The sequence below is a fragment of the Collinsella sp. An268 genome (assembly GCF_002159765.1).
GTDB lineage: Bacteria > Actinomycetota > Coriobacteriia > Coriobacteriales > Coriobacteriaceae > Coprousia.
Genome location: NZ_NFJH01000005.1, coordinates 1 through 55,265 on the forward strand (window position 1 = coordinate 1; position 55,265 = coordinate 55,265).

At 65.6% G+C, this 55,265-nt stretch carries 60 protein-coding genes and 1 tRNA gene (1 of these 61 running past the window's edge); 24 read left to right on the forward strand and 37 right to left on the reverse strand.

Annotated elements, in window-relative coordinates; all coding sequences use genetic code 11:
• Both B5F70_RS05145 and B5F70_RS05150 read left to right on the forward strand, forming a co-directional pair.
• A partial coding sequence (locus B5F70_RS05145; RefSeq protein WP_343283723.1) for a class I SAM-dependent methyltransferase occupies positions 1–934 on the forward strand: 934 nt, incomplete at its 5' end.
• A complete protein-coding gene (locus tag B5F70_RS05150) occupies positions 931–1,743 on the forward strand; it encodes a hypothetical protein (RefSeq protein WP_087204503.1) in 813 nt (270 codons plus the stop codon). The genes B5F70_RS05145 and B5F70_RS05150, both read left to right, overlap by 4 nt.
• 8 nt (positions 1,744–1,751) lie before the next feature.
• Here the strand turns inward: B5F70_RS05150 and B5F70_RS05155 are convergent, their stop codons facing one another.
• Positions 1,752–4,871, reverse strand: coding sequence for a vitamin B12-dependent ribonucleotide reductase (locus B5F70_RS05155; protein ID WP_087204504.1), 3,120 nt, complete (start codon positions 4,869–4,871; stop codon positions 1,752–1,754).
• 375 nt (positions 4,872–5,246) lie between these two features.
• Positions 5,247–6,401, reverse strand: a complete 1,155-nt coding sequence (locus B5F70_RS05160) for a hypothetical protein (RefSeq protein WP_087204505.1) — start codon at positions 6,399–6,401, stop codon at positions 5,247–5,249.
• Positions 6,402–6,667: 266 nt separating this feature from the next.
• Between B5F70_RS05160 and yhbY the strand changes: the two genes are divergently transcribed.
• From yhbY to B5F70_RS05175, 3 genes are all read left to right on the forward strand, one after another.
• Positions 6,668–6,967, forward strand: coding sequence for a ribosome assembly RNA-binding protein YhbY (gene yhbY / locus B5F70_RS05165; protein ID WP_087204506.1), 300 nt, complete (start codon positions 6,668–6,670; stop codon positions 6,965–6,967).
• Positions 6,968–7,104: 137 nt separating this feature from the next.
• Positions 7,105–7,950 carry a histidinol-phosphatase HisJ family protein gene (locus B5F70_RS05170; RefSeq protein WP_087204507.1) on the forward strand — a complete coding sequence of 282 codons (846 nt, stop codon included), beginning with the start codon at positions 7,105–7,107 and terminating at the stop codon, positions 7,948–7,950.
• Between the two features lie 7 nt (positions 7,951–7,957).
• A complete protein-coding gene (locus tag B5F70_RS05175) occupies positions 7,958–8,701 on the forward strand; it encodes a hypothetical protein (RefSeq protein WP_087204508.1) in 744 nt (247 codons plus the stop codon).
• 30 nt (positions 8,702–8,731) lie between these two features.
• Here B5F70_RS05175 and B5F70_RS05180 read toward each other — a convergent pair whose 3' ends face one another.
• Entirely contained in the window at positions 8,732–10,327 is a 1,596-nt protein-coding gene (locus tag B5F70_RS05180; protein WP_087204509.1) for an alpha-amylase family glycosyl hydrolase, read from the reverse strand.
• 168 nt (positions 10,328–10,495) lie between these two features.
• Between B5F70_RS05180 and B5F70_RS05185 the strand changes: the two genes are divergently transcribed.
• A complete protein-coding gene (locus B5F70_RS05185; protein WP_087204510.1) occupies positions 10,496–10,786 on the forward strand; it encodes a hypothetical protein in 291 nt (96 codons plus the stop codon).
• 70 nt (positions 10,787–10,856) lie between these two features.
• On the opposite strand, the gene B5F70_RS05190 is transcribed toward B5F70_RS05185, so the two are convergent.
• From B5F70_RS05190 to B5F70_RS05255, 14 genes are all read right to left on the reverse strand, one after another.
• Positions 10,857–11,840 (reverse strand): DNA/RNA non-specific endonuclease, encoded by a 984-nt coding sequence (locus B5F70_RS05190; RefSeq protein ID WP_241145907.1) that lies wholly within the window; start codon positions 11,838–11,840, stop codon positions 10,857–10,859.
• A gap of 19 nt (positions 11,841–11,859) precedes the next feature.
• Positions 11,860–12,528, reverse strand: coding sequence for a class I SAM-dependent methyltransferase (locus B5F70_RS05195; RefSeq protein ID WP_087204512.1), 669 nt, complete (start codon positions 12,526–12,528; stop codon positions 11,860–11,862).
• Complete coding sequence (locus B5F70_RS05200) at positions 12,497–13,063, reverse strand: phosphatase PAP2 family protein (RefSeq protein WP_087204513.1); 567 nt, start codon at positions 13,061–13,063, stop codon at positions 12,497–12,499. Before B5F70_RS05200 ends, B5F70_RS05195 begins: the two co-directional genes overlap by 32 nt.
• A 177-nt stretch (positions 13,064–13,240) precedes the next feature.
• The gene (locus B5F70_RS05205) at positions 13,241–14,602 is read right to left on the reverse strand and encodes an ABC transporter permease (RefSeq protein ID WP_158094938.1); all 1,362 of its coding nucleotides are present in this window, start codon (positions 14,600–14,602) and stop codon (positions 13,241–13,243) included.
• Positions 14,603–14,711: 109 nt separating this feature from the next.
• On the reverse strand, positions 14,712–15,641 hold the full coding sequence (locus tag B5F70_RS05210) for a HAMP domain-containing sensor histidine kinase (protein ID WP_087204515.1): 930 nt from the start codon (positions 15,639–15,641) through the stop codon (positions 14,712–14,714).
• A 31-nt stretch (positions 15,642–15,672) separates the two neighbouring features.
• On the reverse strand, positions 15,673–16,551 hold the full coding sequence (locus tag B5F70_RS05215; RefSeq protein WP_087204516.1) for a hypothetical protein: 879 nt from the start codon (positions 16,549–16,551) through the stop codon (positions 15,673–15,675).
• Positions 16,552–16,634: 83 nt separating this feature from the next.
• Positions 16,635–17,672 carry an ATP-binding cassette domain-containing protein gene (locus tag B5F70_RS05220; RefSeq protein ID WP_087204517.1) on the reverse strand — a complete coding sequence of 346 codons (1,038 nt, stop codon included), beginning with the start codon at positions 17,670–17,672 and terminating at the stop codon, positions 16,635–16,637.
• 162 nt (positions 17,673–17,834) lie between these two features.
• On the reverse strand, positions 17,835–18,593 hold the full coding sequence (locus tag B5F70_RS05225) for a response regulator transcription factor (protein WP_087204518.1): 759 nt from the start codon (positions 18,591–18,593) through the stop codon (positions 17,835–17,837).
• Positions 18,594–18,671: 78 nt separating this feature from the next.
• Complete coding sequence (locus B5F70_RS05230; protein WP_087204519.1) at positions 18,672–19,706, reverse strand: helix-turn-helix transcriptional regulator; 1,035 nt, start codon at positions 19,704–19,706, stop codon at positions 18,672–18,674.
• Between the two features lie 713 nt (positions 19,707–20,419).
• Positions 20,420–20,495, reverse strand: a tRNA-Gly gene (locus B5F70_RS05235).
• Positions 20,496–20,696: 201 nt separating this feature from the next.
• Positions 20,697–21,155, reverse strand: a complete 459-nt coding sequence (locus B5F70_RS05240) for a zinc ribbon domain-containing protein (RefSeq protein WP_087204520.1) — start codon at positions 21,153–21,155, stop codon at positions 20,697–20,699.
• A 111-nt stretch (positions 21,156–21,266) separates the two neighbouring features.
• The gene (locus B5F70_RS05245; protein ID WP_087204521.1) at positions 21,267–21,821 is read right to left on the reverse strand and encodes a GrpB family protein; all 555 of its coding nucleotides are present in this window, start codon (positions 21,819–21,821) and stop codon (positions 21,267–21,269) included.
• 119 nt (positions 21,822–21,940) lie between these two features.
• The gene (locus tag B5F70_RS05250) at positions 21,941–23,701 is read right to left on the reverse strand and encodes a PH domain-containing protein (RefSeq protein ID WP_087204522.1); all 1,761 of its coding nucleotides are present in this window, start codon (positions 23,699–23,701) and stop codon (positions 21,941–21,943) included.
• 3 nt (positions 23,702–23,704) lie between these two features.
• On the reverse strand, positions 23,705–24,181 hold the full coding sequence (locus B5F70_RS05255) for a PH domain-containing protein (RefSeq protein WP_087204523.1): 477 nt from the start codon (positions 24,179–24,181) through the stop codon (positions 23,705–23,707).
• Between the two features lie 281 nt (positions 24,182–24,462).
• Between B5F70_RS05255 and B5F70_RS05260 the strand changes: the two genes are divergently transcribed.
• Together B5F70_RS05260 and B5F70_RS05265 are read left to right on the forward strand one after the other, a co-directional pair.
• The gene (locus B5F70_RS05260; RefSeq protein WP_087204524.1) at positions 24,463–24,672 is read left to right on the forward strand and encodes a helix-turn-helix transcriptional regulator; all 210 of its coding nucleotides are present in this window, start codon (positions 24,463–24,465) and stop codon (positions 24,670–24,672) included.
• 82 nt (positions 24,673–24,754) lie between these two features.
• Positions 24,755–25,258 carry a hypothetical protein gene (locus B5F70_RS05265; protein WP_087204525.1) on the forward strand — a complete coding sequence of 168 codons (504 nt, stop codon included), beginning with the start codon at positions 24,755–24,757 and terminating at the stop codon, positions 25,256–25,258.
• Positions 25,259–25,346: 88 nt separating this feature from the next.
• Here the strand turns inward: B5F70_RS05265 and B5F70_RS05270 are convergent, their stop codons facing one another.
• A complete protein-coding gene (locus B5F70_RS05270) occupies positions 25,347–26,138 on the reverse strand; it encodes a MerR family transcriptional regulator (RefSeq protein ID WP_087204526.1) in 792 nt (263 codons plus the stop codon).
• Positions 26,139–26,252: 114 nt separating this feature from the next.
• Positions 26,253–26,537, reverse strand: a complete 285-nt coding sequence (locus tag B5F70_RS05275; RefSeq protein WP_087204527.1) for a hypothetical protein — start codon at positions 26,535–26,537, stop codon at positions 26,253–26,255.
• 329 nt (positions 26,538–26,866) lie between these two features.
• Here B5F70_RS05275 and B5F70_RS05280 point away from each other — a divergent pair, with 329 nt between their 5' ends.
• The 3 genes from B5F70_RS05280 to B5F70_RS05290 all read left to right on the forward strand — a co-directional run bounded on the left by B5F70_RS05280 (position 26,867) and on the right by B5F70_RS05290 (position 28,794).
• Positions 26,867–27,082, forward strand: a complete 216-nt coding sequence (locus B5F70_RS05280) for a type II toxin-antitoxin system Y4mF family antitoxin (RefSeq protein ID WP_087204528.1) — start codon at positions 26,867–26,869, stop codon at positions 27,080–27,082.
• Positions 27,083–27,292: 210 nt separating this feature from the next.
• Positions 27,293–27,520 carry a helix-turn-helix transcriptional regulator gene (locus tag B5F70_RS05285; RefSeq protein WP_241145918.1) on the forward strand — a complete coding sequence of 76 codons (228 nt, stop codon included), beginning with the start codon at positions 27,293–27,295 and terminating at the stop codon, positions 27,518–27,520.
• Positions 27,517–28,794, forward strand: coding sequence for a HipA domain-containing protein (locus tag B5F70_RS05290; protein ID WP_087204530.1), 1,278 nt, complete (start codon positions 27,517–27,519; stop codon positions 28,792–28,794). The genes B5F70_RS05285 and B5F70_RS05290 overlap by 4 nt, the downstream gene beginning before the upstream one ends.
• A gap of 72 nt (positions 28,795–28,866) precedes the next feature.
• On the opposite strand, the gene B5F70_RS05295 is transcribed toward B5F70_RS05290, so the two are convergent.
• The 3 genes from B5F70_RS05295 to B5F70_RS05305 form a co-directional block, all read right to left on the reverse strand.
• A complete protein-coding gene (locus tag B5F70_RS05295) occupies positions 28,867–29,088 on the reverse strand; it encodes a DUF6440 family protein (protein WP_087204531.1) in 222 nt (73 codons plus the stop codon).
• Between the two features lie 125 nt (positions 29,089–29,213).
• Positions 29,214–29,813, reverse strand: a complete 600-nt coding sequence (locus B5F70_RS05300; protein WP_158094939.1) for a helix-turn-helix transcriptional regulator — start codon at positions 29,811–29,813, stop codon at positions 29,214–29,216.
• 187 nt (positions 29,814–30,000) lie between these two features.
• Positions 30,001–30,564 (reverse strand): DUF5714 domain-containing protein, encoded by a 564-nt coding sequence (locus tag B5F70_RS05305; protein WP_087204533.1) that lies wholly within the window; start codon positions 30,562–30,564, stop codon positions 30,001–30,003.
• Between the two features lie 105 nt (positions 30,565–30,669).
• Between B5F70_RS05305 and B5F70_RS10610 the strand changes: the two genes are divergently transcribed.
• On the forward strand, positions 30,670–31,374 hold the full coding sequence (locus B5F70_RS10610) for a metalloregulator ArsR/SmtB family transcription factor (protein WP_158094940.1): 705 nt from the start codon (positions 30,670–30,672) through the stop codon (positions 31,372–31,374).
• A 105-nt stretch (positions 31,375–31,479) separates the two neighbouring features.
• Here the strand turns inward: B5F70_RS10610 and B5F70_RS05315 are convergent, their stop codons facing one another.
• From B5F70_RS05315 to B5F70_RS05335, 5 genes are all read right to left on the reverse strand, one after another.
• Positions 31,480–31,914, reverse strand: coding sequence for a hypothetical protein (locus B5F70_RS05315; protein WP_087204636.1), 435 nt, complete (start codon positions 31,912–31,914; stop codon positions 31,480–31,482).
• Positions 31,915–31,995: 81 nt separating this feature from the next.
• Positions 31,996–32,553 carry a TetR/AcrR family transcriptional regulator gene (locus B5F70_RS05320; RefSeq protein ID WP_087204534.1) on the reverse strand — a complete coding sequence of 186 codons (558 nt, stop codon included), beginning with the start codon at positions 32,551–32,553 and terminating at the stop codon, positions 31,996–31,998.
• A gap of 205 nt (positions 32,554–32,758) precedes the next feature.
• On the reverse strand, positions 32,759–33,274 hold the full coding sequence (locus tag B5F70_RS05325) for a DUF188 domain-containing protein (protein WP_241145908.1): 516 nt from the start codon (positions 33,272–33,274) through the stop codon (positions 32,759–32,761).
• An 8-nt stretch (positions 33,275–33,282) separates the two neighbouring features.
• A complete protein-coding gene (locus B5F70_RS05330) occupies positions 33,283–33,663 on the reverse strand; it encodes an MmcQ/YjbR family DNA-binding protein (protein WP_087204535.1) in 381 nt (126 codons plus the stop codon).
• A 21-nt stretch (positions 33,664–33,684) separates the two neighbouring features.
• On the reverse strand, positions 33,685–34,431 hold the full coding sequence (locus B5F70_RS05335) for a GyrI-like domain-containing protein (RefSeq protein ID WP_087204536.1): 747 nt from the start codon (positions 34,429–34,431) through the stop codon (positions 33,685–33,687).
• 418 nt (positions 34,432–34,849) lie between these two features.
• On the opposite strand from B5F70_RS05335, the gene B5F70_RS05340 reads away from it, so the two are divergent.
• Positions 34,850–36,133 (forward strand): ATP-binding protein, encoded by a 1,284-nt coding sequence (locus B5F70_RS05340; protein WP_087204537.1) that lies wholly within the window; start codon positions 34,850–34,852, stop codon positions 36,131–36,133.
• Between the two features lie 134 nt (positions 36,134–36,267).
• On the opposite strand, the gene B5F70_RS05345 is transcribed toward B5F70_RS05340, so the two are convergent.
• From B5F70_RS05345 to B5F70_RS10750, 4 genes are read right to left on the reverse strand one after another with little or no spacing between them, the layout of a single operon-like run.
• Positions 36,268–37,533 (reverse strand): ABC transporter permease, encoded by a 1,266-nt coding sequence (locus B5F70_RS05345; protein ID WP_087204538.1) that lies wholly within the window; start codon positions 37,531–37,533, stop codon positions 36,268–36,270.
• Positions 37,526–38,452: an ABC transporter ATP-binding protein gene (locus B5F70_RS05350; RefSeq protein WP_087204539.1), complete on the reverse strand. Its 927-nt coding sequence runs from the start codon at positions 38,450–38,452 to the stop codon at positions 37,526–37,528. Before B5F70_RS05350 ends, B5F70_RS05345 begins: the two co-directional genes overlap by 8 nt.
• A 31-nt stretch (positions 38,453–38,483) precedes the next feature.
• Positions 38,484–39,248 (reverse strand): hypothetical protein, encoded by a 765-nt coding sequence (locus B5F70_RS05355; RefSeq protein ID WP_087204540.1) that lies wholly within the window; start codon positions 39,246–39,248, stop codon positions 38,484–38,486.
• Positions 39,245–39,484, reverse strand: a complete 240-nt coding sequence (locus B5F70_RS10750) for a sigma factor-like helix-turn-helix DNA-binding protein (RefSeq protein ID WP_206383507.1) — start codon at positions 39,482–39,484, stop codon at positions 39,245–39,247. Before B5F70_RS10750 ends, B5F70_RS05355 begins: the two co-directional genes overlap by 4 nt.
• Before the next feature lie 452 nt (positions 39,485–39,936).
• Here B5F70_RS10750 and B5F70_RS05365 point away from each other — a divergent pair, with 452 nt between their 5' ends.
• The 6 genes from B5F70_RS05365 to B5F70_RS05390 are packed head-to-tail and all read left to right on the forward strand — an operon-like array spanning position 39,937 to position 44,858.
• Entirely contained in the window at positions 39,937–40,665 is a 729-nt protein-coding gene (locus tag B5F70_RS05365) for a lantibiotic protection ABC transporter ATP-binding protein (protein WP_087204541.1), read from the forward strand.
• Positions 40,662–41,474, forward strand: coding sequence for a hypothetical protein (locus B5F70_RS05370; protein WP_241145909.1), 813 nt, complete (start codon positions 40,662–40,664; stop codon positions 41,472–41,474). Before B5F70_RS05365 ends, B5F70_RS05370 begins: the two co-directional genes overlap by 4 nt.
• A gap of 56 nt (positions 41,475–41,530) precedes the next feature.
• On the forward strand, positions 41,531–42,310 hold the full coding sequence (locus B5F70_RS05375; RefSeq protein ID WP_241145910.1) for a lantibiotic ABC transporter permease: 780 nt from the start codon (positions 41,531–41,533) through the stop codon (positions 42,308–42,310).
• A complete protein-coding gene (locus B5F70_RS05380; RefSeq protein ID WP_087204543.1) occupies positions 42,303–42,728 on the forward strand; it encodes a hypothetical protein in 426 nt (141 codons plus the stop codon). Before B5F70_RS05375 ends, B5F70_RS05380 begins: the two co-directional genes overlap by 8 nt.
• Positions 42,729–42,753: 25 nt before the next feature.
• Positions 42,754–43,416: a response regulator transcription factor gene (locus B5F70_RS05385; protein WP_087204544.1), complete on the forward strand. Its 663-nt coding sequence runs from the start codon at positions 42,754–42,756 to the stop codon at positions 43,414–43,416.
• On the forward strand, positions 43,404–44,858 hold the full coding sequence (locus tag B5F70_RS05390; RefSeq protein WP_087204545.1) for a HAMP domain-containing sensor histidine kinase: 1,455 nt from the start codon (positions 43,404–43,406) through the stop codon (positions 44,856–44,858). Before B5F70_RS05385 ends, B5F70_RS05390 begins: the two co-directional genes overlap by 13 nt.
• Positions 44,859–45,265: 407 nt before the next feature.
• Here B5F70_RS05390 and B5F70_RS05400 read toward each other — a convergent pair whose 3' ends face one another.
• Positions 45,266–45,472, reverse strand: coding sequence for a helix-turn-helix transcriptional regulator (locus tag B5F70_RS05400; RefSeq protein ID WP_087204547.1), 207 nt, complete (start codon positions 45,470–45,472; stop codon positions 45,266–45,268).
• Between the two features lie 6 nt (positions 45,473–45,478).
• Positions 45,479–45,793 carry a DUF6442 family protein gene (locus tag B5F70_RS05405; RefSeq protein ID WP_087204548.1) on the reverse strand — a complete coding sequence of 105 codons (315 nt, stop codon included), beginning with the start codon at positions 45,791–45,793 and terminating at the stop codon, positions 45,479–45,481.
• A 61-nt stretch (positions 45,794–45,854) separates the two neighbouring features.
• Here B5F70_RS05405 and B5F70_RS05410 point away from each other — a divergent pair, with 61 nt between their 5' ends.
• From B5F70_RS05410 to B5F70_RS05430, 5 genes are all read left to right on the forward strand, one after another.
• On the forward strand, positions 45,855–46,358 hold the full coding sequence (locus tag B5F70_RS05410) for a hypothetical protein (protein ID WP_087204549.1): 504 nt from the start codon (positions 45,855–45,857) through the stop codon (positions 46,356–46,358).
• A gap of 672 nt (positions 46,359–47,030) precedes the next feature.
• On the forward strand, positions 47,031–47,399 hold the full coding sequence (locus B5F70_RS05415; protein WP_087204550.1) for a GntR family transcriptional regulator: 369 nt from the start codon (positions 47,031–47,033) through the stop codon (positions 47,397–47,399).
• Between the two features lie 53 nt (positions 47,400–47,452).
• Positions 47,453–48,373, forward strand: coding sequence for an ABC transporter ATP-binding protein (locus B5F70_RS05420; protein WP_087204551.1), 921 nt, complete (start codon positions 47,453–47,455; stop codon positions 48,371–48,373).
• Positions 48,374–49,099, forward strand: a complete 726-nt coding sequence (locus B5F70_RS05425; protein ID WP_087204552.1) for an ABC-2 transporter permease — start codon at positions 48,374–48,376, stop codon at positions 49,097–49,099. It abuts the gene before it with no gap.
• 1,386 nt (positions 49,100–50,485) lie between these two features.
• Entirely contained in the window at positions 50,486–51,832 is a 1,347-nt protein-coding gene (locus B5F70_RS05430; RefSeq protein WP_241145911.1) for a hypothetical protein, read from the forward strand.
• Positions 51,833–52,114: 282 nt separating this feature from the next.
• Here the strand turns inward: B5F70_RS05430 and B5F70_RS05435 are convergent, their stop codons facing one another.
• From B5F70_RS05435 to B5F70_RS05450, 4 genes are all read right to left on the reverse strand, one after another.
• Entirely contained in the window at positions 52,115–52,768 is a 654-nt protein-coding gene (locus tag B5F70_RS05435; protein WP_206383508.1) for a class I SAM-dependent methyltransferase, read from the reverse strand.
• Positions 52,769–52,843: 75 nt separating this feature from the next.
• Entirely contained in the window at positions 52,844–53,431 is a 588-nt protein-coding gene (locus tag B5F70_RS05440) for a TetR/AcrR family transcriptional regulator (RefSeq protein ID WP_087204640.1), read from the reverse strand.
• A gap of 530 nt (positions 53,432–53,961) precedes the next feature.
• Positions 53,962–54,405: a zinc ribbon domain-containing protein gene (locus B5F70_RS05445; RefSeq protein ID WP_087204553.1), complete on the reverse strand. Its 444-nt coding sequence runs from the start codon at positions 54,403–54,405 to the stop codon at positions 53,962–53,964.
• 182 nt (positions 54,406–54,587) lie between these two features.
• Positions 54,588–55,265 carry the 3' portion of a transglutaminase domain-containing protein gene (locus tag B5F70_RS05450; RefSeq protein WP_087204554.1) on the reverse strand. The gene runs 1,824 nt beyond the window's last position, so only the last 678 of its 2,502 coding nucleotides appear in the window; its start codon lies beyond the right edge, outside the window — the gene reads right to left on this strand; its stop codon occupies positions 54,588–54,590.

The following is a 55,265-nucleotide window of genomic DNA, read 5'->3' on the forward strand; positions in this document are numbered from 1 at the left end:
CCCCCGGCAGACAGCCCCCTCGGATAACCGGCAAGAGCCCAGCGGGGCCGCTCCCAGCGTCCCCGCCACCCCTACGCTCATCACCACCGACTGGAACGAGGAATGGAAGGCGCTGCAGAAAGCGCGCCGCAACCCCGACGACCCCCGCTTCTGGGACCAGCGCGCCAAGCACTTTCGACCGCGCGAGACGCACCCGTATGCGCGCGCCTTTATCGAGCTCGCCGCCCTCGAACCCGGTGAGCGGGTGCTGGATATGGGCTGCGGGGGCGGCACCCTCGCCATCCCCCTCGCCCGCAGTGGGCACCCTGTGGTCGCCTGCGACTTCTCGAGCGCCATGCTCGACGCGCTCGCCGAGGGCTGCTCCTACTATCAGGTCGAGCATCTGGTGGAGCCCCACCTGCTCGCATGGGACGAGGACTGGGAGCGGGCGGGCATCGCGCCGCGCTCGGTCGATGTCGCCTTTGCGAGCCGCTCCATCGCCACCGCCGACCTCGAGGCGGCGCTCGTCAAGCTCGATCGCACGGCGCGGCGACGCTGCTGCATCACCCTCGCGACCGGCGCGAGCCCCCGTGTCGACACCACCGTCATGGCGGCCATCGGCGCCTCGGTAACGGAGAGCCGCGACTATATCTACGCCTTCAACATTCTGGTGGGGCTCGGGCGCTACCCCGAGGTGCGCTACATCGCCTCGCCCAGACGCGACACCTTTGACAGCCTCGAGGACGGCATCGCCGACTTTGCCCGCATGCTCGAGGGTGGAAACGAGGGGCGCATCGACGAGCTCGCCGCCTACCTTTCCGCCCATATGGTGGAAAACCCCCACGCCGGGGAGCCCGGCGAGAAGGGCCGTCCGCAGGGACGCTACACCCTTGACCATAAACGCATCGTCCGCTGGGCATTCATCGCCTGGGAGACCGAAGGGAACCGCTCATGACCGCACGCATGCCCCAAAACGAGGCGCCCCGGCACGCCCGAACTGCCCCCGGCCGCCGCGGTGCGCGCTCGCACGCCGCCCCGTCGACGACATCCGCCGCCGAGGCCGGGCACACCGTCCGTCCCGCCGCCTCGAACGGGATCAGGCGACCGCTCAACGCGACGACCGCCGCGCACCGCGCCGCGCGCGCTGCGGCCGATAGCGAGCGCACCCGCTACCGGCAGGCGGCCGCCGGCGTCAGCCGCGAGCGCGCCGCCCAGCTGGGGGCGCGCACACGGCGCAGCCACGCCCCCGCCATCATCGGCGCCGTCATCGGCATCGCGCTCGCCTGCCTGCTCGTTTGGTGGATCGGCAGCGCGGCCCTCGCCGTCTTTATGGACGACGGCACCGGCGAGACGGTAACCGCCACCGATGCCGGCACCGGCACGGAGGCGCCTGCCGAGGACACCGCACGGGCCGTCGACGCAACGGGCACCCTCGATGTGGGAGGCTTCACGTACTCCCTTGTCGATGCGGGGGACGGCACCTACACGCTGTCACGCCAGAACATCGGCTCGGACGCCGCGCCCAATCCCCGCTTCACCGTGACCGGGACGCCCGTCGGCATGGCCGTCTACAACCACTACCTCTACGTCGTCTCCAACCGCGACGGGCGCTTCTATATCCAGAGCTACCTGCCGGGCGACGGGTCGACCCCCTATGGCCTGCGAGAGGGCGAGGGGACGGTCACGGCCGTATCGCTCTCGGGCTCGGTGCTCGAGTTCACCGAGGAGGGCGGCCGTACCTACACCCTGGATCTCGCCAGCTAGACCTCCCCTCAGCTGCAGCCCGTGGTGGTACCGCAGTCCATGCACACCTTGCACGTGCCGTTTTGCACCATGCGCGAGCTCCCGCAGGTAGGGCAGACACTGCCGTCGTACAGCCGCTCGCCATGGATGGCCGTGTCGTGCACCGCCTCGCTCACAAACGCTGCCGTAAAGAAATCCCCCGTATCGACGGCACCCGTCTCCTCCTCGAGCTCCTGCTCCTTGGCCGCCGTGAGGCGGACGAGCTCCTCCTCGGTTGCCACCGGCTCCTCGTCAAAGGCGGGCTCGACCGGCGCGGGCACCGGAGATGCCGAGGCGGGGGCGCCCCATCCCTCGGGCTTCACCTGCACGCGCGAGTAGTCGCCCAGCTCGATATCGATGACCTTGGAGATGAGGTCGGAGATGGACGTGACATATTTGATGTTGGGATGGCTCTGCACGAAGCCGTAGGGCTCGTACATCTGGCCGCGCAGCATCTTGGAGATGCGCTCGGCGGGGATCCCGTACTGCAGCATGACCGAGATGGTCTTTGAGAGCGAGTTGAGCAGGCCCATGATCGTGGTGCCCTCGCGGTCGGTCGTCACAAAGAGCTCGGCGATCTCGCCCTCCTCGTTGCGGTTGACCGTGGTGTAGATCTTCACCCCGTCGATCTGCGCCAGATGCGTGTGGCCGTTGCGGATGCCGATGATCCGCCTGCGCTCCGCGGTGCGACCCGGCTGGGCGAGCCTCACCTGCGCATCGCGCGCATATTCCAGAAGCTCGGCGTACGAGAGGTCGCCCAAATCGCCCTCATCCGCGCCGTCGGCAAGCGAGGTGTTGAGCGGCTGCGCGTTTTTGGAGCCGTCGCGGTAGAGGGTGATGCCCTTGCAACCCGTCTGCCAAGCGAGCATGACGACATCCTTGAAGTCATCCACCGTCGCCGCGTTGGGCAGGTTGACCGTCTTCGAAATGGCGCCGGATACAAGCGGGGTCAGCGCCGCGACCATGAGCACGTGGCCTCTGGGGTCGATGTAGCGCTCACCTGTACCGCACGTGTTGGCCGTATCGAAGATGGCCAGGTGCTCGTCTTTCAGGTGCGGCGCGCCCTCGATCTTGCCGTCGACGATCATGCCCGCATCATCGGTCGCCTGCACGTAGGCGAGGATGTCTTCCACCTCGTCCTCGGTATAGCCCAGATGCCGCAGCGCATCGCCGATGACGGGGTTGGCGAGCGTCATGAACCCTCCGCCCGAGAGCTTCTTGTAGATCATATGGCTGAAGAACGGCTCGATGGAGGTGGCGCCGCAATCCATGGCGAACGAGATGGTGCCGGTAGGAGCCATGACGCTCACCTGGGCGTTGCGGTAGCCGTAGCGCTCGCCGAGCTCCTCGGCAAACGTCCAGCTCTCAATGAGCGCTTGGGCGAGCGCACCCTCACCGGCCGCCACCAAAAGATCGAAGTCGACGATGGGCGGCTCGATGGTAAGGTCCTCAAACGGGTCGTTGCGCGCACCGGCGACCCGCGCATGGTTGCGGATAACGCGCATCATATGGCGCTTGTTGATACCGAAGCAATCGAAGGGACCGACCTTGCGCGCCATGATGGCGGAAGCGGCGTAGCTGCGGCCGGTGAGCGTGCCCACGAGCGCCGAGGCGAGGGCGCGCGCCTCGGGCGAGTCGTACGGCATGCCCTTCGCCATCAGCAGGCTCGCGAGGTTGGAGATGCCAAGGCCCGTGGCGCGGAAGCGGTAGGTCTTGCGCGCGATATCCTTGGTGGGGAACTGGCCCCATGCGATGGATGCCTCCAGCGCGAGCTGAATCAAATCGATGGCATGCTCGTACCCCTCGACGTCGAAGCGATCCGTCGCCGGGTCGTAGAACCGATAGACGTTGATGGAGGCGAGGTTGCAGCTTGAGTCGTCGAGGAAGGCGTACTCGCCGCAGGGATTCGTTGAGTTCAGACGGTTATAGCTCGCGCCCACGACGCCGTCCTCGCCACCCGGACAGGTATGCCACTCGTTGAAGGTGTCGGAAAACTGCGGGGCGGGGTCGGCGCAGCGCCACGCGCTCTCGTTGAAGACATCCCAGATATGGGAGACCGAGACCTCGCGGTCGAGCGCGCGGTCCACACGGCCGCGCAGCGTGTAGGTCGCCTCGGGCTCCTCGTCGAGATGGGCGACCTTGGTCATGAACTCGTTATCGATGCGCAGGCTGTTGTTGGAGTTCTGGCCCGATACCGTCGCGTACGCCTCGCCGTTGATGTCGCCGTCGTACCCCATCTTCATGAGGGCGAGCGCCTTATCCTCCTCGCGCGCCTTCCACGTGATGAACTGCTCGATATCGGGATGGTTGATGTCGAGGCAGACCATCTTAGCGGCGCGGCGCGTGGTGCCGCCGCTCTTGATGGCGTCGGCATTGCGGTCGAGCCCGCGCAGGAAGCTCATGACACCGCTCGAGACCCCGCCCCCGGAGAGCTTCTCGCCCTCGGCGCGCAGGGCGCTGAAGTTAGAACCCGTGCCCGATCCGCCTTTGAAGAGCTTGGTCTCGGTCACAAACTCATCGGAGATGGAATGCTCGCCCAGAAGCTTGTCCTCCACCGACACGATGAAGCAGGCACTCGCCTGCGTGCGCGTGTACTGGTCGATCGACTCTACCACCTCGCCGGTGGTGGGCTCGACGTAGTACATCCCCTGCGGCTCGCCGGCGATGCCGTACGCCCGCTTGAGCCCGGTGTTGAACCACTGGGGAGAATTGGGGGCGAAGCGCTGGTCGAGGATCATATAGACGAGCTCGTCATAGAGAACCTGCGCTTGGCGACCCTCCTCGACGAGCCCCTCGTCCACGAGCGCCGCGACCCAGAAGTCGACCATGCGGTGCGCAACCTGCCTGAGCGACACCTCGCTTCCCGTTTCCGGCACGCCCGCGCGCCGGAAATACTTCGAGGCGATGATGTCGACCGCATTCTGGGAGTAACCCGCGGGGAACTCGAGGCCCTCCATATCACAGAGCGTCTTGCCCGTCTTGTAATCCGTGAGGTGCACGGCGCGCTCCGACCATTCAAACAGGTCGTACACGGTCTTTCCCGCATACGCGGGTTCGTCGAGCGCGGCGGTGAAGCGCCTGGTGATCAGCTCGTCAACGGTAGTGGCCATAGTCCCTCGCTCTCTTCGCGGTGTCGCGGGACACCTCGGTCGGTGCAATCAGTATGGCGGCTCGTGCGGACAGAAAAGGTGCGCCCGCAGACGGCAGAGCGGCCAGCCGACTTTGAGTGTAACAAGCGGGCTTGGAATCCCGTCACCAACATCTAGTGTTTTAGGTGAATGGACTCACCATATATAGCTTTTCTTAGGTAACTTTCCTTGACCTGCCCACATACGGGCGAACCGCTGCCGGCGCGCCGCCGTTCGCCGAATTCGGCACGAGCGACCACCGCGCGGGCGCGCGAAAGCCGCATGCCGCGCCACAACATCTTGTGCGGCGCGGCATGCATCCCAAACCGCAGGGCCCCTCGCCCTGCGATGCAGCGCTTACTCTACGTCAAACAGGTAATCGAGCTCAGACGTCCAGGCGTTCTCGTCGACGACCCAGCCGTCACCCTCGGCGCGCAGCACGATATCCATCGCGTAGCCGTCGTTGAGAGGGGCGCGGCGCGCAGCCTCCATCAGCATGATGCCCACGCGCTCGGCATCCTCCTCCATGGTCGCAAGCTGGAACTCGTCGGAGGAGGTATAGGCATCCATCATGGCGTTGAACTCGTCGATGACCGCGTAGATATCGCGACAGGTGACCGTAGCGCGCACCAGGGCGGAATCCCCCGCCTGCCCAACGTAGACGCTATCGATGGTATAGGTCAGGCCCTCGACCATAACGCGCGCGTACTCCGTCGCGTCCACCCCGCAGTCGGCAAGGGTGAAGACCTCCATCTGATGGGCGAAGCCCTCGGAGACCAGAGATCCGATGAGGTCCATCTCGACGGAGTCGGCCCCCGCGAGCGCGGCGAGGCGGGCGTCAGCGGTGTCAAAGACCGCCCGCTCCGCACCGTCAAGGGTGGCCGGGTCAACCGACCCACCGGTGAGAAGGTCCTCGATGTCCTCTTCGGAAAGACCCTCGGGAAGGTCGGGGTCGGGCACATCGTGATCGAGGGGGTCGATGTTCTCCACCAGCACCTCGTCTGCGGGGTCGTCTTCGGCGGGGGCCAGAAGACGCGGTCCCACGAGGGCAAAGACCACCGCGAGCGCCACGACGGCCACCGCGACGACCGCCACCACCGCGCCGTTCACGCCGCGCCGAGGCGCCGCGGCGGCGGGAGACGTCTCGCCGTACGAAGGGCTGACCGGGCCGTTCCACGGATTCACCTCGGGCTCGGAATGCACCGGCGAGGCAGCGGGCTCCCCTGTAGCACGCGCCGGCTGCCCGGCAGGCGCCGCATCGCCCCCAGGGGCCGCCGAGCGATCTGCCCCCGCCGCATCGGCGAGGGAGGGCGCATCGGCGGCGGAGTCCACCTCAGCCGCCTGGCCCGGCGCCGCATCGGGGGCCGCTTCCGCCCCAAACGCGACCTTCGCCCCCTGCACCCCACCGGAGGGGAGGGGTGCATCCGGCGCGGCGGGCACCGTGGGCGATGCGCCCGGGAAGCACTCCAGGTCGTTCAAGGTGCCTTCGTCTCGCTCGTCGCGCTCATCCATGGTATCCCCGTTCCCGTCGCAGCGGCCCTCTCCGCCCCAAACGGTATCGGGCCCTCGACACGGTCGACTTCTTGCTTGCTATCGTACCTGAGTGCCGTGCCCGCTTGCAGCACATATCGGTATATGGCGCCCACGGCGTCCTTTTTTGCAACACGTGCTCTTTTCACGGGGTTGCGCGATGCGCGCGCCGCAAGGGACCGCATTGCGGTATCGTGTGAGCGCTTTGAACCCCCAGCGGCCGCATGCGCCGCAGAAAGTGAGAACCCATGGCACTCACCGGTCGCCAGGTCCGCCAGCTCAGGAGCCTTGTCCACCACCTCGACCCCGTCGTTATGATCGGCAAGGCCGACATCAACGACGGCATCGTCGCCCAAGCGAACGACAGCCTCGAGGCCCACGAGCTCATCAAGTGCGCGGTGCTCGACAGCTCCAATCTGACGGCACGCGAGGCGGCCGATGAGCTCGCGGAGCGCTGCGGCGCCGAGGTCGTCCAGGTCATCGGCCGGCGCTTCGCCCTCTATCGCGCCAGCTCGCGCAAGGACGTCGAGCACATCGCCCTCGCCTAACGGTCGCGCCGCCGTCCTCGCGCCGCCAGCTCCGAGATACCATCCTCCTGATACATTCGTTCCAACCTGAGCGGCTTCGCCCGCGTCGGCGCGGCGGCCCACTACCATGGGGCCACCATCACGTTCGAGGAGGTCCCATGCTTGCCGACTACCATGTCCACTCGGAATTCAGCGACGACTCCTGGTACGCCGTCGATGACGTCTGCCGCGACGCGATCCGGCTCAACCTGAACGAAATCTGCTTCACCGACCACGTCGACTACGGCGTGAAACCCGACGCCGACCACGCATCGCTCGCACGCGTCGTGGACGGCAAGGCCATCGTGAACGTCGATTACCCGCGTTACTTCCCCACCCTCGCCGCGGCGCGCGAGCGCTACGCCGCCGACCTCGCCGTGAAGCGCGGGCTCGAGCTGGGGGTGCAGAGCCACACCATCGCCGAGAACCGCGCGGTTATCGATCGCTGGGGGACGGAGATGGATTTCGCCATCCTCTCCATCCACCAAGTGGGCGACGCCGAGTTCTGGACCGGGGACTTTCAACGCAGGCGCACCCAGCAGGAGTACAACGACGCCTACTACGCAGAGATGCTCAAGGTGGTCGAAGGGTTTTCGGGCTACAGCGTGCTGGGGCATCTCGACCTCATCAAGCGCTATGACCCCGAGGGCATCTACCCCTTTGAGCGGAGCCGCGATGTCATCGCCGAGATCCTGACGCGCGTTATCGCCGACGGCAAGGGCATCGAGGTCAACACGTCGAGCTTCCGCTACCAGCTCCCCGACCTGCAGCCCTCGACCGAGATCCTCAAGCTCTACCGCGACCTGGGAGGTCGCATCATCACCATCGGCAGCGACTCGCACGAGCCCGGCCACCTCGGTTCCTACATCACCCTCGCCAAACGGCACCTCGCTGCGCTCGGCTACACCGCATACTGCACGTTTGACGCCTGGGAGCCCGTCTTCCACCCCATCGACGAGCAGTAGGGCGCCCATGGGACTGCCGCGCCATATCATCTGCGTCGATGCGGGGGCGTACGTGTGCACCCGCGGAGTCGACACCGCGGGCGCACACGACCTCGCGGACGCCGTCGCCTTCCTGTTGGAGGATTTCGCCGAGGCGCTTAACGTCTACGCCCGCCTCTCCGCCGCTGGCAAAGGCGGAGCCGATACCTCCATCCCTGAGGTGCGGCAGCATGTGGTCGCGCCTGCCGAATCGCATGCGGACATGGCCGGCTTCGACACCGTCGTCATCGGATATGCGGCGCGCACCCGCCGAGGGTCCGATGCGCGCGCCGCGGTGCCGGCGGCGGACGCAGGGGTGCTTCCCGCCCTTCTGGCACAGTTGGGCGATATGCCGGCGCCGGGCGCGCGGGTCTACGCCCTCTGCGCCGCCTCCGGCGCGGCCGGTTCGGGCGCCGGAGGCGGCACCGCGAATCCGCCGGGCGCCGGCGATACCCCAAGCAGCCTCAGCGCGGCCTGCCGCGCACGGGGGCTCGTCTGGTGCGGCTCACTTACCGTCGAACATGCCGACCTGCTCCCCCGCCTCGCCCTGAGCCCGCGCATGGGCATCTTCCGTCGTCCCGTCTCCGAGGCGACCGACCGACTCATCCTCGCCGTGCGGACGGGCGCCGCCTTTGACCCAGAGACGGTAAGGCCCGGCGGGCGGCTCCTCATTCGTGCGGGGGAGTTCTTCCGGACCCCTCGCGCCGGGAGCCGCCACGCATACGGCGCATAGGGGCGCCGCCCCCTCAAGACCGGTTGCCGCCTAGCGCACCGTCATGAAGACCGCGCTTGCCCCGGGCATCGTCAGCACCCCGTCGCATACGGCAGCCTCTTTGCCGAGGGTGTAGAGGACCTCGTCCGCCTCGTACGGGCACGGGCACGTCACCTGCCGGTCTGCCGGGTTGAGCGCCACGAGCACGCGCTGGCCGCCCGCCTTGGGCGCACCGTCGCTCCCCCGCTCGCTGCGCAGGTACACGAGCGGATACGCGTCCTTCTCGCAATACACGAACTCGATGGCCCCCTCCGTGGCAAGAGCCGGGTTCGCCTGGCGCATCGCGATGAGGCGCTGGACCTCACGCCACAGCGAGTGCTCGTCTGCCATCTCGGCGGCCACCGTCGGCGCATCGGGAGCCGGATCCTGCGCGATGTAGAGCTTGTCAGCCGCAGCGCCGGAGAACCCGTGGTTCACGCCGTCATCCCACTGCATGGGCGTGCGCGCACCGGTGCGCATGTATCCGCCCTCGACCGACTTGACGTCGAGGTGGCGCATACCGATCTCGTCGCCGTAGTAGATGAAGGGGCAGCCCGGCATCGACAGGATAAACGCGAAGGCCATCTTCATCTCCTCGGGATCGAGGTAGCGGCGCAGACGCTCCATGTCGTGGTTGCCCGAGGGGATGCACATGAGCCCCTTGCCGTCCGTGAGGTCGAGGTTGCGCTTGTAGGTGGCCACAAACTCACTCGCGTCGCCCTTGCCCTTGCGGCTGAAGAACGGACGCGGCTCGGCGGTGCTGCGCTCCGGACGCCGGAACAGGTCCATGTAATGCGACGTACCGAACTGCAGCAGGAAGTCCATGTGGAAGCCGGCGCGGATGGTCTTGTCGGGCTCACCCCACTCAGAGATGAGAACCGCCTCGGGATAGTGCTCGTCAAGATAGGCACGCATATCCTGCCACAGGGCGATCGTCGCCTCCTGACCGGGGTCGTTCTTGACGAGCGAGCCGGCCATATCGACACGGAAACCGTCGCAGCCGCGCTCGAGCCAGAACGCCATGACGTCCTTCATGGCCTGGCGCGTGGCGAGTGCCTCGGGGCTGTCGACCGCGCTCTGCCACGGCTGGTCGATCTCGGCAAAACCGTAGTTGAGCGCCGGCTGGAAGGCGAAGAAGTTGACACCCACCGCACCGTTGCGCTCGGAAATGCCGCGCAGCACGCCGTTGATACCCTTGACATCCATCGGCGCCCAGACGTTGTCGTTCCACACGTAGCGGCCCGTGCACTCGTTCTCGTCGGCGCGGCAGGACTCCTTGAACCAGGGATGTTCGATGGAGGTGTGGCCGGGCACGAGGTCGAGCAGCACGTGCATACCACGCTTGTGGCACTCGTCAAAAAGGCGGACGAGGTCGTCGTTGGTGCCGTAGCGCGGCGCGACCTGGCAGTAATCGGCCACGTCGTAACCGGCGTCACCGAACGGCGAGACAAAGCAGGGGTTCAGCCACAGCGCGTTGCAGCCGAGTTCCTTGATGTAGTCGAGCTTCTCGATGATACCGGGGATGTCGCCGATGCCGTCGTCGTTGGTGTCGTTGAAGCTCTGCGGATAGATCTCGTAGAAGACGGCACGGTCAAGCCACGTGTTCATGTTGTGCTCCTTGTCTCGCCGCCCCTGATGAGGGGCCCGTACTCTGGCATGGTACTGAGCGGCGGCCGTCGCCGGGACGCGCCGTCGCCATCACCATTATGTACCGTTTGTCTAAGTTGTACGAATAAGTTTTGCAAACGGTCGGTAACGCAGGGCGGGAGGTAGCGCATGGCAAGCCGGAAACCGTCGGCTCGGGCGAAGCGCCGCGAGGAGTTTCGCGCGGAGCTGGGCGGCTTCGACGACGTCTTTGCCCGTGAGGAGGAGCGGCGCGAGGAGCTCGCCGCAGAGCGCGAGCACGCCCGGTACGAGAAGGCCTGCGCCTCCAAGATGCGCTACGCCACCAGAGGCGATGCGCGCGACGCCATCGCGGCCTGTGCCGAGCACGGCCGCCGCGGTCTCACGTGCTACAAATGCTCGTACTGCGGCGGTTGGCATCTCACGTCGCACCCGTGGAGCTAATCGCGCCCGTCTGCGCCCGCCGCGGTGCCGTGCCGGACGGTACCGCCCCGCCGCTTTTTTTGCGGGGCAATCAGCCGAGGCAGCTCATACAGGGCGTGTAACCGAGCGCCTCCGCCTCGGCGATGGTGCCCGCAAACTCCTCGCGGTTGTGCGGAGACATCTCCTGCACCCCCTCGCATGCGGGCAGATGGATCTTATGGGAGCGCGTATTGAGCACATAGGTCCCCTCGGCGTTTGGGTCTGTCGACGAGACCGCGCCCGCATCCCCCGTCGCGTGGGGACGCACAGCCGTGCCGTCCTCGCCGGACGCGGTGCCGGCATCCTCGGCGACCGTTGCCGCAGCGTCCTCATCGACCCATGCCTGACCCGTCGCATAGTCGATGGAAACCCCGGGCTGAACATTGGGGCACCACGCGGAGAAGTTGATCTCGCGCCCGCCGTCCTCAAGCGAGTACGCCTCCATCCGGACCCCGCGGCACACCAGCTCGCCCCCCTCGAACACCGGCGTCGCACGGTAGAGCACATGATGGTCCGTCTCATAGATGTAATCGGCCACATCCTCCTCAAAGGGGCGCATCGCGTCGGCGTTCATCCATCGCGTTCCCGTTACGAGGTTGCGCTCGTTGGCGTTTTCCGCCGAGAGCGCCCAGCCGATGAGATGGCTGCGGTTGTAGAGCGACTCGCCCTCCACAAAGTCGTAGCGTATGGCATGCCATCCCGTGGGACGCACATCGCTGATGCTCTCGCGCTCCTCGCCGCGCGCGGGCAACGTCTCGGGTCCGAGGCACGCCATCGCCTCGCCGCAGCGTCCCAGCTCATCGAGGTCGCTGTAGTACTCGTAGCCCGGGTGTTCCTCCGCATAGGCGATCTCGTCGCGCGAGAACGACGCCTCATCGACCGTGACCTCAGGCGCAGAAGAGACGCCCGCCACGTACGCGCCCGTAGCGCGGGAAGGTGCGCTCCCGAGGGCAGAACAGCCCGCGAGCCCGAGAGCCGATGCGATCAGCAGCGCTATCCAGAGGGAACTCACACGCGTAACGAGGGGTTTTCTCACGATTCTCCTTCGGTAGGTATCACGGGTGCGCCGGCACGATCACGTCGTAGCGCACCGCCTTGCCGACAACTTGATAGCTCGGCTTGACCTCGGCCAGAAAGGGCCCCTTCACCGGGCGCTTCACCACGATCTTTCGGGGCCTCGCGGCGCAGGCGGCCTCCATAAGAGTGGCGGCGTCCTCGCAAGGGCGCTCCAGATGGTGCAGGAGCTGGAACTTCTTTTTGACCGCGGCGCTTTTGCGCCGCTCGGGAAACATGGGGTCCAGGTAGACCACATCGGGGCGCCGCGGCAGGCGAGCGAGGCCCTCAACGCTATCGGAGCCGGCGAGGCGCATCCGGCACGCGACGGGCGCTATGGCGGGCGCATCGCGCGCGCGGCCGAGCGCATCGGAGAGCAGCGCGGCGATGACCGGGTCGCGCTCGAACAGCAGCACCTCAAAACCGGCAGCCGCCAATAGGAAGGCGTCCTCGCCCAACCCCGCCGTCGCGTCCACCGCAAGGAACGGGGCGTCTTGGGCGCCCTTGCATCGGGCGGCGCGCACCAGCAACTCGCGCTGCAGCGCACCGGGGCGGACGCGCGGCAGCATATCCTCAAAATCGGGCACGAGCTCCATGCCGCCGCCGACAAGGGCCAGGCCGCGCGGCGTCTGCCTGAGCTCAAGCCCCTCCGGTAGCGCTCTTTCCGCCATGCCGACCTCCCCCTTCCATGACGAATGCCACCGCACGCGCCGCCAGCCATCCCAGCATAAGGCCGAGGGCCGCGCCGGCAAGCACGTCCGTCGGCCAATGGACAAACAGATACAGGCGGGAAAACGCCACCAGGAAGGCCGAGGCGACGACAGCCAGCCGTGCGCTCCCCCTGCGCGCGCCCCGCGATGCGGCAAGCGCACCCGCGCAGGCAAACGCCGTAGTGGCATGGCCGGACGGAAAAGACCAGCCGCCGGGCGCCGGCGCAATCAGTGCGACGGACCGGTCGACCATGTACGGGCGCGGCCGCATTACCCAACCCTTGATGAGCGGGACGGCGAGCTCCGCCGCCGCGACCGCCGCCAGCACAGCGACGCCCGCCATGCGCGTCGACCGGCGGGCAAGCAGGCATACGGAGATTGCCAGCCAGATCAGCGCATGCGAGCCGAGCATCGATGCGGCGACCATCACCGCGTCGAGCACGGGGCAGTGCAAGCCCTGCAGGGCATACAGAAGGTGCAGCTCCCAAGCGCCCATGCACGACCGCCTCCTCCCCTTCGCGCGCGCCGAACCGCAAAACCCTATTGTCGCAAAAGTCCGGTGGCGGGGCACCCGCTTCCAACAACCTTCACCACCGCGGTGCGGCCCCGCTCATGCGGCTCCCCCGCACAGCCGGGCCGCGCGACCCCGATGCCTCGTATGATGACGCGCGGCTCACGCGCGGGGCGCCGCCGCCTGGCGCACGCAGGCGGCCGTCGTCAGCGCGTAATATCCCGCCAGAAGCATCACGGTGACGGCGACCACGCCCAAGGCGAAGAGGGGAAACCCCTCTGCCCCCATCATGATCGAGATCATGCCGATGAGCGCAAAGCCAAACAGGCAGTGGAGGAGCGCGAACGCGAGAGGCGTCGCAAAATGCACGGCAACCTGGGTGCGCAGCGACGCACGCACCGCGGTCTCGGGCGCGCCCAGCACATGCAGGGTGGAGCACGAGCGGACCTGCCCGGGCATCTGTGCGAGCTGCTGCAGGGCGAGCACCGCTATCGCGGCCACGAGAAACGCCGCCCCGTAGAACACGCACGCAAACGCGACCGGGGCAAGCGCCGCGGCGCCCGCAGGCGCCTGCGGGCCGCGCAGCCCCGCGCTGAACGCAAAGCCCACCACCATGAGGCACATCGACGCCGCCAGAAGCACGCTCTCGGCCGCCATCGCAAGCGCGGCGCTTTCGGCACGGGCCTCGAGCTGACGGACCGTGAAGGGGGCAAGGCCGCACCAATAGCGGTCCGGGCGGGCGCGCAGCCGCTCGGGCGCACGCACCGCCAAGACCCGCATGAGAAAATACGTGCCGATGAGCGCGCATACGCCCATGGGAATCACGAAGATGATGAAATACCCCGGGTTGAACAGGCATGTTCCCCAAACGATGGCGAGCAGCACCGCGGCCGCGACCCGCTGCACCCTGAGGGGCGCGGCGCCGGCGAGCCGCCTGCGCTCAGGCACGCGCTCGGCACCCATGAGCTCGACGAGGGGCCGGCGGCAGATGCTTGCCACCGAGAACCCCGCAGCGATGACGCAGATGATGAGGAAGGTGAGGGCGGTCTGCAGCGCGGCGGCAGGGGCGAGCACGACCTCGGGGTGCCACGGCGCCCCGAACACATAGGCCGCGATCAGCCCAAACACAGGTGAGGTCGCCACGCCTGCCACGAGGCCGCATGCAAGGGCGGCCACGCTCGCCAGGGCGCATTCGGCGAGCAGCACACCCGCCACCTGCCGAGGCCGCAGGCCGAGCAGGAGGTAGAGGCCGAACTCGCGCTTGCGGCGACGCAGCAGGAAGGCGTTCGCATAACCCAGCAGGAAGCAGAAGATGACATCGATGAGCACGGCAAAGGCGACGAGCACCTCCCCCGCTTTGGCAAACGATGCCCGCTGCGCATCGGTGAGGGAGAGTGCGAGCAGGTAGTCGCTCGACGCGAGAAACGAGTAGAGCAGGCAGACTGCGAAGACGAGCGTGAGGAAATAGACCGAGAAATCGCGGGCGGCGCGGCAGGCGTTGCCCCAGGCGAGCTTGACGAGCATGTGCCTCCTCTGACACGAAAGCGGTCGTGTGGCCGCGGCCCCAAGACGGGCGCCGACGGCTCTCGTGCCCATATTCGGCTATCTGCGCCTACCCTGCCATCGATTTGCCTTACCGCGGTCTTACCGTTTTGTAAGGAACGCCCCGCGGAAAGGCGAGCACGATGGCGAGCACGTTGCCGTCGACGCGCGCCGAGATTGCCGCGCCCATCGCCCGCGCCAGGTTTGCGGCAACCGCGAGGCCGAGGCCGCTGCCCGCCGCGCGGCGCGTAGCGTCAACCTGATAGAACCGCTCGAAGAGGCGCTCCGCGTCGATCGCCTGGGCGCACTCCACGGGATTGGACACCACCAGCTCGATCGCGTCTTCGCTCGCCCGCTCGGCAACCGTCGGCGCCCCGGCCCCATGGCGAAGCGCGTTGACCACCAGGTTCTGCAAGATGCGCACGAGCGCCTCGCGATCCGCCATGACGCGCACGTCCTCGTCTTCGAAATCAAGCGACGGCTCCCACCCCCGCTCGGCAAAGGCGGGATACTGGTCCAGCAGGGACTCCTCCACCAAGGTTTTGAGCGCGACGGGCTGAAGCTCAAGCGACAGGTCGGGGTCGGTGGACTTGGTGTAGGCGAAGAGCTGGTCCAACAACTCGGTCGTCGCATCGATGCGGGCGGCCGCCATATCCAGCTCGTGGACGCGCCTCTCGGGGTCCGTCTCGTCCGCAGCGAGCTGCAGATAGCCCTTGGCCCCCATGAGCGGCGTGCGGATATCGTGGGAGAGCGCCGAGAGATCGCGCTGGAACTCCTGCTGGTGCCGCATATCGCGCACATGGGCATCGGCGCCGCGGTCGAGCTCGCCGTTGATGGCGGCGGCGAGCTCGGTCATGCCCGGCATGGTGCCGGCAGCGATCCGCTCGTTGCTCTCTGGGTCGCGCTCGCGCAGCAGGCGCGCAAGATGGCGCACCTCCATGAGGTAGCCGGCGCCTGCGAGAAGCACGCCCAGGCCAATACCGAGCGCGAGCAGGACGAGCAAGATAAGCGGGGAATCCATCAGCGGCTCCGAATACGCGAAACGTTGTCGATCAGATGTCGCGGCGGCGCGCGATGGCGAGGACGACCACGGCCGCAGCCGCCATCCAGATGATACCCGTAAGCAGCACTTGGGCGCCCGGCGCGATTACGAGCGCCTGCGAGGAGGAGCCCCAGACCTCGGCCGCGCTCTGGGAGAAGAGCGCCCCGCCCCTCCCCAACAGCGAGAGCGCCGAAGAGGGCATCCATGCGGCGAGCGTTTCGAACAAGGGGCGGAGCGGCTGGAGCACGCTTAACATACCACCAGACAGCTGTGCCATGGCCTTGAGCCCCGCCGGCACCACGCCCGCATAAATCACGAACGCCCCGAAGTAGCTCAGCGGGCTCACGCGCGTCGCATAGACGATAACGAGCGAGATGGCCGCCATCGCCCACGTATTGAACCAGAACGCCGCCAGCCACCCCGCGACAACCAGAGGGGAGTCCGCCTGCGCGTAGCTGAAGCCAGCGATCATGCCGCCCAAGGTGATGAAGGCGACGGAGCCGAGCGTTACGACCGCGGATGTCACCCCTGCAAAGAGAAGCTTCTCGAGGAAATACGAGAGCCGACCCCTGCGCGCGCTGAGCACGCTCTTTACGAACCCGTTTTTGAACTCCTGCAGCGCGTGCTCCACCACCAGAAAGCTCACGCACAGCTGAACGAAGCCAACCTGCATGCTGCCGAGATAGGCGGTGTACGAGCCGAAGTCCGAAGGGATCTCGACGGCGTCTGTGCCGGAGAGGGTGGCATACGCCTGCGTTTTAGCGAACATCATGACACCGATGATGAGCGCATACACCGCGATGAGCGCGATGCCGTACTGCCAGAGACTCCCGCGAAGCCCCCGCGGCCGCGTGATGCGGTACCAATCGGCACGAAGAAGATTCAACATAGGGCTACCTGCCTTTTCTACCAGAAGAGAGGAGATACACGAGCGCGCCGATGATGGCGATGTTGAGCACCAGGTCCATCATGTCACCTGCCGCCGTACCCTGGGCGCGCGCCCGCGTCCATAAGCTCGACGAAGTAGTCCTCGATGTCTCGCTCGAGCACGCTGAGCTCCAGCACGACCTGATCGGCATCGTGCAGCACGCGCGAGACGTCCTCCACCGTAGGGGCGCCCGAATGAGAGGCATCGACCGCGGACCCGCCGAACGACGCCGCGGCGGCGCGCGCGCCGCCGCCGATGACGATGGCCTGGTCGGGCTCGACGCGGTAGGTTGCCCGCGGAAGGCGCTCCTCCAACAGGGCGAGCGTGCGGGCGGGGTCTGTCGTCCTCACGCGGATAGAGCTGCCGCACGCGGCATGCAGCTCCTCATCGGTAAACTCGCGCACCATCCGCCCGCCGGCGATAACGCCAAAACGGGTGCACACGCGCATGAGCTGATCGAGCACGTGGCTCGAGATGAGAATGGTCACGCCGCGCTCGCGGTTGAGCGAGACGAGCGCGCGGCGCAGATCGCGCGTGGTCTCGGGGTCCATGCCGTTAAACGGCTCATCAAGCAAAAGCACGTCCGGGGAGCCCACCAGTGCCAACGCCAAGCCGAGGCGCTGCTTCATGCCCTGCGAGAACTTCTTGACCTTGCGCGGGCCCGCCTCGCCCAGCCCCACCAGCTCCAGAAGCTCGGCTACTTGGTCTTTGGGGTGGATGACGCCCAAGGCGAGCGCCTTCATCATAAGGTTCTCGGCAGCCGAGAAGTTCATGAGCACGCCCGGCTCTTCGATGAGCGCACCGAGGCGCGAGGGCGCATCCGAGAAGCTGCCCGCGCTTAACGCGGCATCGACGGCGCCGCGTCCGGCTGCATCCGCATACGGACCTGCGCCAAACAGCGTAAGGGTGCCCGCGCTCGGCGTGGCAAGGCCGGCGATCATCTTCATGGTGGTCGACTTGCCGGCGCCGTTTTTACCCACAAACCCGTAGATATCGCCGGCGCGCACCCGCATGTCGAGCGCGTCGACCGCAACAAAGCGACCATAGCGCTTGGTAAGCGCGCGGCATTCAATCACGTTCACCGTATCTCCTATCGTCTTGCGGCGACACGCCGCACCCTACCCGTCACGTACGAGTATGGGGAGCGGGTTTTCAGAAAGGCTGAATCAAAGATAAAGAAAGCCTCAAGATATGCGCCGGCCGAGCATCATGAAGCGCTCGATGACCGGCGGACGGGGTGGCCCTCACGCCTCCGCAAGCTTGAAGCCCATGCCCCACACGGTCTTGAGGTAGCCGTCGGTTCCCGTGGGCTTGAGCTTGGCGCGAATATTGGAGACGTGCACGTTGATCGTGTTGTAATCCGCAGCGTACGGCTCGCCCCACGCGGCCTCGAAGAGCTCCGCCTTGCCAAACACGTGCTTGGGGTGCGTCATGAGCGCCTCGAGTATGTTGAATTCGATGCGGGTGAGCTCGACGGCCGTGCCCGCCACCCAAAACGCGCGGGCATCTGGATCGAGCTCCCAGTCGCGAAAGCGCAGGATGCGTGCGGGGGCGCCGACTTCGCCGTCATCGGCTCCATCTCGCGCGTCATCTGCATCCGCCGCGCCGAAATCGACCGCGGTGGCCCGGGCGCGGTGCCTGAGCTGCACCTCGATACGCACCGCAAGCTCATCCAGATCAAATGGCTTGGTGAGGTAGTCGTCCGCCCCGAGCTTCAGAAGGTCGATGCGGTCCGCCGCCGCCGTGCGGGCCGAGATCACGATAATCGGAACCGTCGCGTCGCGCTTGCGAATAAGGGCGATCAGGTCCTCACCCGCAAGCCCAGGCAACATAAGGTCGGAGACAACGACGTCGAAGGCAAAGGGATCCGCACCAATCAGCAGACGAGCCTCGCTCCCCGAGAACGCCTGCGCGCAGCTCATACCGCAACGCGCCAGATGCGTCGCGACGATCTCGTTGATGTCCGCATCGTCCTCCACGATGAGCACGCGCGCATCGGCCATGCCAACCCCCTCAAACGCCCCGGTCCCCGTCGGCGGAAGCATACCAGAAGAGACGGACCGATGGATTGCCCGGTGCAGCTAGCGCTCGCTGTGCCCGAAGGCCTCCCACAGCAATGCGACGATGCCGCAGAGCATGCCGCCGATGGGCCAGGCGACCCAGAACCACATGGCAGAGGTGCCCTCGGGTGTCCAGCTATCCATATCGGGCGCCGTGAGGACCGGAGCGAACAGCAGCGCCAGGGCGATGATGGTCGCAGCGATCATGATGGCCCCGCAGACGGCCTCGAGCTTCCTGCTGCGGCGCTTCCGGTCGAGCAGCGCCGAGCGCATGCTCTCGTCGACCTCCGCCGCCACGATGTCCTCCACCTCGAGGTCGTCGGCAACGGACTTGTTGTAGGCGGCGACGTTGGTGCGTCCGAGCAGCATGCCCGAGCGCGCAATCCACCACACGCCGAGAGCGATGAAGAACAGCAGGAAGAACAGGGCAGCATTCTCCGCCATCGGCTCCAACATGATGAGGCAGCCGATACCCGCGAAGATGAACGCGATGCCGGCAATGAGGCCCGTTGAGAAATCCCGGCGTGCCTTGGCGCGGTCGTCCTCGGTATAGAAGTCCTCCACGTACGGATGCGCCCTCTGAAACGCCGCATGCTCCATGCCGGCGGGCACGAGAAACGCCAGGCCCACCAGCACGCCCGCGAGGACGATGATCACAAAGAGCCCGTCGCGCGCGCCGACCGGGGCGAGGTCGTGCGCCCCCTCAAAGAAGAGGCCTATGGCGATACCCACGAGAATGGCCGCGATACCCGCAGGAACTTTCAGCGCCATCATGCGCTGATGCTCGTCGTAGCCGCAGACATCGGTAGGCGGGCCCGCCGGGATGGTGGCGGCGGCATCCGGCGCGGCGCGCCCGGTGAGGTCTCCCGTTACCAGCTCGTCGAGCGAGCATTCGAAGATCTGGCAGATCTTGAGGAGCTTGTCCATCTCTGGCTGGCTCTTTTCCGCCTCCCATTTTGTGACGCTCTGGCGGGACACCCCGAGGAGCATCGCTAACTGTTCCTGGGTCATATGGCGCTCGGCGCGCAGGTGCTGTAAGTTATCGCGGAAACTCATGGCGGAGCCTTTCGGTCGGAGCCGGGCGCGGATCCTCACAGGAGGGGCCCGGCCGGTCGTATCGTCTGCCGGCACCATGTAGTTTAGGGTGTCACAACGCCGCGCACCACCAACTGGCGGTGCGCATTTTTGCCCATCTTTTGGCAACCACGAGGCGCCCGCGGGTTGCCTTTCGCAGGTAGACGGTGCTGTCTGCATAGGGAGCCAGAGATTGGCACCACTCGGTCAGCACCTTGGCGAGCGGGATGCGGGCGCCTCTCCCCTTGCCTTTGCCCTAGCGCGTGCAGCGCTGCGGTGGACCGCCTCTCCCGCCGAACGCGCTGTTTTGGCCGCCTCGCGCCTTACCGCCGCCGCAACACGCGCTGCGACGGCATCGAGCCTCTGCTCGATCTTGGTCGCCGGGCGCCCGCTGTAGGTGCGCTGTCCTCTACTCGCCAGCGCGACGCCTCCGGCGATAGCCGCCACGCCCGGTCCGGGCAGTACGCAAAGCGGAATACCCGCCACGGCGTGCGCCGCCCCCGCCGCCATCTGCACGGCACCCTTTGCCTTGACGAGGGGAGAAACAATCCGCGTTGTTTTCCCGTCTTGCGCTTTGGACACGCCGCATCACCTCTGAGCGACCTCGTATGCGTACCATGGACTGCCTATACCCAGCACATACCGAACGCAAAACGCAAAAAGGGCCGGCGTTGCCGCCGGCCCTGACTTGATGATGGAGCGGACAACGGGGCTCGAACCCGCGACCCCAACCTTGGCAAGGTTGTGCTCTACCAACTGAGCCATGTCCGCACGCGAGGGATTACTATACGCGTTTTTTTGCGGAGCGCTCCCCTCTCCCGAGGTCTCCACAATTGGCACCCTGCCGCCGGCGCCGGCCCGACGCCCTGCTGCCCCACCCCGTAGAGGAAGTCGCGTTTAGGCCCCCTCGGGGACTGAGAAGCGGGCTTAAACGCGATTTCCTCAAGAAGCGGGGAGCCTACGGCCGTACCGCTACGACGCCTCACTCTCGCGCCAACGCTTGAGCGTGGGCAGCACCGCACCGAGCAGCGACGCGCTCTCGTCGACCGTCCAGCCCATGGCCTCCGCCATGCGGGGCGCGCAGTCCTCGATCATGTCTTCCATCGTGGTCTCGTAGGTATAGGAGCCCCCGTCGTAGCACCATCGGCAGAAGTCCTCGGTCTCGGTGCCATCCGCCTCATGACCGTGCTGGTCGGGGGCGGTGAACATCATGCCGCAGCTCTGGCAGTAGTGCTCCGGCATCTCAAGGAGCTCGGTGATGGGGACGTCGAGCTCGCGCGCGATGAGTTTGGTCATGTCGATGCCCGGCGTCGTGGCACCGCTCTCCCAGCGTCCCACCGCCTGACGCGTGATGAACAGGCGCTTCGCCAGCTCTTCCTGTGTTAGCCCGCGCTCGCGGCGCAACCGGGGCAGCACGTCTTTGATGGCCATGGATCCTCCTCGCTCCTGGTGTTCGCTGCGAACATTATCGGATGGGCGCGCGTCGCGCAGCAAGCAACAGGTTGTTGCATCAGCCCCGGCATACCAAGGCGACTGCTCGCCTCACCCGATGCCTGCGTGCTGAAGGATCGTGGCCACGACCTCTGATTTGGCGTCGGCGTAATGCTGCACGTATTTCCACTGCCTGCTGGCAAGGGCGCGTTTGGTTGAAGCGTAGAGTTCCCGATCGTCCGCATGCGTCCTCAGCCAGTCGCGAAAAGCGACCATCCGCGCCGCTTCGCTGCAGCCCTCCGAGAACACGTGCAGGTTCACCTCGGGGTCCGCACCCTTGAACATGCGGTGTTCGTACCAGTCCGGCTCCCGTATCCTCAAAACGTATCCCGCCCGCTCAAGCTGGGGTACATACGACGGCTCGTCGGCGGCGTCATCCACCAGAAGCAGGATGTCGATGATCGGCTTGGCGCAGAGCCCCGGGACGGACGTCGAACCCACGTGCTCGACGGATCGAGCGCGGCCACCCAGTGCCAAAGCGATCCGGCGTCTCTCCCCCTGGAACTGCTTTGGCCAGCTTGCATCGTACGCGCTGAGAACGACGCGCCCGTTCAGCTCCCGCGCACCGCCCACGCTCACCTGACTAAGATACTCATCTGACGGCATGCCGATCCCCCACTTCGTTCGCTATCAACCGGCATGGTACCGCCATTGCAGGCGAGACGGTAGCTCGTAACGGCGGCACATTCAGGGGCATCAGAGACACAGGGGGCTTGTCATCGGCGTTAAGATGCGTCGCTGGCGCGGCGGTGCGGACGACTCCACGTAAGGATCTCTTCGGCATCGTCCACAGAGACGTCGCGCAGGACCAGATCGCCCAGTGCGGCAGTCCTCGCGACACACGTCGCAACCCGTACCCGGCGCTGAAACGGGGACTCCGAAGCCGTCACATGCTGCAAACGGGAGCGGGGTACCACCTCGGTCCAGCGCTTGATGCCTCCTACGACCATCACGAGGCGCGTGCGGTCGTGCCCGATGCGGCTGTCGCGATACCGGAGCACGGCTCCCATCACCATGCGCAAAGCGATCGCGACGCCCACCGCGCCGGACAACACGATAAGCGCCTGGCGCAGAGTGGCCCACGGCTCCCCTAGCGGCAGAGCGCCTCCCGCAAGCGCGCACGAGCCCGCAAGCACCGCGGCAAGAAGCACCGCCTTCGCACTCGTGCGGACCGCCAGCCGCCGCGCCGCCGCTCGCGGAAGCCGCGCCAAATCCGACGCGTGCGGGGCCCCGGTAAATTCGGGGACGATGGCCTCCAAAAACGCGTCGAGCTCTGACATGCGGATAAACGGGTGCAGGACCATGCCGTCCGCAGTCGACGATTCGTCCGATGAGCCGATGCTCCCCACCACCGAAACCCGTACCTCCGCATAGCCCAAGAGCTGGCGCACCAGTCCCTGTCGGATGCGGAGGGCCTGGATGCGCTCGGAGGCCACCGCATGCGACGTGCGGCCGAGCAGCCCGCGCTCGACCGTGATGCGCCCGCCCCGGCGCTCGGCGCGGTACCCCGCGAAGCTGATCAGGCTGATAGCGAACGAGATCGCAAACCCTATGATCAGCGACAGCGCGAGCAGCAAACCCGCTACCGCGACGAGCAGAGCTATGGGGAGCGCCGCGATATCCCCGGCCGCCTCCGAGAGGTTAACGAGCCGGCTCTCCTGCAAAAAGTTGATGCCTTGAACGATGAGGATGAGAAACCCCGCCGCTTGGGCGATGACGCGCGTCTCGGTGAGCGCAGCGAGCACGAGGCGAGCGGGCGCCAGCGTAACGCAGGCATCCGGCGCCTTATCGGACGCATCGCAGGCAGGGGCAGGGTCGACTGGCGAATCGCCCGTCGCCTGCCGCGCGAACATGCCCTCGACCGCAGGGGCAAAATCCTGCCCCGAAAGCGCCGCCGCCTTGCGCCGGAACAGCTCCTCGCGCAACGCCTCGGCGACGCCCGCCTGCAGACCCTTGATGCTCGTCACCTGGCCCTCGGTATCGGCGGCACCCGTGTCTAGGTCGAGCGTCATGATCCCCAGCACGCGTTCCATCAGGCTCGAGGACATGTTGACGGTGTGGATGTGCTCGTAGGGGACCTGCAGACGTCTGGCGTTCACCAAACCGCTGCACAGCATGATGCCCGCATCGGTCAGCTCCCAGGTGCGCGTGCGCCACGTCACCACCGCGCCCACCACGCTTGCGGCGATGAGCAGCACGGCGGCGGCGGCGATACCGGGAAGCTCCTCCACCACGTTGCCACCGATCACCCTGACGATCGCCACGAGCGACACGCCCAGGGCGACGCCCAGACCGCTCACGGCGCCCGTCACGAGCGAGAGCGGGCTACCGCGGTGCACGCCTTCGAGCGCCGGGTGCGGCGCCTCAAACAACGATCGCTCCGGGTTCGCCATGCGCTCGACATCGTGCCAGCGTTCGCTCTCGCGATGCCCTCTCGCGGCGTCCTCACAACGGCCGTCCGCCGCATTCTCGCACTGCGTCCCCATAGCCTACACGTCCTCTTGGGCAAGCCGGGCGAGCTCGGCCACGCGGTCGCGCAGACGATTTGCGTCGGCCTCGTCGAGCCCGGGAATCTCAAAGCTCTCGCCCGCCGTAGAGATGCGCACCGCCGCCAAGCCGTGCGCCTTGAGAAACGGCCCCTGCCGGGTTTCGACATGCTGCACGCGCACGAGCGGTACGATGACGCGCTTCTTGACGAAGACGCCGTGGTACAGGTCGACATCGGTGGGCGTCACGTCAAAGCGCCATGTGGCATACTCCACGCGCGGGCTGATCGCCATATCGGCAAGCTCGATAGCGAGCAATGCGCCGCACACGGCAAGCGGGATGGCGAGGGGGCCGTTGAAGTGGCACACGATCAGGGCGACAACGGCGCCCGCCGCCACGGTTCCCGCCATGAGCGCGAGCGAGCTCGCATACCAGACGCGCAGCATGCGCGGGTCCAAGCGGTGTGAGGGATGCTCCATGGGCGGCCTCCGCTCCTTGGGGGCATTCGGGCAGTGCTTCTCTTAAGGATGATAGCACCCCCCCCCGAGCGGAAGACAACCGCAGCACCCAAGGGCGACGCGCCGCCGCTCATGCGCGCCGTCCGCTTGCAGCACACGCATCGTTGCAGGATGCCTGCAGGACCGCTAAGGACACCGGTATTTTGCAAAGTCTGCTTGTCATTATTTGCAAAGTATACTATGCTTAAGTTGCAAAGCCCGCTTTGCACTTTGCAATCCGGATGCACGGGAAAAGGAGGACTATGAGGAGCCGTATCCGCGAACTCAGGCGAGCGCAGAAACTCAGCCAGGCAGAACTCGCCGAGGCCGTTGGCACGACGCGCCAGACCATCACCTCCATCGAGGTGGGCAAGTACACCGCGTCGCTCCCGCTCGCCTACAAGATCGCCCGCTTTTTTGGACTCACCATCGAGGAGGTCTTCGATTTCTCCGAGATCGACGAGGACCTGTAACCGCACGCGCAATCGCCTGCACGCGTCGCCTCGCCAGATTCCATGCGAGGGCGCCCCGACGCGCCATCAGAGAGGAGCAGCCATGAAAACCACCATCGATACCCTGCGCAAACACGCCAGCACACGCCTCCGGCGCGAAACCATGTCTGCCGCAGCCATCTGCATCGTACTCGTCACGGGCGGCGCGCTCACCGCGACCGAGAGCCTGCCCGCACTCAGCGGCACCACCAGCACATCGGCCTTTCTCTCCGGAGCGGTGATGGGCCTTTGCGCTGTCGCCGCCGTGATCACCATCAAGAATATCGTCGATCTGCGCCGCGCGCTTTCCGACGACCGGGCGCTGCGTCGTCTCTACGCCAAGGAAAACGATGAGCTCCAGGCCCATATGGAGCGGGAGGTCGCGCGGACGTTCATCCAGATCATGCCCGCACTCGCCGTGGTCGCCATCTTTGTCGGAGCGCTCGTGAGCCTCGAGGCCATGGCTTCAGCCGCCGCAACGCTCGTGTTTCTCTCGGTAGCGCTGCTCGTCGTGAAGGCCGTGTACAAGATGCGTCTGCAAAGCGAGATCGGTGATGCGGCGGAATAGCGGACAGGGCCCCTCAAGTCGCAAATCGAGCACTCCATTGCGCCCACCCCTGCAGGTATCTCCGTGCGGAGGCGGGCGTTTTCTACGGCTATGCCAGGTACGCCTCGAGCGCTTTGACGAGAAACTCCGTCGCACCCGCGCCGGCGGCGCCATCGTAGTGCGCGCGGAAGCGGTCGTCGGCGAGATACATCTGCGCCAGTCCGCGGTGCGCCTCGGGCGAATAGCGACCCGCGCCCCAATGGCCCTGAATCCACCGCGCGTGCATGCGTGCGAGCTCCATCGCCTCCGCACCCGCAGGATCGCCCGTCTCCATGGCGAGGGCGAGCTGCCGGTTAATCTCCTCCCCCAATCGCTCCAGCGCATCCCACTCGCCGCGCGATGCGGAGCGCATCCGCTCGTTCGCCGCATCCACCGCATCGTCACCCCAGCGCGCTCGCGCCTCCTTGCCGTACGTACGCTCATTCGCCGCGATCTTCTCGCCCTTTAGCGCCTCAAAGGCGTCGCTCTCGTTCATCTGCTCAATCCTTTCCAAGGAGGCAATCGCCGCTTTCGTGCGGTCAATCGCCTCGTCCAGTGAATCCCTCTGCGCGCTCAGAGTGAGGAGGTGCGCATGGAGCACGTGACGAAGATCTCCCTCTGCACGAGCCAGCAAACGGTGAATCGTCGCCACCGACAGGCCGCACGCCCGCATGGACAAGATGCTTGCGAGGCGCTTCGCATCCCGCGCGGTGTACACACGATAGCCATTCGCCGAGCGTGAAGGACACAGCAGGCCCTCTTCCTCGTAGTACCTGAGCGTCCGAGCGCTCACGCCGGCGAGCTCTGCCAGCTCGCCCACAGCATAGTGCACGTCATCGCCCTCGGCCTTCGCTTTGACCATGTCGCACCTCCTTGCGAACATAGTGCACCTTGCCGTGGCGGAAAGGTCAAGGGGCGATTACGCCTTACGACGAGTGCCCCGCGCAGATCACATCCATGCGCTCAAAGGCCGCGGTCATGCGAGCCAGGCGCTCGCCGCGGGCATATCTCCCGCCCGCACCGAGAAATCGACATCCCCGTGAAGTCGCCCGGAATCTCGCCCGGATACCACCCAGGGAACAAGACCGCCCATCAAAAACACGCTGCCGGCAAGCGATGGCTCACCCAAGATCCGCAGCGCCACGGCTTTTGCCTGATAACAGGTAACGCCGCGCGGCGCATCAGCACCGAGCCGGCTCGAAGTATCGTTGTCCATGGGACCACGGGCGTCACGTAGGCGCGTCACGTCATGCTGCTGCACGATGCATCCTCTCTCCGATAAGGGCGCACGAAACCCGGGGCCCTTGCCCCGCCATGCAGCCTTTTTGCGTACAAGCTGAATCGGATTTAGAGGATGGTCGTCACAGATGCCTCCCGACACAGGGAACAATAGCCCCATGCTAACACGAAAACGACGGGACGGCGCCCCCTATAGAGCAGTTGTGCTACTCGCCAGCGGCAACTCCTCGAAACGTCCGCGTTTTTTCGCGTTCGCATATGTTCTCAAGAAAACGTTCTTGATTTATGCGTTCGCATAAATCACACTTACATACGGCTGGTTTTTTGCGTTCGCATAAACTGGAGGGATATATGCCGGCAATTCTCACCTCTCGCGAGCTTGGAAACATCATAAGGACCGAACGGAAACGCCAAGGGCTGACGCAAGCGGAGCTCGCCGGACTCTGCGGCGTCGGCATCACCTTCCTCTCCCAGCTTGAGAACGGCAAGGAAACCGCCGAGTTAGGAAAAACACTTACGGTGCTCACGACACTTGGACTAGACGTTTTCATAGAAAGGAGGGGCTAATGGGAGACGCTCTCAACGTTTCTTTGCTCTCCTATCGTGAACCGCATGTCGTGGGGACCGTATGCATTCACTCCACATATAATCTTACGTATATGTAATCTTTTAGCTGAGCAGCGCATATTCTTACCTATAGGTAAGAATCATATCCCAACTATACTATTCTTACCTATAGGTAAGAATAGGAGGATTGCCATGGCACGATGCGTACCCATGCAGACGGCTCCGATTTTTCAAGCGAGCGATCTCGGCAACCTACTTAGAGCACGACGAAAACAACTCGGATACACGCAGGAACAAGTCGCCGCATTCATGGGCTGCAGCCCTCGCCTTATAGGAGAAATGGAACACGGCCGTGGTACTGTCGGCATTCAAAAGATCCTCGACCTTGCCAACGGCCTCGGTGTCGATATCTTTGCGATACCAAGGGGGCAGCGATGAACGTGCTTCATATCTTTCGTGAATGGGAAAGCGCATACCAGCTCGTCGGTTCGCTTGTGTTTTCGCAAGGTGAGCTTCGGTTCACATATGCGGATAGCTATCTCTCCTCAGCAGCCGCACGTCCCATTTCCCTCTCCTTACCCCTACAGGATGCGACGTTCTTTTCGAACGAGGCGGCACCCTTCTTTTCGGGCCTTGCACCCGAAGGCGATATGAAGCGACTTCTCGCCGAATCGATTCATTCGAGCTCATTTGCCGTCATGCTCAGGCGCCTCAACAACGAATCAATTGGTGGTCTGATATTCAATACGGAACCAGAGGTGGAAGATGAGCACGCTTCTTACCGGCCCCTCGAAGAGCTTGATTTGATTCGCTTGCGCGACGAGCCTCGTACAACGGCGTTTGAAATGAGCATGAGCTCTCGCCTGTCACTTTCTGGCGCTCAGAGCAAGGCGGGGCTCTATTGTGCCGAGAGCACGGCGGGCCGAACCTGGTATCTTCCCGACTCGACTGCCCCCTCCACGCATATTGTTAAAACACCCCAAAAGGTCTTTCCCGATCAAACGCTTAATGAGGCGCTGTGTCTCGAAACAGCAAGGCGATGCGGTTTTGACACGGCAGATTGGGAGCTTTTGAATCTGGATGGAGGAGAACCGCTGCTTGCCGTCCGTCGCTTTGACCGCACGTTCCCCGATGATCCGGATAAGCACATCAGCGGCCTGCCCGCCCCTAGACGGTTGCACCAAGAAGACTTCTGCCAAGCATCGCTTCTCATGCCCGAAATGAAATACGAGCCAACCGGTGGTAATTACGCAAGTCGTTGCGGGACGATACTTACCCGTGCTTCGAGCAATCCGTTTGGCGATCGCGCGTTCTTCTTGCAAGCTCTGTATTTCGACTACCTTATCGGAAACTGCGACAACCATCTCAAGAACCATGCCATGCTCTGGGACGAGACCTGGAGTACTTGCGAGCTGGCGCCGCTGTACGACATCACTTGCACGACCATCTACCCGAGCGTCGAGGCCGAAATGGGCGTCTCGCTTTGCCCGAGCCGCAAGATCTTCAACGTCACCCCTCATGACATTGTGAGAACCTCACAAGCTCTGGGTGTTCCTCAAAAACTGGGCGAAAGCCTGTATAAAGAGCTCCACGCAAACTTTCCCAAGGCCCTTGACGCGGCTGCGAACCATCTCGCTCAGCTTGGCTATAACCGCACCGAGCGCCTCGTCGAACATATAAGAAAAGAATTCTCCGGCAAAGTGCAGCTATAAGACATGCCGGCGCTTCATATGAGCGGCCGGGGCATACCGTGTCGAGCATATCCCCGGCCGCGGTTGAATGTGCTACTCCCTCTCGAGCAACTGGCCCATCGCGATGGGATCATGAGCATCGAGTGGCGTGACCACCGGTTTGCCGTCGGCATCGACCAGGACGGTGATGCCGCTGCCGCCCGTCATGTTGGATGACATGAGCAGGTAGTTAACCCCGGTCTCGGTGTCGACGATGATCTTTCGGACGTTGGTCACACCCTGCGAGTAGACCTCGACAAAGCGCTCGTGTGCCATAGCGGTTCCTTTCTGCGAAACGGTTGATGACAACTATCGTTCAAACATGTTTGATTGATGCCACGGTGAATGCTGAAGGCAGCGGGCCGCACCGAGGCGACCGCGCGCATGCGCTGGCTGTGGGGCTAGGCTCCGAGCAGCTTCGAGATGATGCTCGCCGCTCCCCACCCGCAGCACAGCCCGATGAGCACGGCAACGATGGTCTGCACAATGCGCCGAGCGACCCAGTGCTCGCCGGCGCGCTGGTTGTAGCGACAGCCGACCTCGGGGTCCTCACCCGCGAGGTACGCCTCCACCGCCTGATAGGCGAACAGCTGGTTGTCGTGTCGCATCTTATCGATGAGAAACGCCGCGACCATGGCGGGAACGAGCAGCGCCGCCGCGGGCGCCGCAATAAGCACCAGGTCAAGATCCAGCACGATGCCCCCGACCACCCACGCCACGCAGGCGAGCCCGAATGTCGCCATGACGACACCGAGCCGGCTCATCCTCTTCGCCCCAGCCTCGAGCGCCTCGCGTCTATCATGAGCGTCATCCCTGGCCAGCGCGTCGATGCTGACGCCGAAAAGCTCGCTCAGCAGAAGCAGGCTCTGCACATCGGGGTACGTGCGATCGGCCTCCCAGTTGCCGATGGTGTTCCGCGTCACGAAGACCGCCTTCGCGAGCTCGCCCTGGGACATTCCCAAGCGCTCGCGATGCTCTCTGATGCGCCGTGCGAGTTCCACGCGGCTCCCTCCCATTCAGGTGGTATCGGACCGCGCCTACGGTACCATCTTCTTGCGTGGGCAGAGGCGAGGCAGAGTGAAAACGCCCTGCCCAATGTTTTGGGCAGGGCGCTGAGCTGGTGCGTTGTATCTTTGATGCCAGGCTCCCCGTCTTGCCGCCGCGTGCGGCAGCATGCCGCGCGACGGCTCAGGCACCCGGATGATACGGGCAGGCTCCCTGCAGACAGGTGCTGTTCGCCTCGAAGACTGAACACGAGGGAATCGCATCGCCCTCAGCTAGATGCGTCCCCAGCTCCCGGTTGAACCATGGCACCGCCGCACGAACCGCGATGCGCGCATCGCGCTTGCAGCACCGCGGCGCACCGGCGCGCGCAATCCGCTGCAAGATGTCCGCGACCATGAGCTGGCCCTCGCTCCATCCCTCACGCCTCAGCGGCGCGTTGCCCGCCATGATGGCGAACGCCATGCCGCAGGACGCTGCCGCACCGCACACACCCCACTGGGCGCACGCCGCACCCGGCACGCAGGCGGCGCGGCGCTCGAGCTCGGTAAGGTCGTTCGTGAGGGAATCCCGCGCAGCCGCTCCGTCTTTGCCTGCGAAAGAGCACGTGAGCAGCGCTGCACCCACCAGCACGTGGTGCACCGGACCGAAAGCCGGGCACTCGTCGCTACCCATCAGCACCTCTAGCAACTCGGCGGGGTCGTTTCCCTCCCACGCGAGACATGCGCTCTCGATCCACGCAGCTTCCATCGGCACCCTTTCTCTCGTTCCAAGGCTTGGGCTATAGTATATATCGATATTCGTCAATCTATTATATTAGATTGATAGTCATCGATACATAAGGAACGTGAGCCCATGGAGCGGAGCACCCCCGTTGTCGCCTTTATCTGCACGCATAACGCATGCCGCAGCCAAATCGCCGAAGCCGTGGCGAGAACGTGGGCAAAGGACGCCTTTATACCGTGTTCAGCCGGAACGAACCCTGTTGCGAGCGTCAACAACGACGTCCTGCGCATCCTGCGCGACCGCTACGGCATCGATGCCTCGCAGCAACGTCCCAAGACACTCGCAGAACTTCCGACCGTCGACTTCGTCGTTACCATGGGTTGCGGCGTCGCCTGCCCCGCGCTGCCGGCACGACACCGAGAGGATTGGGGGCTAGAGGATCCCACCGGCAAGGGCGACGCGGCGTTTCTCGCCACGATCGACACCATCATCGAGCGCATGCTTGATTTGCGGGAGCGCATCGAGACCGGCGCCATCGAGGGCAGCCCCGAGCTCGTGCGCCGCAGGGCGGCGCGCCGCCTTAAAGCGCTTGCGGACCCCACGCGCCTGCACGTTATGCAGCTCCTCGCGCAGCACGAGGAGCTCTGCGCATGCAAACTGCTTCCGCATCTTGGCATCGGCCAGCCGACGCTCTCGCATCACATGCGCCTCCTCTGCGAGGAGGGCCTCGTCATCCCCCGCAAGGACGGACGCTGGATGCATTACCGCCTCAGCCGGTGCGCACTCGACACGGTGCGTGAGACGCTGAGTCTGCGTCCGGAGAGACCTTGCTGATCAGTTATGAGCTATGCCCATATGGTGCACAATAGCTCGTTTCGAAAGAGGGCTAACCGGCCTTTCGCCCTCCGCGCATAAGACCGTCCCCATACCTCTCCCTGCCTACGCCGCGCCGCCCCGCGCATCGGCCAGCTTCGCCTTGCCGAAGTTGCAGCCAAACAGCAGGCCCGCCAACAGGAGCGACGCACCCAGACCGGTGTAGAAGACAGCGATGAAGCGCTCGGGCGCGACACCGCTTGCGCGCAGTGCGATGCCGCCCGTCATCATCACCGCCATGATGAGGAATGCCTTGGTGTCGAAGAACTTGAGAAAGAACTGGCGCTCCTCAAGATAGGAGCTGATGCGGTCGGTGTGCTTGTGCACCAACCGGCCGAACACAAACTGCTGGAAGACGCCGAAGACCGCCGCGGATAGCAAGACGTTCACGACGGTGAGGTGAGCGGGGTACGCCGCAAGGCCGATGCGCAGAATGTTAAACCCGGCGGCGCTCCAAACGACGCAGGCGATCAGCAGAAGCGTGTTCCGTTGCACGGTCATGGTCATTCTTCCTTTCAATCAGCTGCCCCCGACATGAGATGCCACACTTGCGGCCTCTCGCCAAGAGCGTCGCATGCATGGCTAATACAGGACTCTGCGCACGATCTCCAAAACGGCACCGGAGTCGTACTCCCCGCGCATCATGGCGGAAACCATAAGCGAGAGGATGGTGTCGGCAAGCCGCTCGACCGTGAGCTGGTCGGTAAACGCGTCCGCACGGACGCCGGCGTCGCTGCGCAGCACGACGCAGAGCTCGTCTACGATGTGCCGCCACACTCTCGCCATCTGCTGCTTTCCGCCCGCTTTGCCCTCCTGCATGAAGCCGAGGGCGTGCAGGGTAAAGAAACCCGGGTAGCGCTTAGAGCCATCTTCCAGGCGGTCGTACATCCACGCAATGCATGCGAGCGTGTCCCGAAAAGCCGCGGCATCGCCCTGACGATGGAAGATTTCGTGCCAGACGCTCTCCACCGCAGCGGAGATAAGGTCCGCCTTGGAGTCGAAATAGTTGTAGATAGACCCCACTGATACGTCACAGGCTGCGGCGACGGAGCGAATGCTGAGCGCCGAGATACCTCTCTGGCGAATAAGCTCACGGCTCGCTTCGAGAATATCCTCCCGTGAGGTTACGATCGTGTTCACGCGCCCTCCCCTCCGTCGATGCCCCGTCTTCAAACTGAACGCTGTTCATATTACAGGCTAAGCGCGCCTTGGCAAGGGGTGCCACAGAAACCTTTCAAAGATACGGAGGGAGCGCCGGGCTATCTTCGCGGTGCTTTGCCTCGCCGTAACGCCAGGGAGCGCATCGTCTTGCCGCCGGGCGTTGCACGGGCGATGCCCCGCATCATCATCCCGCCTCGGTTAGCAGCCTGGTGAGATTGCGCACGAAGCGCTCACGGTCCTCAGCGGTAAACGCTGCGGGGCCGCGCGTGCGGCCTCCGGCGCGGCGCACCTTCTTCTCCTCATGGCGAATGAACAGATCCATGTCGATGGTCGCCTTTGAATACACCCTGCCGCGCACCCCGATGGCGGAGCCGCCGCGTCCGAGCACCATACTCGCAAGACCGATATCCTGGGTTATCACGACGTCGCCCGGCTGCAGGCGCTCGACGATGGCGAAGTCGGCGCTGTCGGCCCCCACGGACACATCGAGCACCTCCACCCAAAAGCCGGCGTGCGCGGCATCGCGCCCGCGCGCGTGGCCGGCATCGCGCGGGTCGTCTGAGCGGATGTGCCGCTCGAGATTCTGGGTGGTATTGCCCGCAATCACCACGGGGACGCGCGCGGCGCGGGCGCACCGCAGAGCCTCGCGCGTGACGGGGCAGGCATCGGCATCGATGTAGACGATGCGCGAATCCATCATCACACCCCCTAACCAGCAAGCTCGCGACGCACGCGAAGAGACAGCGTCGCAACGACGAGCTGATAGCTCATGTGGCAAAGGCTGGCGACAAGGTCCTCGGGCAGACCGGCGTCGAGGTCGACCGAAATCCAGGTGCGCCCATCGGAGTAATAGCCGGGCAGCACCGCATCGGGGTACTGCGCGCGCAGCGCTAGAATGCGGTCGGGATCGCATTTGAGCGAGAGCAGATGACGGCCCGCATACGGCGCCTTGGCACGCGGAGACGCCGTGAACTCGCAGGCGAATTGCTTGCCGCCCACCCAATACACCATCCAACCCCATGTCTCATGGAGCGCCTTCGAAGCACCGGGGCGTGAGAGCAGTACCTCGTCAAAGCATTGACACGCCATTAGGTCCCCTCCTCGGTATCGTCAGACCATCTTCACCGGATGGCGGATGACGGTTCGCAGCCGCTCCGGCGTCGTCTTGCGCGGGTCGCCCAGATACAGCTCGTGATGGAGGCGCACCTCGGGTACCGCGCCATCCCGATCGAGCGCATCGAGCATCGCCCCGGGATCGAAGGGAACCGTCGCCGCGTGCCCCGCGGGCGACTCCCCGCCCTCAGCGATATCGACGGCAAGTCCCTCGCTTGCTACAAAGGCCGAGAGCACGGCGATCGTCTCCGGCTCCGTATCGTAGGGCCCCACATGCAGCATCTGGACACACGGGCCCTCGGCAAAGCGCACGAGGCGCAGCTCTCCGGCATCAAGCGCCTCGGCGAGCTCCGGCTTCTTCTTCGCAGCGTCTGCATGCACGCGGTCGAGGACCTCCGGCGTTACAAAATCCGGCTGCCGTATAAGGGAAACCCATGAGAGAGCACCCTTGTCCGCAATTGAGGCGCCATCGAAGGCGCCCGAGCCAGCCCACCAGAGCCCTTCAAGCGGCGGCACCACATAATCGAAGTACCCCTCCGGCTGCCATGTGCCCTTTTTTGACATCTTGACGGTATACGAGAACGCGTAGAGCAGACTCAGCGCGCGTTGATAACGTCCGCCTTCCTCATTGGGGTCGCCCGAGCCTGCCACGGCGGCAAACGTCATCGCGGGCACATCGACAAGCTCCGGCTTATCCTTAGGCTGGTACAGATCGCGAAACGCGCGCTTGAAGTCATACGCCATGTGACCGCCCCCTCGCTTGCTATGGGATGCTCAGTATAAGAGAACATTTGTTCGTTTACAAGAGAAGGCCTGAAAAACTTTCACCTCTCCCTGTCACCTTTGGGCGACGTACGACCGCATCGTCAGCGTCCGCGACATCACGAGCGTGACCGTCGGCGATGTGGACATTCTGGTCGATGCCACATGGCGCCCTACCAGGCGACCTCTCCGCCGTACGAAAAACGGGAACCGCGCGCCGTGCTCTACGACATAGTTGAGCCGGAAAAGACTCCTAACGACGGCGGTCCTAGCAACTCGTCCGGCGCCGCTCAAAGCGATTCTCCCATCCACTGCATGGTCATCCTCAAACCATGTCGAATATATTCGACAATAGTTATACAATTCTGTCGGATATATTCGACAGAAAGGCTCGCGCCTCATGAACCACACCACGCTGAAGCGCATCATCTTCGACCAGCATGAGGTCATCCGCAACACGCGCATCATTCCACGTAGATACGAGCTCGACCCCGAAGCAAACTACGTCATCACAGGCTTGCGCCGTGCGGGGAAATCGACGCTGCTCTACCGCGTAGTGCAGGACCTTGTCGAACAGGGCGTAACCTGGGAACGCATCATCTATATCAACTTCGAGGACGAACGCCTCGCCGATTTCTCCGTAAACGATTTTCAAGACATTCCGCTCGTTCAAAATGAGCTGAGCGACGAGCGCGGCTATTTCTTCTTCGATGAAATTCAGAACGTCGAGCATTGGGAAAAATTCGTCCGCAGGCTTGCCGACGCTGGAGAGCGCGTATACATCACAGGCAGCAACGCCACGATGCTCAGCCGGCAGATTTCCTCAACGTTGGGAGGCCGCTTCTTCCCCCTGCACGTGACCCCCTTCCGCTTCGATGAATTCCTTGATGCGAAGCAGCAGGCGCACTCCCCCGCCGCGCTCTATACAACGCGCGAGATCGGCCGCATTGTCCGACACTTCGACACGTTCTACCAGCTTGGTGGATTCCCCGAATCGCTGCGCTATGCCTCCCCGCGCGAATACGTTGAAAACGTGTATCAAAAGGTGCTTCTGGGCGATATAGCGGCCAGATACAACGTGCGGAATGTTGACGCGCTCCGCGTGCTCATGAAGAAGGTCGCCGAAACGGTGCGTACTGAGGTTTCCTTTTCGACACTTCACAACACGTTGAAGAGCATCGGCTTCTCGATTTCTAAAGACACGTTGATCGCATATCTCGGATATGCGCAGGAGGCATACCTCCTCTTCAACATTACCAATGCCACAGCGAAATTCGTCGAGCGCGAGGGAAGCCCCAAATACTACTTTTCTGACAACGGGCTGCTCAACCTGTTCATCGTCGACCGCGAGACAGCCCTCCTGGAAAACGAAATCGCCGTTGCCCTGAACGATCGCTTCGGAACGGATCTCCACTATGCCAAATCTTCGAAAACAGGCATCGACGTTGATTTCTACCTGCCCGAAGCGAAGCTGGCGATACAGGTCGCCTACTCAATCGCGGGGGAGGCGCGCGAGCGCGAGATCAGCAATCTCATCCGCCTGGCGAGAGCGGATACCGCCATCAAGCGGCTGGTCATCGTCACCAAAGAAGAGGAGGAGAACATCGAGCAGCAGGGGATCTCGATTGAGGTCATCCCGGCCTGGAAGTTCCTGTTAACGCTTGGCGATGGTGGGAACGGGTGACGAAACCGACCTTACTCCTCCAAGCTGCAAATAAGGTCGAGGCAGACGGCCTTGAGCTGCGCGGTTCCGGAATTCTCGCCCCTGCACACCACGGGCAGCGCCTGCCTCTACGCAAACTGCAACCATCCAAGCGATCACGCCACCTGACGACGGCGGAAGGAGATTGCGGCGACAGGGGTCGCTGCAACTACGAGAACAGCGTAGACCGCGACCACCATGCCGATGAGGTCGAACACCACCGGCCCCATAGGATAGGACTCGAACGCCGCGAAGAGCATGTTGAAATTCGCGAAGTTGAGCGGGAAGAGCGCGAGCGCGCGCTCGAGCACTCCGATCCCGCCCGACGGAACAAGCCCCGTGAGCAGCACGAGCACAACGTCTGCCAGGAACACCGCAAGGGTTGAGCGCGTGCGCGAGGACATGGCGAGGGTAAGACACACGAAGCCCAGACACGTCGCATACATAAGGCCAACCGTTATGAGCGCCGCCTGCCCCACCGTAAGCGGATACGGCGAGGAGAGCGCGATGCTCTGTATAGAGAGGCCAAACCCGTCGGCACCGTAGAACACGAGCGAGAACCCTACGATGACGGAAGCGCAGAGCAGGAAATACACCGTTGCATAGGCGAGCGCGGCGACGACCTTCGCCGTAACGAGCGTGGAGCGGCCGCGCCTCGTGGCGAGCACCACCGCGTCCGCGCCGGACTGGTACTCGAAGGAGAACGTGGGCGCAAGCGTCACGCACACCGCCAGGATCGCGAAGACGAGAAACGCCGAGCAGTCGATGATATTGCCCCAGCCGCCCACGTAACCGTACGCGATCGGTTCGGCGACACCCGCCTGCTTCTCAGTCCAGTAGGCGCGCTCGGCGTCCGTGTACTCCCACATGCCGGCCTGACCGTCGTCGAGGGCGTCCTGGGTCAGCGCGGAGACGGCACCGTACCACCCCGCCGCCATCTCGGGCGTCACGCGCGCGGCCGTCTGGGCGGGCTCCTCCCCCGTCGCGCGCCACGGCCTGAGCAGCATGCTCCAGTACGGGTTGTAGAGCTCGTAGACCTCCTCGTCGCTGAAGTTCTGGAACATGAGGTCGTACACCGCCGATCCCGTCATCGTAAGAACCGCATCGCGGTCGATCCGCGAGAAGACCCGCTCTTGGTAGGCGGCGATGTCGGCGGCGGCGCGCTCGGCGGTGATCGGGCCGGCGTGCGCCTCGTCCTCAGAGCGCGCCTGTGCGATGGCCTCCATGCCGGAGACGATCTGTCCTTCGCTATTCGACTGCCGGTTCTGCACCACGTTGAGCGTCATGATGCCGATGAGGAACACTGTAACGCCGATGTTGGCTGCGAGCGCAACCCGGCGCGTGAGCATCTTCTTGAGTTCGAACCACATGAGTCTAGCCATGGCGAGCCTCCTTGAAATGCGAGCCGCCCCTTCCCTCAAAGCGAGCGGCGGGTGATTCGCTGCGGAACACGTAGAGATAGAGGTCCTCGAGGGTGGGGGCAACCGGCTGGGAGCCTTCGACCTCGGGCGCATCGGCGACATACCGCACCAGAGCGCTGCCGCCATCGAGATAGCGCACGTTGCTCGCGCACAGCCCGCTCTCAAGCGCCTCCGCCCGAACGGCGGGAACGACCGCTTCCCACACCTTGCCCTGCGCCTCGGCGACGAGCTCTCCGGGCGCGCCCGCGAGCACCACGGAGCCCGCGCGCATCATGAGGATCTCGTCGGCGATATGCTCCACGTCGGAAACGATGTGCGTGGAGAGCAAGACGATCTTGTCCTGCGAGAATCCCGAGATGAGATTGCGGAAGCGCACGCGCTCCTTGGGGTCGAGCCCTGCGGTGGGTTCGTCCAGCACGAGCACCTCGGGGTCGTTGAGCACGGCCTGCGCGATGCCCAGGCGCTGGCGCATGCCCCCCGAAAACGTGCGGATGCGACGGCGCTCCTCCCCTTTGAGGCCCACTCGTTCGAGCAGCGCAAGGGAACGGTCGCGGGCGTCGCGGCGCGAGAGGCCCTTGAGCGCGCCCATGTACTCCATAAAGTCGAGCGCCGTAAACTCCGGATAGTAGCCGAAGTCCTGCGGCAGATAACCGAGGAGCGCACGGTAGCCGTCACCCCTGCGCGAAATGGGCACGCCGTCGCAGCGCACCTCGCCGGAAGTGGGCCGCAGTACACCGCATATTATCCGCATGAGCGTGGTCTTTCCGGCGCCGTTCGCCCCCAGCAGGCCGTACACACCGGGTGTGAGTACCGTGCTCACGCGGTCAACCGCGATTTTTGGACCAAACCGCTTGGTCACCCGATCGAGCGTCAGCTCCATGTTGATAACCCTCCTTTGAGTCATAAGCCTGTTAGCACGCCGCAGCCGGCGTCGGCACATCGGCAAAGCCGGACGCCGCCGCCCGAAGCCACGCGCGCACCTCGACCACCGCGAAGAAGAACGCGGCGGCGGATGCCGCCCACCACGCAACCGCCGCCGCGGGGCCAAATGCCGCCGGATAGACGGTGCGCGCCACCACGCAGGCGGCACAGACCGCAACCGCCGCCGCAACGGCGCCCACGGTCGCGTCCGCGCTGGCAGCCCGCCGCGCAACGAGAAGCCCCGCACCGAAAGCCGCCAGGTAAGGCGCGAGCCCCTGCGGAAACACGGCCCAGGGCGCAGAGCCCGCACCGGCGATTACCGCCAGCAACCCGATGGCCAGCGCATCGGCGCAGCAAAGGACAAGCGCTCGCGCGCACGCCGCCGCCTGCGCGTTCACCGGGCAAGCGGCCTCCAGCTCCGCCATGCCGCAGGAACGGGAGCGCGTGATGCTCACCAGCGTAGAGAGCGCGAGCACCGCGCCCAGAACCGCCGAGGCAACGCCGGTGCCCACGCCGGAGAGGGCGCACGGCACCGCTAGGAGGACGAGCCCCGCGTGAAGCGCCCACGCGCCGGCACCGATACGCCGCGCCTGCTCGGCAACGACCTCAAATGCGGGCGGCCGCGCAGGACGCGCCATCTCGGCCGCAACCGCCTCCACGAGCGCACGGGGCGCCTCGGCATCGGCGACGTCGACCGCCCTGCGGTAATGGTCTCTCAAGGCGTCTTCGACCTCGCGCCTCTCGCATACCTTCATCTAGAACCTCCCTGCCCCAATCCTCGGACTCCCAAATCGGCACGCAGCGCCTCGAGCGCTGCGGCCACGGCGCGCGCCGCGGCGAATCGGCTCATCCCGAGCGCCCGCCCTACCTCGCCCATCGTGAGCTCCTGGCCGTACCTCAGCTCCAGCACCTCGCGCTGGGCGCGGGGTAGCCGAGCAAGCGCCGCGGCGAGGTCGCGTCCGGCGTCGGCATCCTCCGGTCCCCCCTCCATCCGCGAGCCCCTCGGGAAGATCAGCCCACGACATCGCGCGGTCCCGCACCATATCGGTGCAGACGTTGCGCGCGATCGTGATGAGATAGGCGCGGGCGCGACCTTGCTCCCGATAGCGCGACCGGGCGCGGACGAAGCGCAGGAACGTCTCCTGAACGGCGTCTTCGGCGAGCCCTGCCGGCGCATGTCTCACGCAGTAGCGCATCACGTCCGCGTAATGCTCGCCCACAAAGCGCTCCGCTTCGCCGATCCTTTCGTTCCTGTCGCCCACGCAATCACCTCCCTTTACCCCTATTAACGGCCGCGCGCGCCAAGATGAGCGGTCGATTTGATTCCAAGTGGCAACCGTTACGGCTTCGTTAGAAATCACCCGCACCATGGTACGCGTCACCAAAAGACGGCGTGCGGAGGGGCGACTCGCTCCGCACGCCCCGACGAGAAAGGGCACATCCATGGGCTTCATACTCGAGACCCGCGGACTCACCAAGCGGTTCGGCAGCGGCGCGCACGTGCAGACAGCCGTGAGCGACGTTTCCATCCATCTCACCGAGGGAGAGGTTTACGGACTCCTCGGCCCCAACGGTGCCGGCAAATCGACCACTCTCAAGATGATCTGCGGCATGCTGCGCCCCACCGAGGGCGAGATCCTCTTTGCCGGGCACGCTTGGCGTCGCGAGGACCTTTACGCGGTAGGCAGCCTTATCGAGGAAGCGCCGCTCTACCCCAATCTCACCGCGCGCGAGAACCTGCGCGTGCGCACCGCGCTCTTGGGGCTCCCCGAAAGCCGGATCGACGAGGTGCTCGCCGCGGTCGACCTCACCGGCACGGGGCGTAAGCGCGCCGGGCGCTTCTCGATGGGCATGAAGCAGCGCCTTGGGCTTGCGCTCGCGCTTCTTGCCCGGCCGCGCCTGCTCGTGCTCGACGAGCCCACCAACGGCCTCGACCCCCTCGGCATCGAGGAGCTGCGCGCTCAGATTCGCGGCTTCGCCGACGCGGGCACCACCGTGCTCGTCTCCAGCCATATCCTCTCTGAGGTGCAGCAGATGGCAGATTCCATCGGCATCATCTACCAGGGGCGGCTCGCCTATGAGGACCGGCTGCGCCCGGGCGAAGACCTCGAAGAGCTCTTCATGGCGGTCTGCCGCGAGGGTCGAGCCGCCCAGAGGGAGGTGGCGGCATGAGCCGAACCTTCGCGTGCGCTTCCGCGGAGCCGACATGCGGGGGCACGGAACGCGCCGGTGTGGGGCGCGCCCTTGCCGCCGAGGCGATGAAATCACGCCATGCGGCGCCCGTGCGCCTCGCCGTCCTCATGGCGCTCCCTATGCCGCTTCTTGGCGCGATGCCCTACCTCGGCAACCAGTCCTTTAGCGCATGGAATTATTGGTATGCGCTTTTCTTGCCGGTAACGCTCTCGCTCGTCGTCGCCTGCGTGGCGCAGGCAGACGCGCGGATGCAGATGCGCGGGGTGCGCGGCCTCGGGGCGCCGCTCGGGTGCGCGTGGTGGGCGAAGGCGCTCTGGTGCCTTGCGCTCTCCGTCCTCGCCAACGCCGTGGTGTTTGGCATCTATCTCGCGGGGTCCGCATTCACGACGCAGGGCATAACGCCCGCCGGCACGCTCACCATGCTGTGCTGCGCGCTCGTCAACGCGCTCACCACCGCGTGGATGATTCCGGCGGGCCTGTGGCTCACGGTGCGCGCAGGCATGCTCGCAGGCATCTTCTGCCCGCTCGCCGTGCAGCTCGTGGGCGGGTTTGCGTGGTCGATCGTTCCTCTGCCGCAGCTGTTCCCCCCATCCGCCTCGATGGTCATACCCACCAGCTTCATCCCCGTGCTCCCGAGCGGCGAGCCGCTTGCGGCCGACATGGCGCTCGGCGGCGCCCTCGCCTCGAGCGGCGCGCTCACCATAGCCGGCCTCGCGATCTGCGCGCTCTCGTTCGTCGCGCTCACCGCCGCCGGCGCCGCGTGGTTCGCACGCTCCGAGGAGAGGTGAGGTCCGTGTCTCGAAACGATAGGGGCACCATGGCAGCACAGGGGGCACGACCGCGCATGACCCTCCCTCGCGCGCTTCGCTCCGAGCGCCTGCGCCTGGCGCGCTCCCCGCTCCTGGTTGCGCATCTCGCCTGCGGCCTTGCAGGCGGTCTCGCCTGCGGAGAGTACTTCTGCGTCGCCCGCTGGGACCCGGCAATGAGCGCAGACGCCTACGCGCAGTTCCTCGGCGCCCTCATGCCGCTTATGTCCGGCATCGTCTGCGGGCTCGCCATAGACGAGGAGCGCGCGGCGGGCGGCCTCGCCCACCTGACGGCAATCCCCTCACGCGGTAGGGCGATCGCGGCCGCATGGGTCGCCTTGGCGACGCTGGGAGCGAGCGCCCTCGCCCTGGCATTCAGCGTCTTTGGCGCTATGCTCGCCGCCGCGGGCCGCCTGCCCCTCGGCCCCCTGCCGCTTATAGCCTCTTGGGCGGGCACCGTCCTCGGCAGCCTCCCCCTGTATGCAATCGGGCTCGCCCTCTCGCTGCGCTTGGGGCGCAACGCCGTCATCGGCGTCGGCGCCGCAGGGACGCTCGTCGCGTTCTTCTCGGTCGGCGGTCTCGCGCACGGTCTCATGACCGGCGAGCTCACCGGCCTGGCGCCGAGTCCGCTCGCCTGGATTCCCTTCTCGTGGCCGGCGCGCCTGGGCTCGCTCGGGGCGGAGGTCTTCATCGACGCCGCCCGCGCCGCCGCACCCCTCGTCGCAACCGCGCTTGCCGGCGCCGCCCTCTCCGCGCTGACCGCCGGCCTCCTCATCGTGTGGTTCCGTACCTTTGAGGGAGGGCGGTCGGATGCGTAGCAGACGGGTCCTCGGCGCAATCGCGCTCGTGCTCATCACCGCGGCGCTGCTAACGGGCGGCCGCATGCTACTCGATGCCGGATGGGGCGCGGCGCTGCGCTCGCTTGCCGACCGGCTGCTCCCCCTTCCCGAAATGACCGTGTACGCGCCCGCCCCCGAACCCGGCAGCCACGTGAGCTCCTATGCCGATGCAACGGGTGCGGGGACGAACTACGTGTACCTGGTCAACGCAGCAGACGCGAACGGTGTCACGCACGAGCTTCAGCTCATTTTCTTTGGCGGCGAATCGAGCGGCTCCGGTTGGCTCCGCATCGAGGCTCGCGGCGGCTCGGGCGTGCGCTACTCCCCTTGCGCCGCAGAGGAGGTGCCCATCGCCGCGCGCGGGGCATGTGCGCCGCAAGGGACCTTACCGGTATAATCCCCCCAGAAAGAAGGAGTCGACGGTGGCGGTAATTCTGGCGATAGACGATGAGCGCGCGATTCTCGACGCGCTGGCACGGGTCCTCGGGCGCGACGGCCACCACGTTACCCGCATCGATGACCCGACGACCGTTCCCGGCATGAATCTCGCGCACGTCGACCTCGTGCTCTGCGACGTCATGATGCCCGCGCTCGACGGCTTCGAGCTGGTGCGGCGGATCCGTCCCGCGTTCGACGGACCCATTCTCTTTCTCACCGCCAAGGTGGCCGAGGAGGACGCCGTCACCGGTTTGAGCATGGGTGCCGACGACTACATCCGCAAGCCCTTTGGGACTGCCGAGCTGCGCGCCAAGGTTGCCGCCCACCTGCGCCGCGAGGCGCGGCCCCACGCCCATGCGCTCGCCTTTGGCGCGGTGCGCCTCGACCTCGGGGCGCGCGAGCTTACCGTGAACGGCGCGAGCGTACCGCTCACACCCACCGAGTACGGCATCTGCGAGCACCTCGCCCGCCACCCCGGACAGGTCATGAGCCGCGCCCAGCTGCGCGAGGCGGTGCGCGGATGGGAGAGCGACGCCGACGACGCCGCCATATCCATGCAGGTCAGTCGTGCCCGCAAGAAGCTTGCCGAGGCGGGCGCCGACCCGATTGCGACCGTTTGGGGGATGGGATACAAATGGCAGCTATAGCATCGGACGGGGAGATGCGCGGCACAAGCGCCGGCATGCCGCTCGCGTTTGCGATCGGGCGCTACTTCATCTACGCCTTCGCCGGCGTCGCCGTCGCATGGGTCATCGCGTTCATGGGCATCTCGGCCGCCATCAACATGGGCTGGGTCTTTGAGGCGAGCTGGGGTCCGGCCAACGTCCGCACGGTTGCAGAGGACCTGGCGGCCGAGGGCGTCCGCGGGCCGCAGGACATCCCCACGGCATACCAATACCTCATCATCGATGCCCGCGGCAAGACGCTCATGACAGACCTCACCGGCGAGCGCCTCGCCCGGGCAGAGGAGATGGCGCGAGCGGCGCTCGACGCCGAGCGGGATGCGGTGGAGATTGAGGGCGGGGGTGCCGGCCTCACCTACGCGGCCTTTCCCTTACGGGACGGCGGTGCCTGCGCGCTCGTCTCGGAGTACCTGCCGCAATGGGTCTCTCGCGACCTTTTTGGCGTGCTGCCCAACCCGCAGAACCTCATGCTTTTGGGCGCCGCCCTGGGCAGCGCCCTCGCCCTCGGCCTTGTCGCACACCGCGCGAGCCGCGTGATAGCGCGCAAGATGGCGCCGCTCACGCAGGCGGCGGAGCGCATCGGGGATGAGGAGCTCGACTTTGCCGTGCAGCGCACCAACGTGCGCGAGATCAACGCCGTGCTCGACGCGATGGATGCCATGCGCGTCTCGCTCGCCGCATCGCTCGACGCCCGGTGGTCCGCGGAGCGAGCGCAGCGAGAGCAGGTGGCGGCGCTCGCCCATGACCTCAAGACGCCGCTCACCGTTTTGCACGCCAATGCGGACTTTGTTGCCGAGGAGCTCGCCGACGGCGAGGGCCTGGACGAAAACGCGCGTGCGGAGCTCGCGGCCGCAGCGCATGACATCGCCCGCGGTACAGAGCAGCTCGATGGGTACGTGCACGTGCTCATCGAGGCCTCGCGCGGAGGTGAAACGGCGCGCAAGACGCCTGTCCGGCCGGCGGCCCTGTACCAGCAAATCGCCGCAGAAGCCGAGCCCGTTGCCCGGGCTCACGGCATTGAGCTCGCAGGCGCGATCGACCCAGCCGCCGCCAGCGTGCGCGAGGTGCCGCTCGATACGACCTCGCTTACGCGCGCCGCGGCGAACCTCGTCTCCAACGCCGTCGAGCATGCGCGCTCGCGCGTTGAGATCACCTGCACGATGGTCGACGAATCGCTCTCCATCTCCGTCGCCGACGATGGGGCGGGGTTCTCGCCCGCCGCGCTCGACCACGGTTGCGAGCGCCTCTTCACCGATGACGCCTCCCGCGCCGCGCGCGACGGAAAACGACACTATGGCCTTGGGCTCTACACCGCCGCGGAGGCGGCGCGCGCCCATGGCGGGAGCATCTCGCTTGCCAACCGGCCCTCCGGCGGCGCCGTCGTCACCCTCACCATCCCGCTCTGATGCCACGATCGCACCGATTGCCCTGACGTATCGAGCCATTTACGATGTGTATCCGTCAAGTGGGCTATCCATCCAGCGGGCATGCTGAGCAACAGGAGGTGCCCCATGCTTCAAATCAAGGGCATCAAGCAGGTAATCCGTGAAACTGCGGAAACCTATGGACTCGTTAAGGTTACGCTCTTTGGTAGCTTCGCGCGCGGAGATGCAGGCGAAGCCTCGGACGTTGATCTCCTTGTTGAAACCTCCCGACCGCTCGGCTTCGCACGGAGGCCATCTACAACGAACTTGAAAGCGAGCTCGATCGCCCCGTCGACATCGTGTTCGGTGCTCATAACCTCTATCCGTCCGTAAGAGACGCCGTCAAATCCGAAGGGGTCGTGCTCTATGAGGCCCGGTAAACTCATTCCCTAGAAATAGAACAGGTCCTCGAACTTCTTGTCGAGGGCGATGCAGATAACGAGGGCGAGCTTCGCCGTGGGGCTGAACTGGCCCGTCTCGATGGAGCTGATGGTGTTGCGGGACACACCCACCAGCTGGGCGAGCTGCGCCTGTGAAAGCCCCCGCTCCGCCCTGGCCTCCTTGAGGCGGTTGCGCAGTACCAGCGACTCCTTCATACGCCCTCAGCCCTCAAGGGCGTAGAACCACAGCCATCCCAAAGAGATGGCGAGGCACAGCGTCGCCATAAGCAGGGCGGAGACGTCCTTTGTGGTGTGCCACTTATAGGCCTGCGCCGCGGCAAGGTACCCGAATCCCATAGCGAGCAGGTCATACGGGTCATCACCCGTTACAGCGAGGCGGATGACGAACACCACGATAAGCACCGACGCCATTCCGATGGCGCCCCACACGCTGGCTTGATCCGCTATGCGGCATTCACGCTCGTCGTGAAACCGGTTGTCCTGACGGCTCTGAGCAAGTATCTCTTCCCTGTCCATCCCTGCAGCCCTCGGCTATCATGGACGGAGATCACCATGCCGTGCGGCGGAAAGGATGCCCATGAACACCAAGCGGATTCTGAGCGCATTGCTCGTGGGCGCTCTCGCCCTCCCTCTCACCGGGTGCTTCGGGTTGCCCGACCTGACCGACACGGCAGCTCAAGCTGAAGATCTTGCCGCGCGGGCGCAGGACCTTGCCGACACGTTCTCAAACGTCGAATGGGGAAAGATCTCCCGCCTCGTGGTAAAGGATGCGACAACGGGCGAAGTCCTCGGTGAGGTAACGGACCAGACCGCTATCGAGCACGCCTTCTCACCCCTGTCCGGCGTGAACGGGTTTGCCGAAACCCCCGCCGAGCCCGCCGAGTACACCTTTGAGCTCTGGCAACCCGAGACGCAAAAGGCGGGCCAGAGCACCGAGGATCTCGACGAAGTCCAAGTGCTCTCTGCAACCACCTACCAAGACTCTTCGGTGGTTACGCTCGAGGTCAGCCCCATCGGCCTCACGCTCCACCTTGCAGCGCAGGACGGCACGGCCGAGGCGCTACGATCCCTCGTAAGCTGACCCCTCCCTCCGCGTCTCCTTTCCCGGCGCACGGTGAGACCGCGGGCTGAGCCCGCGCGACCGTTTTCCGGCACCCGACACCGCTCATACATTGGCGCGCGCATTGCCGCGCGTTTCGCCCGGGCCGCCGTACATTTCTCGCGGCAATGAACCCGGCAATGAACCCGCGAATGTACGGTCGGCAGAACCGCAGGTGGCGGGCCGTACATTTCCCCTCGCAATGTACCTGCGGCCCGATTTCGGCCCCCGCAGCGCATTTCCGGGTGCATTGCGCGCGATATTGCACCGAGGGGGCGGCAAAAAGCCCTGCAATGTACGCGGCAATGTACGCGGCAGTGTACGGCGCAGGCGCCCGTGAGCAAAACCCGCCGGGGAGCTCATGGCGCGGGGCAGAAAGCCCGGCAATGAACCCGGAGATGCACCCGCCCGCATATCCACCGTACGTGCGGTGCGCAGCGCAAGGCAGAAATGGCGTCATGTTACGAAAGAATCGACACCAAAAAAAGCTTGCACTGTGTATATGCGTGTATATACTGTACTTATCGGGTATACACAATATGCTCGACGGAGAGGGCGAGGACGTCCGCTCCCCTCCGAGCCGCCCAACGGGGACGCCCGCGGCGGCACCCCTTCGCGGGGACGCCCGCGAAGGCGAAGAGGAAGGATCACGACTTGGACATCATCATCTCAACCTCGAGCGGCAAGCCCATCTACGAGCAGATCACGGACCAGATCACGTCCGCCATCCTCACGGGCTCGCTCGCCGAGGGCGAGCAGTTGCCCAGCATCCGCGCACTCGCCAACAGCCTGCGCGTGAGCGCGATCACCACCAAGCGCGCCTACGCGGACCTCGAGGCGGCAGGCCTTATCGAAACGGTGCCGGGCAAGGGGAGCTTCGTTGCCGGAGGCAACGCCGAACTCATCCGCGAGGAGCAGATGCGCGAGGTGGAGGCGCTCATGGCACACGCCGTCGAACGCGGCCGCACCCTCGGCCTCACCGACGAGGAGCTCACCGAGATGCTCGCCCTGGTACTGGAGTAACCATCGCGTAAGGACGCTAAAGAAGCGCCCGCTCCGCAGAAAGGACGTCGACCATGGAAGCCATGGTATCGCCTACCCAAACCACCACCGTGCCCCTCATCGAGGCGCACGGCCTCACCAAGCACTACGACGGATTCTCGCTCGAGGGCGTCGACCTCACCGTTGCCGAGGGCGAAGTAGTGGGCTTTATCGGCCAGAACGGCGCCGGCAAATCCACCACCATCAAGGCGCTCTTGGGCCTCTTTCCCATCGACGGGGGCGAGGCGCGCGTACTCGGCTGTCCCAGCAAAGACCTCTCCCGCTCGGCGGGAGCCGCACGAAAAGAGGAGATCGGCGTCGTCTTTGACACGGTATCGCTCCCCGAGCACCTGAAGATCGCCGACGTGGGGCGCATCTACGCCCGCGCCTACCGCACGTGGGACGCCCGCCGGTTTCAACGCCTCACGGCTGCGTACGGGCTCGACGCCACAAAGACCGTGAAGGGACTCTCGCGCGGCATGGGCATGAAGCTCAGCCTCGCCTGCGCCCTCAGCCATCAGGCCCGGCTCCTCATATTGGACGAGGCGACGGCCGGTCTCGACCCCATGGCGCGCGACGAGATCTTAGACGAGCTGCGCTCCTTTGTTGCCGAGCCGGGGCACGCCATCCTCATGTCGAGCCACATCACCTCCGACCTCGAGCGCATTGCAGACCGCATCGTATGCATCGACGCCGGGCGCATCGTCTTCGACCTGCCCCGCGACGTCATCACCGACGAGATGGGCATCGCACGCTGCCGCGTGGCGGATCTGGAGCGCATCGCCGATTCCGGCATCATTCCGGAGGGCGCCCTCAGGTACCTCCGCCACGACTACGGCATCGACCTGCTCGTGCCCGACCGCTTCGCCTTTGCGGAGAACTTCCCCCAGATTCCCGTCGACCGCATGACCATCGACGACTACATGTCTCTCATCCTGAAGGGTGGTGTGCGATAAATGAAGCGCGCCTATCTGATCGAAATGACCATCTTTCGCGATTACGGCCGCCAACTGATGGGGCTCGGCCTTCTGGTGAGCCTCTGCATCGGGGTGGGCATGCAGACGCCGCTCGCTATGCCCGCAACCCTCACCTGCATGTTCTTTATGATGGCGTCGATGGGTCTCGCCGCCTACGACCAGCTCAACCATTGGGAGCTCTTCCGCCTGACGCTCCCGCTTTCGCGCCGTGATGTGGTACTCGGCCGTTACGCTGCCATCGTGACCATGGGGCTCATGGGCACAGCGGTGGGCATTGTCGCGGCGCTCATCGCGATGGTTGCCGTGAGCGCGCTGGATATCGGCGGAGAGGTGGGCGCGGCTTTTGCCTTTAGCCCCGACCTTCTTGCCCCCATGCTCTTCACCACGTTCTTCTGCCTGCTCATCGGCTCGGTTGTGGCGAGCGTGGTCACCCCGCTCTACTTCCGTCTGGGCCAGACGCGCGCCACGCAGATTCTCCCCACGGTCATCGTGCTCCTGTTTGTCGTCCCCGTCGTCATCCTCGGCAACAGCGGCATGCTCGACGGCGGCATCCCCGGGATGGAGCTCCTCTCCCACGCGCTCGAGGCACTCGAGACGCCGGCGGGCATGGCGGCCGGTTGCGCGCTCTGCGCCGCCCTCGCGGCGGCCGCCCTCGGCATCTCGGCGGCCATCTCCCTCAAGCTGTACGAGAACCGCGAGCTGTAACGAATTCCCGTAAGGAGTTCCTTCCCCCGTCGACAATGCCGCCATGGCACCCTCAGCCGTCCAGCCTCTCAGCGTGTGACATAGGGCCCGGTCTCTACCCGCCCCCATCTCTTGGGACCCACAAGATGACGTCCCCGGGATGGGGGCTTTTTCTGTAGGCGACCGGCACTTGCTCCGCCGCCCTACGCCCCTTGACGCGGTGTGGCAGGTTCGCCCCGCACGCACCGGGATGCGCAACCGGTGAAGGACCCGTGTGGAAGCGCGGTTTGAGGTTTGGGCCAGGTTCGCAGCCTATCATCTCGACACCGGCGTTTTTCTCCCCAACGCCAGAGAGGGTTAAGCGTACCGTCTCGCCCGGTCCGCGCTCCCGCAGGCGCATCGGACCGCGTCTTGCCCGGACCGCCGCACGCCCTAATCCCCGTTAATGCACCCTGTACATAATCCCCGGTAATGCACTCCGTACATAATCTGCGGCAATGAACCCGATAATGTATCCGATAATGTACTCGCGGAAAATCCGCAGCTAAAGGGGCGTACGTTTTGGACGGTAGTGAACCCGAGGGCAGAAAATCGCCTCGTTCGCACATAATCGGGTTCATTACCGCCGATTATGTACGGAGGCCGCGGACAAAAAGCCCTACAAAGAACTCGCTCATGTGCCCGGCGATGCACCTGAACGGATACCTTGGCGCAGGCGCACCTGCGCGACGCAGAACCCGAACCCTCGCGAGGCTGCCGCCGCACACATTACCGCCCGCGTTCCCGTGTGCGGAAATGCCACTTTCAAACCCCTCGGAGAGGCCAGAAGTGGCAATCTCGCACACGGGAACGCCGGGAGCGGAGCCGTCGTAGGTGACGTGTATGCCGAGGGCGGGGCCGTCGCAGGTGATACGCGTGTGTCTGGGTCGGGCGGCCACGGGCGACGCGCGCATACCTAGAGCCGGAGCGTTACGGATCGTCTGCTCGCTCAAGGGGCTAAGCGGTTACGGGCAATACGGACCGAGGGGGCGCGCCGTATCGGAACGCCCCCCTCGTTCTCCGCTAGCCTCAGACCTGCCTGCTGGCCTTACGGCGCATCCTCAGTCCAACGCTCGCGGCGCCGATTCCGAGGACCGCGAGAACCGCAACCGCGTTCACATGTGGGAGGAGCGGTATATGCATAAGCGCGACGAACGAGACGAGCGGAAGCACGGGCGTGGTTATTGGCGGCACGCGCAGGCGCGTCGGCACGATATGGGATGGCGGCTATATGAGCGCGGTCCTCGCCCGCGTGCGTAGCGACGACATGTGCCGCAATATTCTGCGCCGCGATGGGGGTATGGGCGGGAATTTGGGACGGGTGCTTAACCTGAGCGGCGATTGACGGAGCCGTTCGGGAGGTGCGCTGTGCGGGGGCTGGATGACGAGTACTGGGTGCCGGAGCATGTGAGGGAGTGGCTGCGGGGGCTGGGGTTCTCGCTGCCGCTGGAGGACATGGAGCCGCACATTCGCGCGTGGAATCAGTGGATGCGGGCGCTCGGCGACTTCTATGATTATCGCGATACTGATGGCGTTGGGCGCGTGTACGAGGTGCACCGGCGCTCGATCCACCCGGCGATGCGGGTGTGCCGGGAGTGGGGGTCGCTGTTGCTCAACGATCGCACGCAGGTTGCGTGCGAGGAGCAGGCGTGCACGGACTGGCTCGCCGAATGGATGGCGCGCACGGGGTTTCTCGCGAGCGCGCAGGAGTGCGTGGTACGGGCGTTCGGGCTGGGAACGGGCGCGTGGGCGCTCTGGGTGGACGCCGGTTCGCGCGAGGTGCGCGTGCGGCGCTACGACGCTCGCATGGTGGTGCCGCTCACGTGGGACGAGGAGGGCGTGACCGAGTGCGCGTTCGTGACGCGGGCGTTCTGGAGGGGACGTGCCATCGACCAGGTGCAGCTGCACCTTAAGGGCGCTGCCGACGCGTTCTTCTCGCCTGGCGAATCATCTGGAGGGGCTTCGGCGGCGGGTCCTTCTCGCGTGACTGACGATGAAAGCGAGGGCACGTACAGGATCGTGACGGCGTGCTTCGACCGGGACGGGAACAGGGTCGAGCCGGAGGGCGTGTGCCCGGTGTACGACACGGGGTCGCCGTGGCCGACGTTCTCGCTTGTGAAGCCGGCAATCGACAACACGCGCGTGGACATGTCGCCCTACGGGCAGTCGGTGTTCGCGGACGCGGTGGACGCGATCCAGGCGGTCGACCTCTGCTACGACGCGATGATGAGCGAAATCGACAACGGGAAGATGCGCGTGTTCCTCTCGGACGTGATGTTCGACGTCGAGCGCGACGGGAAGGGCGGGAGGGTCTCCATCCCCTTCGGCAAGGCTGACTGCACCGTGTTCAGGAAGGTCATGAGCACGGAGGACACGATCCACGAGTTCGCGCCGACGCTGCGCACGGAGGCGCAGGCGCGGGCGTTCAGGGTCGCGCTGCAGACGCTCGGCGACCTGTGCGGGTTCGGCATCAACTACTTCGACCTCGAGAGCGTCGGGTACGTGAAGACGGCCACGGAGGTGTCGGCGGACGACTCGGCGCTGATGCGCAACATCCGCCGCCACGAGCACGCGCTCGAGGGCGCGATCGCGGGGATCTGCCGCGCACTCATGGCGGCCGAGCGCAGGCTCGGGGTGGAGCTGCCCGACGAGGGTCTCGTGCGCGTGACGTTCGACGACAGCATCATCACGGACACGACGGCCGAGAAGCGCTAGGACATGGACGAGGTCGCGGCGGGCCTGCTGGAGCCGTGGGAGTACCGCGCCAAGTGGCGCGGCGAGGACGAGGCGACCGCGAGGACAGCCGCCCGATCGGGGCCATCCGCCGCCGGGCTGGGGTGACACCTCCGCCGGGAGCGGACAGCCCTCGATGGGCAGCGGACGGCGGTGGCGGCGCCCCGGGTGGCGGCGGATGGCTCGACGTCCTTCTCGTCCTTCTCGTTAGTCGCCGTCCGCATTGATGGATCTGTTGTCGGGAGGGGTTGGGGACGGTCCGCCTCAGGCACCCTTGCGCGCGACGGCAACGCAGGCGGTCGAGCCCACGCGACGCCAGGACACGTCGCTGAACCAGGTGCCGAGGATGCGGCGCATCTCGGCCTCGGAGTAGATGCGGACGTCCCCCTCGCGCGAACGCGGCATCCACGCGTTCATGATCGCGCGGGCGGGCGCCGGCTGCCACGCGTCGCCGACGACGAGTGCGCCGCCGGGCGCGAGCACGCGCCACGCCTGGAAGGCGGCGCGCTCGGGGTCCGGGTAGTGGTGGAAGGAGTCGTTGCACCAGGCGGCGTCGAACGAGCCGTCGCGGAAGGGCAGGCGCTCGGCGTCGCAGAGCAGGACGTCGGCCCGCCCGCCCAGGCGCGCCCTCGCGGCCTCGGCCATCCTCGGAGACAGGTCCACGCAGGTGAGGCGCGCGCCCGGGAGCCCCTCGAGCGCCAGCTCGGCGAGGGCGCCCGTGCCGCAGCCCAGGTCGAGCAGGCGCGGGGCGGGCCTCCCGGCCGCGGCGCGCGCCACCTCCGCGAGCACGTGCGGGTAGAGCCGGCGCGCGTGATCGCCTTGCATGCTCTCGTCGTAGGTCGGCGCCTGAGCGTCGAAGGCCACGCGGGAGCGCGAGCGCAGCAGCTCGGCGTCCTTCTCGTCCATCCTGTTGTCCATCAGCTGTCCTTTCTGTTGAGCATTGTTCAATACCATCGGCCGAAAAGAGCCCCGGCCGGAGCCGGGGCGGGATCCCTAGTCGGCGGCGCCCCCCGAGCGGAACTCGGCGAGCAGCGCGCGGAGGTAGCGGCGGGCGACGGCGGTCGCGGCGCCGTCCGGCATGCCCAGGCCCGAGGCGAGGCCCACCGCGCCGTAGGTCATGATCGCGGCGAGCTCGTTGGCGTCGGGCGCAGGCGCACCGCGCGAGGCGGCGTCGGCCTCGAGCGCGGCGCGCAGGTGCGGCCGCACCGCCTCGCACATGGCGAGCGAGAGCCGGTCGTGGAGGGCGCCGTGGCCCTCGGCGTGGAAGAAGGCGGCGTAGGGGTAGCCGCCGCCCGCGCCGAGCTCGAGCGCGCGCTCGAGCCTCTCGTCCAGCGGGAGGTCCCTCTCGTCCAGGATCTCGCAGACGCCCTCGGCGCAGCGGCACGCGTAGTCCTCGATCGCCTCGGCGAACAGGCGCTCCTTGGAGTCGAAGTAGTGGTAGGCGAGCCCCGGCGCAACGCCCGCGGCGCGCGCGACGGCGCGCACGGACACGTTGTCGTAGCCCTCCTCGGCGAAGAGCCTCATGGCGCAGGCCAGCAGCTCGCGCCTGCGCTCCTCGGGGTCCATCACGGTTCTGGTCACGGCGGCCACCTCCTCGTGAAGGATGGTACACCTCGATTGAACATTGGTCAACGGTGGAGAGTGCAGTGGGTCGCCGCCAGTCAGCCCCCACACCCCACCACCACCCGCGAACGAGAACGAGAGAGCAGCAGCCCATCTGCCGTAGCGGAGTGCCGCGAGGAACCGACCCGACCTGCGCGCGTCAAACTCCCGGCAGGCCATGCCCAGAGCGGAGGCTGTGTATGCGCGCGGTGCGAGGGGCAGGCGGCGCAGTCGGCTGACCCGAGCCGGGAGCGACACGAAGGCGGAGCCGGCTGACCCGAGCCGCGGCGCGATACACGGCCGGAGCGGCGGGCGGGGCCGTGCGCGTCGCCCTCCGTGCGCAGGGCGGGGCGGGCCCGAGCCGTGCGCGCGACGGAGCGGAGGCAGGTGGGCTGCGGACGACCCTCGACGGGCAGCGGGTGGTGGTGGTGGGGTGTGGGCTATTAGATGATTCTGCTCTGCTTAGGCGTCAAAATCCCTTATCGGTAATTCGGACTTGCGTAAGGCTTTCATGCCCAGCGGCGAAGCGTCGGCAGAACGGCGCCGAGGAGCGACGCCGCCTCGTCCACGGTCCATCCCATCGCCTCGGCCATGCGCGGCGCGCAGTCCTCGATCATCTCGTCCATCGTGGTCTCGTAGGTGTAGGCGCCCCCGTCGTAGCACCAGCGGCAGAAGTCCTCGGTCTCGGATCCGTCCGCCTCGTGGCCGTGCTGGTCAGGGCCGGTGAACATCATGCCGCAGCTCTGACAGTAGTGCTCGGGCATGTCGAGAAGGGCGGTCACGGGGACGTCCAGCTCGCGAGCGATAAGCTTGAGCATGTCGATGCCGGGCTCGGTGGTTCCCTGCCCCCAGCGACTTATCGCCTGCCGCGTCACGTAGAGCCTGCGCGCCATCTCCTCCTGCGTGAGGCCCGCCTCCTTGCGGATGGCGGCGATGGTGTCCTTCATGGGCATGGGGCCCTCCTTGCTCAGGGTTTGCCTCGGCTTCTCTTGCAAGCCCATTGTCCCCAAGCTGCCCCGCGCCGCACAAGAAACAGCCTGTTGCGCGACCACCCACCTGCAAACGCGCGACATACCGCCCCGGTTATCGCGCACCCCCGATGCCCGCTTGCCCGTCCGCAAGCAGGGGGCTTCAATCAGGCCGAGAGCAGGCTTGGGTCGATGTAGTCGGAGAGCAGCGTGTCGGCCATCCACGACGAGTTGTACGAGCGGCCCTGGAGCGCCGGGTCGTCCTGGGCGAGCATCAGGTACTCGTCGGACGAGGTGGTGTTGGACTGGTCGCCCGGGTCGTTCCAGGTCGGGTCGACCACGACCCAGCTGCCGTCGATGTTCACGAGGTTCCAGGCGTGGTCGGTCGCGTAGACGCCGGGCTGCGGTGGCACGTTGCCGGACGCGTACACCGACTCGAGCCCGGCGCGGTCAGCGAGGAGCTTGAAGGTCTGCGCGTAACCGGAGCAGATCGAGCCGCCGTCGAGGATGAGCGTGCGCACGGTGGACGGGTCCTGGGTCGCGGCGTCCATCGAGAAGCTCCCGGAGCTGATGGCGTCGTAGTTGTACCAGAGGTTCTCGGCGATGTAGTCGTTGATGGCGCGCACCTTGTCGGCGTCGGACATGCCGTCGGTGATGATGTCCGCGACGATCTCGTCGGCCTTGTCGCTCACCTGCTGGCGCTGCTCGTTCAGGACGTCCTGGTCGTTGACTTGCTCCCACGGGGTCAGGCTGGTGACGGTGAGGAGCATCCTGCCGTCGCGGCGCGTTACCTGGTAGGTGGGGTTGCCGTTGAAGATGAGCGGGTTCTGGGCGCACGCCTCGAA

Excerpts from the sequence above, each read along its gene's own strand:
- B5F70_RS05150 (WP_087204503.1), top strand. The coding sequence starts at position 931 with ATGACCGCACGCATGCCCCAAAACGAGGCGCCCCGGCACGCCCGAACT.
- B5F70_RS05155 (WP_087204504.1), bottom strand. The coding sequence starts at position 4,871 with ATGGCCACTACCGTTGACGAGCTGATCACCAGGCGCTTCACCGCCGCG.
- B5F70_RS05160 (WP_087204505.1), bottom strand. The coding sequence starts at position 6,401 with ATGGATGAGCGCGACGAGCGAGACGAAGGCACCTTGAACGACCTGGAG.
- yhbY (WP_087204506.1), top strand. The coding sequence starts at position 6,668 with ATGGCACTCACCGGTCGCCAGGTCCGCCAGCTCAGGAGCCTTGTCCAC.
- B5F70_RS05170 (WP_087204507.1), top strand. The coding sequence starts at position 7,105 with ATGCTTGCCGACTACCATGTCCACTCGGAATTCAGCGACGACTCCTGG.
- B5F70_RS05175 (WP_087204508.1), top strand. The coding sequence starts at position 7,958 with ATGGGACTGCCGCGCCATATCATCTGCGTCGATGCGGGGGCGTACGTG.
- B5F70_RS05180 (WP_087204509.1), bottom strand. The coding sequence starts at position 10,327 with ATGAACACGTGGCTTGACCGTGCCGTCTTCTACGAGATCTATCCGCAG.
- B5F70_RS05185 (WP_087204510.1), top strand. The coding sequence starts at position 10,496 with ATGGCAAGCCGGAAACCGTCGGCTCGGGCGAAGCGCCGCGAGGAGTTT.
- B5F70_RS05195 (WP_087204512.1), bottom strand. The coding sequence starts at position 12,528 with ATGGCGGAAAGAGCGCTACCGGAGGGGCTTGAGCTCAGGCAGACGCCG.
- B5F70_RS05200 (WP_087204513.1), bottom strand. The coding sequence starts at position 13,063 with ATGGGCGCTTGGGAGCTGCACCTTCTGTATGCCCTGCAGGGCTTGCAC.
- B5F70_RS05205 (WP_158094938.1), bottom strand. The coding sequence starts at position 14,602 with ATGCTCGTCAAGCTCGCCTGGGGCAACGCCTGCCGCGCCGCCCGCGAT.
- B5F70_RS05210 (WP_087204515.1), bottom strand. The coding sequence starts at position 15,641 with ATGGATTCCCCGCTTATCTTGCTCGTCCTGCTCGCGCTCGGTATTGGC.
- B5F70_RS05215 (WP_087204516.1), bottom strand. The coding sequence starts at position 16,551 with ATGTTGAATCTTCTTCGTGCCGATTGGTACCGCATCACGCGGCCGCGG.
- B5F70_RS05225 (WP_087204518.1), bottom strand. The coding sequence starts at position 18,593 with ATGGCCGATGCGCGCGTGCTCATCGTGGAGGACGATGCGGACATCAAC.
- B5F70_RS05230 (WP_087204519.1), bottom strand. The coding sequence starts at position 19,706 with ATGAGTTTCCGCGATAACTTACAGCACCTGCGCGCCGAGCGCCATATG.
- B5F70_RS05240 (WP_087204520.1), bottom strand. The coding sequence starts at position 21,155 with ATGGCCATCAAAGACGTGCTGCCCCGGTTGCGCCGCGAGCGCGGGCTA.
- B5F70_RS05245 (WP_087204521.1), bottom strand. The coding sequence starts at position 21,821 with ATGCCGTCAGATGAGTATCTTAGTCAGGTGAGCGTGGGCGGTGCGCGG.
- B5F70_RS05250 (WP_087204522.1), bottom strand. The coding sequence starts at position 23,701 with ATGGGGACGCAGTGCGAGAATGCGGCGGACGGCCGTTGTGAGGACGCC.
- B5F70_RS05255 (WP_087204523.1), bottom strand. The coding sequence starts at position 24,181 with ATGGAGCATCCCTCACACCGCTTGGACCCGCGCATGCTGCGCGTCTGG.
- B5F70_RS05260 (WP_087204524.1), top strand. The coding sequence starts at position 24,463 with ATGAGGAGCCGTATCCGCGAACTCAGGCGAGCGCAGAAACTCAGCCAG.
- B5F70_RS05265 (WP_087204525.1), top strand. The coding sequence starts at position 24,755 with ATGAAAACCACCATCGATACCCTGCGCAAACACGCCAGCACACGCCTC.
- B5F70_RS05270 (WP_087204526.1), bottom strand. The coding sequence starts at position 26,138 with ATGGTCAAAGCGAAGGCCGAGGGCGATGACGTGCACTATGCTGTGGGC.
- B5F70_RS05280 (WP_087204528.1), top strand. The coding sequence starts at position 26,867 with ATGCCGGCAATTCTCACCTCTCGCGAGCTTGGAAACATCATAAGGACC.
- B5F70_RS05285 (WP_241145918.1), top strand. The coding sequence starts at position 27,293 with ATGCAGACGGCTCCGATTTTTCAAGCGAGCGATCTCGGCAACCTACTT.
- B5F70_RS05290 (WP_087204530.1), top strand. The coding sequence starts at position 27,517 with ATGAACGTGCTTCATATCTTTCGTGAATGGGAAAGCGCATACCAGCTC.
- B5F70_RS05295 (WP_087204531.1), bottom strand. The coding sequence starts at position 29,088 with ATGGCACACGAGCGCTTTGTCGAGGTCTACTCGCAGGGTGTGACCAAC.
- B5F70_RS05305 (WP_087204533.1), bottom strand. The coding sequence starts at position 30,564 with ATGGAAGCTGCGTGGATCGAGAGCGCATGTCTCGCGTGGGAGGGAAAC.
- B5F70_RS10610 (WP_158094940.1), top strand. The coding sequence starts at position 30,670 with ATGGAGCGGAGCACCCCCGTTGTCGCCTTTATCTGCACGCATAACGCA.
- B5F70_RS05315 (WP_087204636.1), bottom strand. The coding sequence starts at position 31,914 with ATGACCGTGCAACGGAACACGCTTCTGCTGATCGCCTGCGTCGTTTGG.
- B5F70_RS05325 (WP_241145908.1), bottom strand. The coding sequence starts at position 33,274 with ATGATGGATTCGCGCATCGTCTACATCGATGCCGATGCCTGCCCCGTC.
- B5F70_RS05330 (WP_087204535.1), bottom strand. The coding sequence starts at position 33,663 with ATGGCGTGTCAATGCTTTGACGAGGTACTGCTCTCACGCCCCGGTGCT.
- B5F70_RS05335 (WP_087204536.1), bottom strand. The coding sequence starts at position 34,431 with ATGGCGTATGACTTCAAGCGCGCGTTTCGCGATCTGTACCAGCCTAAG.
- B5F70_RS05340 (WP_087204537.1), top strand. The coding sequence starts at position 34,850 with ATGAACCACACCACGCTGAAGCGCATCATCTTCGACCAGCATGAGGTC.
- B5F70_RS05345 (WP_087204538.1), bottom strand. The coding sequence starts at position 37,533 with ATGGCTAGACTCATGTGGTTCGAACTCAAGAAGATGCTCACGCGCCGG.
- B5F70_RS05350 (WP_087204539.1), bottom strand. The coding sequence starts at position 38,452 with ATGGAGCTGACGCTCGATCGGGTGACCAAGCGGTTTGGTCCAAAAATC.
- B5F70_RS05355 (WP_087204540.1), bottom strand. The coding sequence starts at position 39,248 with ATGAAGGTATGCGAGAGGCGCGAGGTCGAAGACGCCTTGAGAGACCAT.
- B5F70_RS10750 (WP_206383507.1), bottom strand. The coding sequence starts at position 39,484 with ATGGAGGGGGGACCGGAGGATGCCGACGCCGGACGCGACCTCGCCGCG.
- B5F70_RS05365 (WP_087204541.1), top strand. The coding sequence starts at position 39,937 with ATGGGCTTCATACTCGAGACCCGCGGACTCACCAAGCGGTTCGGCAGC.
- B5F70_RS05370 (WP_241145909.1), top strand. The coding sequence starts at position 40,662 with ATGAGCCGAACCTTCGCGTGCGCTTCCGCGGAGCCGACATGCGGGGGC.
- B5F70_RS05375 (WP_241145910.1), top strand. The coding sequence starts at position 41,531 with ATGACCCTCCCTCGCGCGCTTCGCTCCGAGCGCCTGCGCCTGGCGCGC.
- B5F70_RS05380 (WP_087204543.1), top strand. The coding sequence starts at position 42,303 with ATGCGTAGCAGACGGGTCCTCGGCGCAATCGCGCTCGTGCTCATCACC.
- B5F70_RS05390 (WP_087204545.1), top strand. The coding sequence starts at position 43,404 with ATGGCAGCTATAGCATCGGACGGGGAGATGCGCGGCACAAGCGCCGGC.
- B5F70_RS05400 (WP_087204547.1), bottom strand. The coding sequence starts at position 45,472 with ATGAAGGAGTCGCTGGTACTGCGCAACCGCCTCAAGGAGGCCAGGGCG.
- B5F70_RS05405 (WP_087204548.1), bottom strand. The coding sequence starts at position 45,793 with ATGGACAGGGAAGAGATACTTGCTCAGAGCCGTCAGGACAACCGGTTT.
- B5F70_RS05410 (WP_087204549.1), top strand. The coding sequence starts at position 45,855 with ATGAACACCAAGCGGATTCTGAGCGCATTGCTCGTGGGCGCTCTCGCC.
- B5F70_RS05420 (WP_087204551.1), top strand. The coding sequence starts at position 47,453 with ATGGAAGCCATGGTATCGCCTACCCAAACCACCACCGTGCCCCTCATC.
- B5F70_RS05425 (WP_087204552.1), top strand. The coding sequence starts at position 48,374 with ATGAAGCGCGCCTATCTGATCGAAATGACCATCTTTCGCGATTACGGC.
- B5F70_RS05435 (WP_206383508.1), bottom strand. The coding sequence starts at position 52,768 with ATGGACAACAGGATGGACGAGAAGGACGCCGAGCTGCTGCGCTCGCGC.
- B5F70_RS05445 (WP_087204553.1), bottom strand. The coding sequence starts at position 54,405 with ATGCCCATGAAGGACACCATCGCCGCCATCCGCAAGGAGGCGGGCCTC.